We start from the raw sequence: 57282 nt of genomic DNA, 5'->3' as shown, positions 1-57282 counted from the left end.
TTGTTGAATAATAATTTGTGGGGCAGGTTCGGCAGGGGCGGCCGGGGCGGGGATCAATTTTTGATCCGAAGGCGGTGTAAATCCCGGTGGATAATACTTTTTAGCAGCTAGGGAAGGTGCCTGGGACTGCCACAACACCATGACGCCCAAAGCCAGAACCACGCTCCGGTTTTTCATCAATAACTCCATTGGATAATACTGATAGCTGTTCAAACAGAACTCTTATTATAAAAGGCTGGACGTTCCATCTTACCAAAAGTTTCGGCTATATTATAGAAGGAGTGTACGAAAAAAAGAGTTATCAGTATAATAATCAGGCGTTCAACTCATTTTTGCACCCTATATTACCGGAATGAACGCTGGAAATGGCAGTTATTTTATGGAAAACGTCACATCAACCGAATCTAAAGTCATTCGGCTGTTTATTGTAGAAGATTACCACCTGACCCGCATGGGCCTGATGGCCGTGCTAAGCGAATTTCCCCAGCTCAAATTTATCGGAGAAGCCGAATCCGCAGAAGAAGCCTTGTCCAAAATGGACAGCGCCACGCCCGATATCCTGCTGCTGGATCTGGGACTTCCCGGCATGAACGGCATTGAAATGGCCCAGGAGGTTCGTAAACGCTACCCCGATGTGAAAATTATCATTCTAACCTCTCATAATGAGGAGCAGGAAGTAATTGCCGCTTTGGGTGCTGGCGCAAACGCCTATGTGCTGAAAGATGTCAAACCGGATCGTCTGGTGCATATTATTGAAACCGTACTGGATGGCGCGGTGTGGCTGGATCCGGCCATTGCCTCCATGGTGCTTACTCTGGTGAATGACCCCGGCTCGCTGGCCTTGCAAAAACGTCAGGCCAACGCAGAGAGCAACGGCGAATCCGACTTGACCGATCGGGAAATGGAAGTACTGCAACTGATTGTGGAAGGCAAGAGCAACCCCGATATCGCCGAACAGCTTTGCATTAGCATTCATACCGCCAAAGCCCACGTTGGCAGCATTTTGAACAAGTTATGCGTGAATGACCGTGTGCAGGCCGCTATTAAAGCCCTGAAAGAAAATATCGTTTAAACGTCCACCCCATCATAAAAAGACGCTGGGTCCATCAGACCCAACGTTTCAGTGGGGCTATGACTTGTCTTGTTCCGTTAAAAATTGAGACCCAAAGGAGATGAGGAAATATGCAAAATAAACCCTTCAATTCACTACTGTGCGTGGCGCTTTGCGCTGGTAGCCTGTTGGCGTTGACCGGTTGCGATGAAAAAGCGGCCACCACGACCACCCAAACAACAACTACCACGACAACAACAACCGGCGAAACCAGTGCGGTAACAGCCAGCACCAAGTCCATCAGTGGTATTCAGGTGCAAGATGTCACCCTTGGCAGCGGCGCTGAGGCTCAAAAAGGGGACACCGTATCGGTAAACTATCTGGGAACGCTGGCCTCCAGTGGCAAAAAATTTGACAGCTCCTACGATCGCAATGAGCCTTTCACCTTTAAACTGGGTTCCGGCCAAGTGATTGAAGGCTGGGACAAAGGTTTGGTAGGTATGAAAGAAGGCGGTAAGCGCATTTTGACCATTCCACCCGAAAAAGCGTACGGCGCCAGCGGTTACCCGCCTGTGATTCCAGCCAACGCCACCTTGAAATTTGAAGTTGAACTGGTGGAAGTAAAGTAAACGCCATGCTTCAACTGCTGCAAGAGCCGCAAACCTACGTTAGCTTGTTAAGCCTGACATTGCTTGAAATTGTGCTGGGAATTGACAATATTATTTTCATTTCCATTCTGGCGGGCCGCTTGCCCGCCGAACAGCGCAAACGAGCCAGATTGACGGGGTTAATGATGGCCTTGGTGGGTCGGCTTTTGCTGTTGTTCAGTATCGCCTGGTTAACCAAACTCTCTCAGCCGCTCTTCACGCTGGGAGAGTTTGGGTTTTCCGGGAAAGATCTGGTTTTATTGGGAGGCGGGCTGTTTTTAATTGCCAAAAGCGCCCAGGAAATTTATGAAAAAGTGGAAGCCCCCTCGCATAAGCACGGCGCCTCTGCCCCCAAAGTCATCACCTTTAGCAGTGTTATTTTACAGATTCTGGTGATTGATATGGTGTTCTCTCTGGATTCCATTATTACCGCCGTTGGGCTGGTATCAGAAATCCCCATTATGGTAACCGCCATCCTCATTTCGCTGGGCCTGATGATTGTTGCAGCCGAAAGCATCGGCAATTTCGTCGATCAACACCCCTCGGTCAAAGTGCTGGCGCTCTGCTTTTTGCTAATGATTGGCACCCTGCTGGTGGGAGAGGCCTTTGGCGCCCATATTCCCAAAGGCTATGTGTATTTTTCACTGGCCTTTTCGTTGTTTGTGGAATTTCTCAACATCAAGGCCAATACCCGCAAAGAAAAACCACTGGCACCGGAGTCCCAAGCCTAAAGATTTCAGGAAGATTTCAGGTCAGGCTTTCAAAAAACGAGCCAGCTGATTTGAAAAAGAGCGCAGCCAGTTTTCAGAATCACGCACTTGCCGCACTTGCAAACTATACCTCGATGGGGTTTGCTTAAAGGCGTAGTACCAGGCGGGGTTTTTACGAGCCCCGTTCACCAGCACCTCAAAGTGCAAATGCGGCCCGGTGGAATGCCCGGTGGAGCCAACCTGCGCAATGAGCTGCCCCTTGCCAACGGTGACGCCCGTTTTAACCAGCACCTTGGCGCAATGCCCGTAGCGAGTTTGCACCCCGCCCCCATGATTGATCACCACGCTTTGCCCATAGCCGGATTCCCAACCACTATGCGTAACAATCCCCGGTGAGGCCGCATAAATGGGCGCTCCGGCTTTGGCCGCCAGATCAATCCCTTGATGCAAACGCCCCCAGCGTGGCCCATAGGCAGAGGAAACATAGTTGTAATCGACCGGAAGCGGTACGTTAGAGACGATGTGAGTAACGCCAGTTCCCAGACCGATGGCATTAAAAACCCCTTGCTGAAAAGTGCTGGGCAACAGCGAAAACACAAAAATAAGGCCTAAAAAAGCCGCCAAAACAGCGTTTACCGAAAACCACCCCAACCCTGAAGGTTTAGCCCGTGGAAACGCTGGCAAACCCTGAGGAGCAACCACCCTACCCGGCTCAATACAAACGTACCGACTTGCGGTGATAGGCACTGCCATGCGCTGAGGGATGGGCGGAGGTTTTAAGCGCAAAAATGGATTTTCTGAACAAACCGGCTTTTCTGGCGTAGAAAGGCTCATAAAAAAATTCCGTATGGCAAGGGCTGACCGCTGTAAACCGGGCTTGATTCATTGGGCGTCAAGCCCCAAATCGCTAGTCAGCGCTTACAGAATAACGGAAACACAATCATTGACAAAGCGCTTGTTGACACTTTTCGTCCAGTCGTCAATAATTCAGGCACTATGGCTCGCAAAAAAATTGTTAAAGATCGCAAAGAATGTATTCTAAAAGCGGCAGATCACCTGTTTAACCACTATGGTTATGAAAAAACCACCATGGAAGATATCTCCAGAGAGTCTGGCATTCCACGGGCCACCCTGTATCTTGAATTTTCGGGCGGCAAGGAAGACATTTTGATTGCGGGCCTGGAGCGCTATATGCGCCATATGCTGTCTGAAATGCGGGCCATGGCCAAGGTATCTCGCAGCGGCCGTTTGGAAACCCTGAAACAACTGATGCTGTACTACATTTTAACGGCCTACGACAAATCCACCGGAGCCCAATGCGATCCCAACCACATGGATCGCCATACCAAGCGCATTCGCAATGAAATGAGCGAGTACTTCAAGGCCCGCACCGAATTTTTTTCAGAACTGCTGGAACAGGCGGTTATGGCTGGAGAAGTGCCTGAAGAGTATGATCCCCATCGGCTGGCCGAAATTGTAGCCCATGGCCTGAACTGCTTTCTGCCCCCACTCAACCTTCGTATGAGTAGAGAAACACTGGAGCGAGACGCGCTGGCCTTTTTTAGCCTGCTTTTATCCGGGCTGGCTCGCCACGACCGCAAAGCCAGCTTGTAAGCAGGCAACGGGCAGCCGCTGGCCTGCCCAAAAAAAGAACCTCATCAGACGAGAAGAGGTTCAGCGAATTGATTCAACCAACGTAGATTCTCACTATATAAAATCCATTGGGATCTGTACCGGGTCAATGCTCGGTTTTTCAAAATACCAAAACAAAATTCCCCAAAAAATCGAGAAGGGTTAACCCCATTTTTACAAGCGATTGCTTCATCACCTGTTTAACTTTGGTCCGGCGGGGGAACTCTAGCGGATATGAAGGATCAATGTGATACGGCCTATCCATGAGTGACGCCAACAATTTTGTGCGCTGGTACGACAGTCGACCCAAGTTATCCCAGGCGGCGCGTCTGCTGTTTACCTTTCCCGATGAAATCAAAAGCATTATTAGCGAGGCCGTTCTGATTATTGCCGATAGAGAGTTCCGGCAAGATGAAAAAGAACGGCACATTCGCTCTTTGGGGTACGAAAAAATTCTGGCGCTGCACAAATCCAAAAGCCGTCGCCGTGAATATGACGAGAACCAGCACCTTCATCAGGCCATGAATTACCTGTACCTGCTTTCAGAAGACAACCGGGAATTTATGGCCGAGCATATTCTAAAAATGGTGCGATACATCCAGCACTATCTGGAAACCTGCATGATTACTCAAACCGCGCCGAGTCTCGATGAAATTGCCGAAATCACCACCCTTTACATAAAATCCGGTGATGAGAGCGTTAAACTGTTTTTAAAAAATTTGCGCCACGAGTTTTGCGAGAAACTGCTGGATGGAAAAGAGCCCACTATCAACGATCCCCTGCTCGCCATGCTGGATAGCATTGCCAAACAGGACAGCTCCGGCATGAGGCTCAGCAAACTGGATTGAGTTTTATAATAAAACCATGAGCCTGCCGGTTAAACCCAGACCCTCAATTTTCAAATCCCCGGTTCTGCCGTTAACGGGGCTGGCTTGGCTGGGGCTAGTCTATACCTGGCTGCGGGGACATGTATCGTGTCATCAAATCGGGGAGCGACTCCCGCTATTCAGTATCCCCACCGGGCTTTTCAACCCTTTTTCTGAGGTATCCATTTGCCTGTTCAAACAAATCACCCACCTGCCCTGCGTGTTTTGTGGCATGACCCGCAGTTTTATTTTAATCGCGCAGGGGCGGCCTCTGGAATCCATTGCCTACCACTGGTTGGGGGTGCCTGTTTACTTGCTGACTTGCCTTTTAGCCATTGGCGGACTGTGTTACCCTGAACAGACCCATCAGGCGTTACGGCGTGCCACCCAAAAAAGACCCGTTGCCGTGGTTTTCGGGCTGCTGGTTCTCGGGTGGCTTTGGAAACTAGGGCATGCGCCCCGCTTCTGGTAGGCCCTATCGATCGCTTGACGGGGCGGGTGGGTTTGCAATACATTACTAAAACTGTATTGGGATGAATGCCCACTTGTCTGTTCTCAGCAGCTCATGTTAAACACGTTGCGAATAAAATTTCCGAATTTTTATCCTCAAGGTTTGCTGAACGCTTAAAGCAGAACGCCAAGTTTTTATCACTGGCTCCGACAAAAAGGATCTCGCACTATGACCACTCAATTTATCCAGGAAATTGAAAAAGAATACCTGAAGCCTGAAGGCGAATTGCCCAAATTAAATCCCGGCGACTCCGTCAAGGTCATGGTTCGCATCCGTGAAGGCAACAAAGAACGTTTACAGGGCTACGAAGGCGTCATCCTGAAACTGGCTGGCTCCGGGGTCAGCAAAACCGTTACCGTTCGCCGTGTGTTCCAGGGCGTTGGTGTGGAGCGTGTTTTCTTGCTGCACTCCCCCAAAGTGGAAAGCATTAAAGTATTGCGTCGTGGCGATGTTCGTCGCGCCAAGCTTTACTACCTGCGTGAGCGCACTGGTAAAGCCGCCCGTATCCGTGAGAAAATCACCCAGAGATAATCGGCTTACCAATGATATTTATAAAAGAACGAAGGGTCCGCTCTTCGTTCTTTTATTTCCACCCCAAATCCACAGGCAATCCACCGCCGCCCCCCGGACTTTATATCAAGAGTCTGCCTTGCTTAAACCCCACCTCCCTCGCACAACCGGAGCACTCTGATGAGCTTTGACATCATTACGCCGAAAATTCAGTGGTACCCAGGCCACATTGCCAAGTACGAACGCAAACTGGGCGACCTATTAAAACTGGTGGACGTGGTGGTGGAAGTGCTGGATGCCCGCATCCCCTCAGCCTCGGTTAACCTCCGGCTGGAACATACCATTCGCAACAAGCCCACCCTGATCATTCTTAATAAAAGCGATTTGGGCGATCCGGTTCAGAATAAGCGCTGGCAAAAAGCGCTTTCCGGCGAAAACACACGGGTTATGCTGTATGACGCCAAAAGCGGTCAGGCCAAATCGCAGCTTATCCAGCATGTGTTGGCCCTGGGAGAAAGCGGGATGCAAAAGCTGATTGCCAAAGGCCGCAAGCGCCGTCCCATTCGGGTCTTGGTGGCAGGCATGCCCAACGTGGGCAAATCCACCCTCATCAATAGCATTGTAGGGCGCAAAAAAACAAAAACAGGCCACCGGGCAGGCGTTACCCGAGACACCCAATGGGTGCGCATTCACCCGGAAGTAGACTTACTCGACTCTCCCGGGGTGATTCCTCCCCAGTTGGAAGCGGAGCATGCCGGGGCCATGCTGGCCACGGTCAGCTCCATTGGAGATGCCGCCTTTGATGAAGAGGAAGTATCCCGCTTTTTAATTGATACCATTGAACCGCTTTACCCCAACCTGTTGAAAACCTATTTCAAACTGCCCGACACGCAGGAGGCCTCTCTTGAAAATATGGCCTTGGCACGGCATTATAAACTGGGCAAGGATCAGCCAGACTTATTAAGAACAGCCCAGGCCCTGCTCACCGAGTTTCGTCATGCCCGCACCGGAAGGATTACCCTGGAACATGCCCCGGCCCCCAGCAAAGCCTCTGAGCCTATCCCCGACAAACCCAAGCCTGCCGTTGAGCAACGCTCTGAGCATGATGGCAAACAATCCAGCACCCAAACCCCGCCAGAACCGACGCCAGAGCAAACTGAAAGCCCTGCTCAAGTTTGATTCGACCATTCTCAAAACACAATCCACCCAATGCCAACTGATCGGGCTGGATGAAGTGGGCCGTGGCAGTTTGGTAAGCAGTGTGATTGGAGGGGCGGTTTGCCTTCCTCGATCTTTAACTCGGGAACAAAAAAAGCTGCTGAACTGGCTGGATGACTCCAAAAAGCTAACCGCCCCGGTCCGGGCGGAGCTATCGGAGGCCATTCAAAGTTTTTGCCTGACCGGGCTGGGAGAGGCTGAAAAACATGAGGTGGATAGCCTGAACATTCACTTTGCCTCCTTATTGGCCCTGTATCGGGCCTTGGAACAGTTGTGCCAGAAAGCGGATGTTTGCCCTCACAGCGATGATATTTATGTGTTAATGGACGGCAAGGCCATCATCCCGGACTTTCGGGCCAGCGCCCAGCAGGCCATCATTAAGGGAGATGGTTGCTCAGCGGCCATTGCCGCGGCCTCAGTTATTGCAAAACACCACCGGGACACCATGATCAAAGCACTGGCCGAGCAATATCCCGGCTATGGCTGGGAAGTGAACATGGGCTACCCCACCCCCGCCCACCTAAAAGGCTTACGGGAACTGGGGCTTACCCCCTTGCACCGCACCAATTTCAAAAAAGTTCACCAACAGTTGTCCATTCCTTTTTAGCCCGCCTCATCAGCGTTTTTGAGCGATTCACCTGCCACCCTTAAGGGCTAAAATGCCTCACCCAAAGGCGCTCCGGGAAGAGATTCCAAAAAGAGTGCTAAAAAATGATGCAGTCTCGTAATATTTCAGGCTGAAAAAGCAATTTAGACCCCATCAATTGTTTTTTAAATTAAAGAACCTGTTTTTTAAGAGCGCAATTCACAAAAGAGAAAGAAACAGGCCATAAGCTGACGCCTACCCATTGGAGGCCAGCGCACCCTTTATTGAGTATTTTTTGCCAAACCATCATTAACAGTCTCGATACCAGAGATTTTAGGAGAGCGCATGATTCCCAAAATTGCCTCAAACTATGGGGTGACAGGAACCAGTTCGGTCACCAGTCAAAAGCAATTGCAATCCCTTCAGGATGTATCTCAAAAGTCATCCCTGCCGCAAGCAGACTTGATGGCGGCCCCGCTTAGCAAAGACAACGGGGTGGCAGGCGCCATACAAGACCTGATTAAAATCATGTCTCTGTTAGCCTCCACAACGAAAAAACCCGCGTCTGATCAAGGCGTGAAGGTTCCGGCAAAGGCACCGGCGAAGGTCCCGGTTCCGGCTTCTGGCGTGGCCAATAAAACCGTGAATAAAACCGACAGTTCCCAACAAAAAGCACGACTGGACAAGACCCTGAATGCCATTTCTATGGATCCTGAAGGCGCTCGGTTGCTAGAGGCTGCCAAGGCCAAAGGATACACCATTGAAGTGGGTGATCCCGCCGCTGCCGCTGGCGGGGCGCTTGATAAGGGAAGCGTCAGTTGCAACCACTGCAAGGCCGCCATGGATGCCGGACGAAAAATTAACGGGGTAACCCTTCTGGATGAGAAGAAGATTGTTATTAATCCCGACGCCCCGGACTTTGAGAAAACCGTGGTGCATGAACTGGTTCACGCCGCTTCCGAAGATGACGGCAACTCCAAGCAGGAAGAGGGTATTGCCGATGTTGTCGGTTACCGGGTGGCCAACCGCATCACAGGAAAAGCACAACCCGGCGATGCGCAATCGATTTACACCAAAAAAATGGCCAACTACAAGGAATTAAACGGCACCAACTCAATTCGAAATACCTTGGCCGAACTGGGCATCAACGCAGGCGTTTAATAACGCCCACGGTTCACATCCGCATTCTCTGGTGTGGGAACCACCGGTGCAGCGCCAAAGCTTTGGGCCGCGCCTGCCGCTGGTACATCCCGCCCACCCCGGCGGCCACGCTCAATGGGAATAACCCCGTAGCCCACTTTGGGTTCCGGGGTTCTGGCAGGCAATGCCGTGCCATAACCCGGCATGGGTTGCTGAGCGGGTGGTTGATTCTCGACAGGGGCTGCCGGTAAAGCGACACGCCCCGTATTATCCGCCGGATTTGGCTCATACCCAACCCGGCCCGCTTCCGAACCGCTGGCCTCTTCCCCGGAAGGGCTTGCAGGGGCACTATCGCTATCCAGATCCGACAAGGGATCCAGTACCGGATCTTGCTGAATTTCACCATCCTGCACTTCACCTCTGGCAAAGGCGCTGCCAGAATCCTTGTCGCTCAGGTTTTTAATGTTGTAAGTGACAAAATCGGTGTCTTCTAAAGCTTTACTGTAAGCCAAGTCAAAGTTTTTAACCGGGCGGTTGGCCATATAGGGACTCATAAATGACCGCCAGATAGAAGCAGGCAAAGAGCCACCGGTCATTCCGGGCATGGTGGTGTTGTTGTCATTTCCCACCCAAACGCCAGTGACCACATCCGGGGTAAAGGCCACAAACCAGGCATCCCGGTAATCATCGCTGGTACCGGTTTTTCCGGCGGTAGGGCGACCAATGGCCCCTGCCTTACCCGTGCCTCGGGTAATAACGGCGGCCATCATTTTGACCATGGTATCCACGGTGGTGCGGTTTAACACGTTTGTTTTTACCGGATGCTCCCGGTAAATCTCATGCCCGCTGTCATCCACAATCTTGTCAATGGCGTAAGGCTCTACCCGAACCCCCTGGTTGGCCAACACCCCAAACGCCGATGTAATTTCCATGAGCTTAACACCGGAACCGCCCAAGGTAAGACCCAGATAAGGCTCCATTGGGGTGCGAATGCCCATTTGCTCGGCCATGCGAACCACCGCGTCCGCCCCCAGTTCATTAATAACCTTAACCGCCACCACGTTGTTAGAGGTAATCACGGCACGGGCAATGGTCATGTAGCCATGATAAGAGCGATCGTAGTTTTTGGGCTGCCATTCCGCAATTTTAACAGGCTCGTCCAAATAAACCCGGCTGGGTTCATAGCCACGATCAATGGCCGTGGTGTAGGTAAATATTTTAAACAGGGATCCCGGCGAGCGAACCGCGTCAATCACCCGGTCGAACTGACTGTTTTGATAGTTTTTACCCCCCACATACGCCAAAATAGCGCCGCTTTGGGGGTTCATGGAAACCACCGCCGCCTGCTGATTGTTGCGGGTTCTGCCATAAACCGCCGATTGACTGACCACAGCACTTTGAGCCAGATTTTGAGCCCGTAAATCCAGCGTGGTAAAGATTTTCAGGCCGCTTTGCCAAAAGGACTGCTCATCCAGGTTGAAATAGCGCATAACCTGAGTCATGACATAGCGGTTAAAAAAAGGCGCTTTGTCCGAAGAGGACAGACCACGCCCGCCCTGGTTCAGGTAAATGGGCTGATTTTTATAGCGTTCAAACTGCTCCGGGGTAATTTTGCCCACCTCTACCAGATTTTGCAACACCTCATCCCGGCGGGCCTTGGCCCCCTTTAAATTTTGAAACGGATTGTAGCCCGAAGGGGCCTGAGGCATCCCTGCCAACATGGCCGCCTCTGTAATACTGAGGCGAGAAGGCTTTTTGCCAAAATAAATTTCACTGGCCGCCTGAATGCCGTAAGCCCCCTCGCCAAAATAGGTGTTATTCACGTAAAGCTCCAGAATCTGGGCCTTGGTCAGCTTGTCTTCCAACTGCATCGCCAAGGCCGCTTCCCGAATTTTGCGGGTAATCGAGCGCTCGTTACTTAAAAACACGTTACGGGCCAACTGCTGGGTAATGGTGCTGCCACCTTCCCGTAGTTTTTTATGGCTCAAGTCCCGAACCACCGCCCGTAATACGGCTATCGGATCCACGCCTTTATGCTCATAAAACCGACGATCCTCGGTTGCGATCAAGGCATCCACAAAATAAGGGGAAACGTTGGTCAGTTTTACGTTCTCGTGCCGGAATTTACCGAAAGACATAATGGGACTGCCATCGGCGGCAAATACTTGCGTCCATTGGGTGGGATTAATGCCGTCCTTCAACACTTTTTCAACAGAAGGCAACTCGCGAGTCACGGAAAAAACATAGGTTGCCACAGCCATTATGCCGGTCAGCAACAGGGCGATCAGAGAGCGCAACATGTCAAAAGGTTTCCTTTGGTTAAGCGCGGTGAGAGAAGGGCGCACATGGTTAAAACGCAAATAGCTAAAATACTATTTAAAACTGTGCCTATTGTAACCGAAGAAAAATAAAGCGGAATGCGGCGATCTCCATCCAAGCCCCGCGCTAAGGTCAACAGGCCTCAAAAATGGCTCTGGAACCCCGCGCCCATCCATAAAAACAGATGCCCGCATACGCTATTTCAAATCACAGCCAAGCGGCGTAACCCAGATGCGTTTTTATCAATTTTTTTATCAGTTTTTGGCTTACCATTTTTTTCCCTGGCGACGTAAATCATTCAATTGGGCAATAAAACGGGGACGAACCTGGTTGGCGTAGGCGAACAGCTTTTCCTCAAAACTACTGCTTTCCACTTTCATATCCATGGTACGACTTTGCTCCAAAGCCCGCTCCACCACCTGTTTTACCAGAGGCATCGGCAAGCTATGGGTTTGAAAAGCCCGTTTGAGAACCTTAATCACAACACTGGACAGGGCAGGGTTGTTCGGTACAAACTTGTACACGCAACCTTGAATATCAGGCGGCATTCTTTATTACCTTGAATTGACAAACCGTTTTACTCATTTTAACAGTTCCACCCCCATGAGAACGTCAATCACCTGATGGAGTAACGTCCCCAAGTTCAGGCAGGACAAGCCGAGCAGGGCAACATTGCCGCTTACGGAAGACTGGAGCGCCTGCCCATTCGTGAGCGCCCTCCACGGAATCGCCGTTTGACAAATGAATGCCCGTTAATACATTCTATGATTTGAAAAGGTAGGAGAATTACTGAACAATGGCTAAGAAACGAATTCTTGTAATGACCGGCGGCGGCGATTGCCCAGGCTTGAACGCCGTAATTCGGGCAATTGTCCGACGTACCGAGCAGGAAGAGGACTGGGAAGTCATTGGCAGTATTGAAGCGTTTAATGGCCTGCTGCGGGACCCCATGGAAGTGGTTTTACTGGATAGCAAAACCGTTTCTGGTATTCATATCCGTGGCGGCACCATTTTAAAAACCACCAACAAAGGCGGCCCGTTCCACTGGCCGGTTAAAAACGCCGATGGCTCCTTTTCCTATATCGATCGCTGCGATGATCTGATTGCCCGCCTGGAAAAACTGGGCATCAACGCGGTGGTCAGCATTGGCGGCGAAGGCTCCATGGACATCGCCCAGCGCTTGTTCGAAAAAGGCATCCCCATTATTGGTGTTCCCAAAACTATTGATAATGACTTGTCCTCCACCGACTTAACCTTTGGGTACCAAACCTCGGTACAAATCGCCACAGAAGCGGTAGATCGCCTGATTACCACCGCTGCCAGCCACAACCGCCTCATGATTCTGGAAGTTATGGGCAGAGACGCTGGCTGGATTGGCCTGAGCGCGGCCATTGCCGGAGGCGCTCATGTGGCCCTGATTCCTGAAATTCCTTACGATATTGACAAAGTGGCCGCCGAAATTAACGATCGGGTTGAAAATGGTCGTGGATTTGCCATTGTGGTTATTTCCGAAGGCGCTAAACCGGTTGGGGGCATTGCCACCTCCCGTGACAGCAACCAGCCCGGTTACCAGAACAAAATTCTGGGCGGGGTCGGTCACCGCTTGCTGGAAGAAATTCAGGACAAAGTAGACGTGGAAGCACGGGTTATGATTTTGGGCCACTTGCAACGTGGCGGCTCTCCCATTGCTTATGACCGGGTATTGGCCACTCAGTTCGGCGTAAAAGCGGTTGAACTGGTACTGGAAAGCAAGTTTGGACACATGGTGTCCTATCGCCACCCCAACGTGGTTTCCGTACCCATTGCCTCTGCCATTGAAGAGTATAACTATGTCAAACTGGATAGCGCCTTGGTGCATACCGCCCGTGGGGTTGGTATTTCTCTGGGCGACTAATTCCAGTTTTTAATACACACACTCAATATCCGGCGCTTTTTTACAATCAGCGCCGGATATTTTTTAAAAGTAATAAAGCGCTAACCCCTAATCGCATCCGCCGAATCGGGAAGGGCTGCTCTGCTTTGTTCATCCGGCTGGGCCTGAAACCACTGTCCCACCAGCAACGGCAACAGCATAAACCCCAGCATGATGGCCCATAGCCACACTTGATGCTGGGCCAGCGCCGCCCCCAGAGACACCAAAATCGTATTGCGAACCAGGCGAGCCATGGTGAGAATCACCGCCAACCGCCAGCGATCATAACCGCTCATTAAGGCCAAAAAGCGAATAAAATCCAGCGGCAAGGGCAAGGCGTTAAACAGAAACAGCCAAAGTCCCAGCTTTTTCATAAAAAATTGCCGATAAACCGTTGGAATCTGATGAATCAGCTCAGGCCGCTCCTCGGCCCACTTCCGCACACTTTTTTCCAGCACCAGCCAGCCTGACAGAGAGCCTAAAGTAGCCACTAACACCACCCAAACCGGCATTTTAAATTGTCCCAGCCACAAAATACTCACGGTTAGCGGCAAAGGAACAGGGCCGCTGCCTAAAAAGCTAATGGCAAAAAGCCCCAGCAAACCCCATAAAAAAGCGGAACCCATCAGGCAGGCTGTCTGGCGGCGGTTAAGTCAACAGCGGGCCCGCCTCTTTCCAGCAAAATCCGCTCGGCCAAAACCTGATCGGAAGGCTTGTCCACATCCATACAACATTCCGCAAAGGGCATGCTAATCACATCGGTGGCACATCCCAACAACCCGGAGGCTTTGACCGCCACTTCCGCCATGGTTAGCTGCCGCAGCAGAATTTGCAGCAAAGAAACAGGATTCAGCATCCAGGCGTTTTTCCAGGGCTTTTTTCGGTTCCGATCGATGGTTTCCATAAAAGCCACATTGGGCTGAAACTTGCGGCGATTGATTAAAAACAGATTGCCGCCGGAAAAAGCGCCGTCTTTAGAGTGAAAGTAGGTGCGCTGGCTTTGAGGGTAAGCGGCCCGAACCACACCCCGCTCTACCACCGCCACGGCCAAGGCGGCATCTCGCCGCAGGCCTTGTTGCACAAAATATTCCAGCATCTGCGGGGTTAACAGGGGATGATCGCCCGACACAAACAGCACCCAGTCTCCTTCGGGCGGCAATGAATACAGCGCCTTTAACAGAGAGCGCACCGCCCCGGTATCATTGGGCAAAAGGTCAAAGGGAAACGTCGCTCTGAGGGCAGCAACCCCTTCATCCTGGGTGCTTACCCAAATTTTGGACGAAAAACGCGCGGCAGCAATGGCCTCTAAAACGGAAAGCACCATGGGTTTTCCGCCAACAGGCAGTAAAACCTTACTCTGCAAGCCCGTTCCAGCCAACAGAGGATTATGGACATTACGGCTGCCGGTAAGCACAACCGCTTGAAGGTGCTGAGAGCTTGTCATGGGCTTGATAGTACCATAGCTGGCACCACTTTTCGAAAGATTTCTTGAACATTTTTAAAAATAGCTGGCACCACTTTTCGAAAGATTTCTTGAACATTTTTAAAAAAGAAGCTTGAGATTGCAACGTGCCTTCGCTACAATAACCACACTTAAGACTTTGATACTGAATCGTGGCGGGTGTAGCCAAGTGGTTAAGGCTCCGGTTTGTGGTACCGGTATTCGTGGGTTCAATTCCCATCATCCGCCCCATTTTTTCTCTGGAATTCCAAAAATGGTTAATGAATCAGCCCATGTTAAACTTGAGTGCGGGAAGCGTAAGAACGGGAACGTAAGAAACTGAATGCAGGCAATGACTTTACCCGACCTCTTCAGAAAGACAAAAATGGCATCTGTGGGTGGTCTAATTTTCAGGCTGGCTGTGGCTTGCCTGCCCTTATTGGCCGTTGTTTTGCTGTGCTTGATGATGTTTAGCGGATGGGTTCGCTCGCCTAAAATAGTGCCTGATTTAAGCGCGCAAGCGGTTTTAATGCCGTCCGCACAAGCAGCCTCGCTGGGCAACGATACCCACGAAGCCGGAAAAAACCGCTCCAAAAAGCCTGTTTCCGCCGAGTTTGAGCGTTTAAATATTACGCATGCCACCATTCGGGTTCCCGATTAACTGGTTTTCCAGAGCGTTAAACCGTTTTCTTCAGTCAGTTTTCTTTCATTAAAAAGCAACTCTGTCCAGGCAAATGGGCAATGATTACTTAAAAGCATTTTAATCATGATTGAGCGAACAACGTTTTTTCACAATTTAAAAACCCCCTTACCCAATGCGGGTGAGCCGTTGGGCCGCACACTCAAAACGAAAGGCTTGCTTCCCAGAATTTCAAGCCCTGCCAAACACGATAGCCTCCCACCCATTCGGTTTCAGGGGCGAACCATCAGTTTGGTAGCCGATACCCGTTACCCCAGTGCTGAAAGTTATCAGCAGCGTATTTTTTTTCAGGCCTGCCTGGAAAACCTGCACTTTTACCAGAGTACCGAGGAAAAAGCCTACCTGATGGCCGCCATGCGCGCCCTGATTCCCGATCTCTCCAGCCAAACCATTCACGAACCTGTGCAACTGCTGTCAGAGAGCCATATTCAAGCCAATACCCTGGGCGAGCATGCCTTGTTTATGATGAGCAAACACGGCAAGCCCCACGATTTGGCCATGCTCGAGAAAAAGGGGGTTAATCTCAACGCCAGGGATCACCGCCCCCTGCAACAACCCACCGCTTTGATGAAAGCCATAGAGGGCAGGAACTTGACGACGTTTGCCCATTTGCTATCCCGGGCCAACCCACAGATTTTGGCGGCCACCAACGAAGCCGGGTTTAACGCGCTGGACTTGGCCCGAGACACCAATGCCCACCTGTGCAAATACGCCCTGAAACGACATTACCCTTCACAGCCTAAAAAAGCCCTGTGGAAAAGCTTTTTGAACCACATGACAGGCCTATCTGTTTAAGCTACCCTAGCTCTATCAGCAGTCAACCGAGGTGATTCATGACCACGCTCTCTTCCGATGAGGCCTACCGGCAGGCTGGAGTAGACCTGAAAAGCGCTGAGGCCGTGGTAGACATTGCCCGAAACGCGGCCCGTCAAACCCAAAAACCTTGGTTGCTGGGTGGTATTGGTGGATTTAGCGGCGCTTTTGAAATTCCCGCCGGGTACCGACAACCCGTTTTGCTTTGCGGCTGCGATGGGGTAGGCACCAAACTAAAGCTGGCTTTTGAGGCCAACCGCCACGATACGGTGGGCATTGATTTGGTGGCCATGAGCGTCAATGACATTCTGGTCAATGGCGGTCAGCCGCTGGTGTTCCTGGATTATCTGGCCACCCAGAAAATTGAGGGGGAGCAACTGGCTCAGGTATTAAGCGGCATTGCCCAAGGCTGCGAGCAAGCAGATTGTGCCCTGATTGGTGGTGAAACCGCCGAGATGCCCGGATTTTACGCCCCCGGCGAATATGACTTGGCCGGGTTTTGCGTGGGCGTGGCCGAAAAAGAAAATTTATACCCCCGCAAGGCCAACATTGGCCCCGGCAATGTGCTGATTGGACTGGCCAGCAACGGCTTGCACAGTAACGGGTACAGTCTGGTTCGCAAAATTTTGTTTAGCGATCACCAGCAGGACTTAAACGCCTTTATCCCGGAGCTGAACGCAGTTTTGGCGGACGTGTTACTGGCCCCCACCCGCATTTATGTTAAACCGGTCCTCAAAATTCTGGAAAAACACCCGCAGGCCGTACAGGCCATGGTCCATGTTACCGGCGGCGGATTTTACGATAACATTCCCCGGGTGCTCACCCCCGCTGTTTCCGCCGAAATTGACGCCAGCAGCTGGCCCTTGCCTCCCATTTTCGCTTATCTGCAAACGCTGGGCGCTTTAAGCGACGAAACCCTTTGGCACACCTTCAACTGCGGCATTGGCTACATTCTGGTGGTGGCCGCCGATCAGGCCCAGGCCGTTTTAGACAGTTTTCATCAGGAAACCGATGAAAAAGCCTTTATCATCGGCCAGTTAACGCCCGCTCAAGGCCAACCGGAAGTCATCGTACGATGATGAGCCGCCTTGCGCCCTACCGATTGGGTGTTTTGCTGTCGGGACGCGGCAGTAACTTTGCCGCCATTCAGGCCGCCATTGAGGCGGGGGAAATCCCCAACACTCAAGTGGGGGTGGTTATTTCAAACCACGCTCAGGCAGGGGGGCTTCAACTGGCGACCAACAAAGGTATTCCCACCGTCGCGCTGGACAAGCAAGCATTTGAAAACCGCATGGCCTTTGATGCAGCACTGGTGGACATTCTTCAGCAGCATCACATCGATTTGGTGATTCTGGCAGGATACGATCGCATTATCAGCGCCCCCTTGCTGGCAGCGTATGAGCGGCGCATTTTAAACATTCACCCCAGCCTGTTGCCCGCCTATGGCGGAAAAGGAATGGTGGGCTTAAAAGTTCATCAGGCCGTATTGGCTCAGGGAGAGCGAGAATCCGGGTGCAGTGTGCATTTGGTGACTGCCGTAGTGGATGATGGCCCGGTGCTGGGCCAAAGCCGGGTGGCCATTACCGCAAACGAAACCCCGGAAAGTCTGGCGGCCAAGGTGTTGATGCAGGAGCACCAGCTGTACCCCCAAGTCATTCGCCAATATATCGAAACTGTTTTGAGTCAGGAAGGGAAAACCGACAGCCATGACAAAGCCCTTATTTAAAGCGGCGAAACCGATTCTATTCATCACGGCAATCCTTGCTGCCGGACTGCACTTTTCAGGTTGTCAGCAAAACATGGTTTATCAGCGTTCCATGGCGGAATTGAACCAAAAGGCGCAAGCCCTGATGGCCTCGGGCGATGTGGATGGGGCGGTATCCCGACTGGAAGCGGCCCACGACTTACAACCGGAAGAACCCAACACCACCTATAATCTGGCCATTGCCTACCAAACCCAGGGCAGCTACGACAAAGCCATTCCCCTGCTCAAACAGCTGATTGAGCAAAAGCAGCTGGACACCGCCCAAATTCAAAAAACACTGGGCATCACCTACGAAGCCAAAGCAGACACGTTGGCGGGCAAAGCCAGTGAGGAAGCTGAAAAAACGGCACCTGATGCCGCCAAATCCCAGCAAACCGCTGAACAACTCAAAGCCGAATCCTTGCAGTCTTATCAATTGGCTATTGAAAGCTACCAGCAAGCCCTGCCCGGACTGAAAAACGGTGCAGAGGTTCAAAAACAGATTGAGGCGCTGGAGGCCCGATTAAAGAAAATGGAGCAAGCCCAAGCCACAACCGGCTCAGGCAATCCCTGAGGCTTTACCCTTGCGCCGCTTGCGGGTATGATAAACCGTATGAAAGAGATGTTGAGCAAAATCATTTCCAAGCTGAGCCAGGGACGCATTCTGGTAATCGGCGATTTGGTGATTGACGAGATGATTTACGGGGCCACCCACCGGCTCTCTCGGGAAGCGCCGGTTTTAATCCTGCGCCATCAGCGGGCCGATATTATTTTGGGCGGTGGGGCCAACGCCGCACATAACGTTTCCAAACTGAACGCCAAACGAACCACCATTGTGGGCGTTTCCGGCAAAGATTATTACTGTTCCCTGCTGATGGACGCCTTGCAGCGAGACGGCATTGATACCGCCGGACTGATTCAGGACGAGGATCGCCCGACCAGCACCAAAACCCGTATTTCAGGCATCGCCAACCATTCGGTCACCCAGCAGATTGTGCGCATTGATCGCGAATCCAGCGCCCCCATTTCCGCCCAAATTGAAAACCGGATGCTGGACACCCTGACCCGACTGGCCCCGAACTTTGACGCCATGTTGTTATCCGATTATGGGCTGGGCGTTTTTACCCCTGCCGTGATCGCCCACTGTCAGGCCTTGGCTAAAAAACATGGCCTGATTATGGCGGTGGATAGCCAACAGGATTTAAGCGCGTTTCAGGGGGCCACCGTGTTAACCCCCAACCAGCCCGAGGCCGAAAAAAATGTGGGTTACGACCTGCATACCCCCGAAAACGTGCAACAGGCCGGAAAAGACTTATTAGCCAAAACCAGCGCCGACAGCGTGTTGATTACCCGTGGAGAATCGGGCATGACCCTCTTTGAGAGTCTGGGAAACCCCAGCCAGCCCAAGGCCACCGATATTCCGGTGTTTAACCACAGTGAAGTGTTTGATGTGACCGGAGCGGGCGATACCGTGGTAGGCACCTTGACCCTGGCCCTAACCGCCGGTGCCTCCCTGCTGGAAGCTTCTATTTTGGGCAATTTGGCAGCCAGCATTGTGGTAAAACGCTTTGGAGCGGCCACCACCAACCCACAAGAATTACAGGCCGCACTGGACAGTGTGGATGAAAGCCTGTTAAATCGGGTTAGCAGCGGCATTCTGAGCGCTTAACCCCATTTAAAACTTCCAGCCGGAATTATTAAATCCGGCCCAAGTCAGCGATAGAGAGACAGGAACCCTTCCCCCATGTTGATTGATCAATCCGGTAAACTGTTCGGCAAAATCAATATTGTCGATTTTGGCGGCCTCGCCCTGGGGCTATTGGTGGTGGTGGGCGTTCTGGTTACCCAGTCTGGTCTGTACCGCACCTCCGGCCAGGTCATTAAGGGCGAAGGCGATATTCACTACACCGTGTACATCCGCAACCTGAAAACCCTGCAACCCCAATTGTTTCAACCCGGAAAAAAACTGTCTATCACCATTCGCAACCAACCACGGGGACAGGTGGAAATTGTAGACGTTAAACAAACCCCCAAGCGCAGCACCTATATGTTACCCAGTGGCGTGTTAAAAACTCTGGCAGATCCCGCCGATCCCTACGGCTACGACTATCTGATTACCCTGAAGGACCATGCCCTGTTTAGTGAGGACGGCTTTGTAACCACCGGCATTAAAGTAAAAGTAGGCTTGGGCATTGAGGTGGAAGGGCACGACTATAGGGTTTCCGGGGCCATTGTGGATGTGCGGGAAGCCAGTGATAAACCGGCAGCCATAACTGGCTCACAGTCCTCCTCAACCCAAACACCATAAGCCATGACCTTATTGAAAGCGGCGCTGGAACACTCTTGGCTACTGGGTCCTTGGACCCGGCTGGCCCAAACCTCTGGCTTGCAAATTGCCGGGTGGATTGAACGCTCCCGGCTCATGGCCCCATGTCGAGTGCTGTTGGCCTCACCGAAGGATAGTAACAAGCAATTCCAGCGGTTCGGCGCCACGGTTCGCTGGATGCTCACTCTGGGCGTTCTAGGGCTGTTTGTGCTGCTCTCCTTTAGTTCTACCGGCATAATTGGCGGATTAACCGGACTGCTGTTTGGGATTGTCCTAGCGGCAGCGCTGTTGCTGCGGCCCGCCATATTAAGCAGGCTAACCATCATAGACGTACTGGTGGGCTTGTTTTTAGGCTCTGCGATTATATCCACCGCTTTTTCCTCCTTTCTGCCCACCAGCGTGATTGGACTGGCCAAAATGCTGACCTTCATCGCCGGTTATATCGTGTTTCGGGTGGTTAGCGAAAGCGGAAGCAGTACCATCACCGCAGCGCTCGGCCTGCTGGCCCTTATTGGGCTGGGAGAATCGCTGATTGGCTTTTATCAGTACGCCAACCACATCCAGCCACTGGCCACCTGGAGCGATCAAAGCATTAACCCCGAACTGCAAATGAGCCGCATCTTCGGCACCTTGCAACCTTCTAACCCCAATTTACTGGCCGGTTTTTTAATTCCCGGCTTTGCGGCCGCTTGCAGTTTGGGGCTGATGTTTGCCCGCCCCAAAACCTGGCTGCTTTCCGCTATTGGCCTGGCAGCCAGCGCCGCCATTTTAATCGCACTGGTGCTAACTGGCTCTCGGGGCGGCTTTTTGGCCATTGGCACCATGTTTATCTGCCTGTTTGCCTTTTTAGGACACCTGATCTGGTACAACCCAAGCCTTCGCAACTTTAAATGGATGAAACCCGCTTGGCTAATCATTCTGGTGGTGAGCCTGCTGACCGTGGGCGGCGGGGTCATGCGTTCCGAAAAAATTCGCACCCGGGTGCTTTCCATGTTCGCCATGCGAGAGGACAGCAGCATCTCTTACCGGCTGAACGTGTACAATAGCGCCCGCCAAATGGTGCGAGACAATCCCATTGTGGGCATTGGCCCCGGCAACGGGACTTTTAAGCTGGTTTACGGCCTGTACATGGTGCCCGGTTACAACGCACTGGGCGCTTATAGCGTGCCACTGGAAATTGCGGTGGAGCAAGGCGTCATTGGACTGGTCATTTTCCTTTCCCTGCTATTGGTGCTGATGCTACGGGCCTTTTTGGCTCTGGATGCCCCGCACCTGACCCTACAGCAAAAGATTTTGATTGGGGGCCTGCTCACCGGCATTTTGGGATCTTTTATGTACGGCATTTTTGATACCATCTGGTATCGCCCCTCGGTCAATCTTTTATTCTGGTTTATGGTCGCGGCGCTGGCCACCCTCACCGAACCTCGGCCAGCCGCATCGCTCTCAGCAAAGGAACCCAGTCGCCATGCGGCCTGAATCACTTCAAAAAATCGCCTTCATTAACTTTGGGGGCATTGGGGATGAAATTTTATTTGCCCCGGTCATTTCAGAAATCAAACGCTATATCCCCCAAGCCCACACCACCCTGTTTCTGGAAGACCGCAGCAGTGCGGTGAGCGATTTATTAGAAGTGGATCACATCATCCCCCTCAACGTGCAGGGGCAGTCCCGGCTTCGTCTTTTTTTTCAGCTCTGGAACGCCCTGCGAAAATCACATTTTGATGTGGTCATTTCCAGCGGTAGCAGCCCTTTTATTCCGGTGCTATTGTTTTTAAGTGGCATTCCCCTGCGGGTGGGCTTTCAAACCGGCCCCGTCAGCCAGGCGCTTTTAACCACCCAGGCCCCGCTGGCTCCCAAGCACGATCGCAAGGGATACGCGGCGGCCATGTATTTTGCCCTGGCCCAGCATTTTCTACAGTATTTATTGAAAACCGGCTATCAGCCCACCCAGCCCATCTTGCCCCAGCTCAAGCCGCCCCCGCCAGAAGATCAAGCCTGGGCGCAAGATCTGATGCACCCAAAAACCGCAGGGAACACCATCCTGATTCATCCGGGCGTAAGCACCATCAGCATTCAAAAAAACATTCTCAAAAGCTGGCCTGCGTCGCATTGGGCGGCTCTGATTCTTCAACTGTGCCAAGAGGGCCATTCCGTGTATCTGGCCGGAGGGCCGGACGATCGAGATTCCGTTGAGGAAATCCAGCGCAATTTACCCCCCAATTTGGCAGGGTTTACCAATTTATATGGACAAACCAAAAATCTGCGCCAGTTGGGCGCCCTGATTTTGGAAGCGGATTTGTTGCTCTGTGTGGATTCTTCTCCCATGCATCTGGCCGTGGGGTATCAAAAACCGGCTGTGGCCTTGTTTGGCCCCACCGACGAACAAAAATTACTGCCCCCCCACGATGCCCGCTTTATCGCCGTCACCGCCCAAAATCTGGACTGTCGGCCTTGCCTGTGGGATGTTCGCAACCAAAACTGCGCCACCTCCGAGTGCCTGAACGTGCCGGTAGAAACAATGCTGGCAGCAGTGCGAAACACACTGGCCACCTGCTTCTGATTCACTGCGTTAAACAGCGCGCCGCTTTATTCCTGATAGGCTTCCGGCAAAAAACGAGCGCCTTTGGCCAGAAAGTTGGCGAACTGCATCAACTCATCCCGGCTCATATGGCGAGTGTCCACCGCAAAGGTAATGGCTTTGGCATCCGCCGGGTCATGCTTTAAAGCCATCGGCGGTAACTGCTTGGGCATGCCCATAAACAGGCGAGCGCCCATTAATTTAACGCTCTTGCCATTGGCCTCTTCCGCTTTTTCCGCTAAAAAAGCGCGAATGCCAGCCACCGGGGGCATGTCTTCATAAACCAGATTCAAAACAACCTGTTCCGGCATAGGATCTTGGGGAGCCGCCAGCGCCTCTTTCATCGCATCGCTAAGCCGCAGGATTTGCCCTTTGGGTTTCAGCAAATCAGGCTCATCTTTGGTGTAAAACGTTTTTTGAAAAACGGGGGCGGCACTGGCGCCTTTTCCCTGAAAGTGATCATCAGCCAGCGCATTCAAACTCCCGGTGCCAAAACGTTGAAAATCGGCATGTAAAGGCTTTAAACCTGACAAAAGATACGCCTTGGGCGCTGCTAAAGGCGCCTGTTGTTTTTGAGTTAACGCAGAACGTTGACGGGTCGGCTGAGGCCGAAAGCCAGATAAGGTCATCACTTGTGATGACGGAAACAAATTTCCCATGATAAACCCCTCATTACAGTTTTAAATGTCCCACCCATTGGAATGGAGACATCGTATAAGCAACACTTGCGATTAACAAGCATTGAGCGCAAAAGAATATGGGTTATAAAAAGCGGGGGGCAATAGCGAGCAAGAGAAAGGCAGCGGGTGTACAATAGAATCATGAGCCGATTGAGTGAGAAAGAAGCCCAAGACAGCCAAGCCCTGCTAGAGCGGGTGCTTTATGAACTGAAAAAAGTGATTGTGGGTCAGGAGCATCTGCTGGAGCGCCTGATTATCGCGGTGATTGCCGGGGGGCATGTGCTGGTGGAAGGCGCGCCCGGTTTGGCAAAAACCCTTACCCTGAAATGCTTGAGCCAGGTGACTGCTCTGGCCTTCAAGCGTATTCAATTCACCCCGGATTTACTGCCCTCGGATTTAATTGGCACCCGCATTTACAACCCCTCCAATGGGTTGTTCAGCACCGAGGTGGGGCCACTGTTCACCAACTTTGTGCTGGCCGACGAGATTAACCGGGCGCCCGCCAAAGTGCAAAGCGCGTTGCTGGAAGCCATGCAGGAGCATCAGGTAACCATTGGCAAGGAAACCTTTTTGCTGAATGCCCCCTTTTTGGTGATGGCCACCCAAAACCCCATTGAATCGGAAGGCACCTTTAACCTGCCCGAAGCCCAGCTGGATCGCTTTTTGTTCAAACTGCTCATCCACTACCCATCCCCCGAGGAAGAGTTGGTGATTATCCAGCGCATGAGCGGGGAAACCCTGCCTGAACTGGAACCCATTCTGGATCAGGAGCGAATTTTGGAAGTGATGCGGCAAACGCTGGCCGTCTATCTGGATCCCAAACTGATGCAGTACATTGTGGACCTGATTGAGGCCACCCGCAACCCCGATCACAAGGGCATCCAGTACGGCTCCTCTCCACGGGGTTCACTGGCATTGGCCAACGCCAGCAAGGCCATGGCCCTGGTAAACGGTCGCACCTATGTCACGCCTCAGGATGTTGAAAAACTGATTCACGATTGCTTGCGCCACCGCATTATTCTCTCTTATGAAGGACTGGCCAACGGGCTATGCGCCGATCAATTGCTGGATGAGATCAAGGCCAGCGTTCCGGTGCCGGTTTTGACTGGAACTTAATTGATGTCCGCCCTCTTGCGCTGGCTGGATCCGATTTTAAACCCGTTGGCCTGCCTGCCAAAGCCGGAGCAACCTACGCAGCCGCTTGAGAATGCGGAAGCCCTGCTAAAAAGGCTGGATGCCCTGTTGCGCCAAAAGCTCAAATTCGCGGCCACCGGAGACACCCAAAGCGCTCTGCGGGGTCAGGGGCTTGATTTTGCCGATTTGCGGGAATACCGACCCGGCGATGATATCCGCAAAATGGACTGGAGCGTATTTGCCCGCACCTTAACCCCCCATGTGCGGGAATATCACGAGGAAAAGCAGCTGACCCTCTGGCTGGTGGTAGATTTAACCCCCTCCATGCGCTTTGGCCATCATCAAACCAAAATACGGCAAGCCATTGAGCTGGCCGGGTTATTTGGCTTGCTGGCCGAAAAATCGGGTCACAAGCTGGGCGCTTATTTTATCAGCGGGCCACAGCCGGAAATTATTCCCCCCGCAAGCGGACAAGCCCATTTACGCCGCCTTAGCCAACGATTGCTGGACAGCAGCCAATGCCCAAAAGTCCCCACCGGGTTGCCGCAGGCCGATCCCTTGCACAGCGCTTGCCAGCAACTCTGTCATGTGGTTTCCAAACAAAATACGGTGGTCATTCTCAGTGATTTTCTGGCGGCGACCGATGACTGGCAAGCTTCCTTGGGCCAGTTATCTCACAAGGCCCGACTGCTGAACCTGATGCTGGTGGACGCGGTAGAAACCCAACTGCCCCCCAACCTGGGCATTTTAACCCTGCAAGATCCAGAAACAGGACAGGTTACCCAGTTTGATAGCCAAAACCCGGCGCTCATCCAGCGTTACCGGGAACAGGTGGAAAGCAAGCAAGCGCGCACCCTTCAACGCTTGAAAGAATGGGGGGCCACTGCAATGGCGCCCACCCATCAACCGCCGCTAGAAATAGTGCTGAATTTACTGAAAACCGGACGGATCGCCTCATGATAATAGACTGGACAGGCTGGCGAAACATCAGCGGTTTTTTCTTTGAATGGCCCTGGGCGCTGCTTTTGCTCTTGCTGATTCCCGGCTTTTGGTGGCTTTACATGAGGCGCATTCGGCAAAAGCTGGTGCGGTTGTCTTTGCAGTTCAGTTACGCCGCTGTGGTTGAGCAAATTAAGGCCCAACCTGCCCTTTGGAAAAGATTACTACTCCCCCTAAGCGTCAGCGCCATCATAGCTTTGCTGGTGATTGGGCTGGCTCGCCCTACGGTTACCGCCAAGGTGGGCGTTCAATCGGCGGATATTATGCTGGTGCTGGATATTTCCCTAAGTATGCTGGCGGAAGACATCAAGCCGGATCGCATGAATGCCGCCAAAGAGGCCGCCATTCAATTTGTACAAAGCCTGCCTTCAGATGCCCGCATTGGGCTGGAGTTTTTCGCGGGCGATAACTATGTGGTATCTCCCCCCACCAGCCGCCACGAAGAAATTATCGCCTACCTGCGGGCCTTGAAACGAGAAGACTTAAAACCTCGCACCGAAATTGGCAGCGCCCTGCGAACCGCCTTGCAAATTTTGAACCAGCAATCGGAGTCGGCAGTAACCACTTCCACGCCCAAGGCGGAAAACACCCAGCAGTCAGCACCAACCCCCTCCAAGCCGGATCAGGTCATTATTTTGCTCAGCGATGGAGACAGTCACGAGGGGTTTCCGTGGAATGAGGCCGCCAAACAAGCCCGCGCGGCCAACGTAACCATTCATACCATTGGGGTGGGCAGCGCCGAAGGCAGCAGCATTGTGTACCAGGGCGTAGAACTGCCCGTGTTATTTGATGAAACCACCTTGCGACAAACCGCGGAACTGGGCGGAGGCAGCTATTTTAGAGTGTTTAAAAAAGCCGATTTCCGCAAGGTGTATGAACAAATCCACCAGCGCACCGTTCATTATGAGCAACGTGATATTGATCTGGCTTTCGCCATGGCCGGGGCAGGCTTGCTGACCCTGCTGATTGCCTTGGGTTTGGCCATTGCTTTTTTATAAGCCCAATCAGGATTTCGCTAAAAAAAAATTTAATATTTACCCGTAACTGCCGATACCCTTGTTAACGCATCCATAACCCCCGACGGATTGAGTTGGGCGTTAGTCAAAGTACTGCTTAACCTGGAGATTTGGCGTGGAACCCCACCAGCCAGAAGAAGAAAAGTCAAAACTGCGTTCGTTTGTAAATCTGGTGGCCAAAGCCGGATTAACCTCGCTGGTGGTTGCCATGATTTTAGGCACTTTTTTGCTGGCGGGCATTGATCGGATTGTGGATCAGCTGGAGCTAAAAACATACGACCTTCGGGCGCAAATGCAACTGGGCGAAACAAAAAAACGACCCAGCAAAGACATTCTGATTCTTCAGTTTGATGATTCCTCGTTAAACGTGCTGAGTGATGAGTTTGGGGTATGGCCCTGGCCAAGGGACGTTCATGCCCGCATGATCCACTTTTTAAACCGGGCAGGGGCAAAAAGTTTGCTGTACGACATTATGTTTGTAGCCCACCGCAAAGGCAGCGAAAAGGCGGATCAAAGCCTGGTAGACGCGTTTCAAAAGTACAATAACGTTTATTTAAGTATGAACTTTGATAATGAGCTGACCCAAAGCCAAAAACTGGGAAAAGATTTAACCCCCCGAGACATTGAAAGACTTCAGCCGCTTTCTATCGACTTCACATCGGAGCTGGCCCAAGCGCCCAAAACCACCAATTTAAAATTGCAAAAAAACAAAACCGATGGCAACGTTTTTTTTGAGAACGACCATATGACCTTTAACCACTACCGCAGCATTATGGTAAGCCTGCTGGATACCGGACGCAACATTGGCATCATCAACCACGGGGCGGATAGCGACGGGGTGAGCCGGAGTAACCCGCTATTCTTCCAGTTCAAGTATCAGCCCTTTATTAAAACCACGCATTTTCCGTTGGTGAAAAAACAGGATCGATGGCTGGATGCAAAGGGCAACCGCACCGATTCAGACGGATTCTTCATTGCCAAATCCCGGTATTTACCGGCCCTGAAACATGAGAATAATACTTATCTAGATCAGGATCCTGCCTATCCACACCCGGTTGATGCCGATGGCTACTTGATGGATGGGTACGGCAATTACGTTTACCAACGACAAAGCCAGTACCAGTATCGTTACTTTCCTTATCTGGGCATGCAAGCCGTTCTCAACCTCAAATTTCCGGGAGAGAAGCTGAAACTGACGCTGTCCAAAGAAGGCCGCTTGCGGTTTAAAAACTACGATATTCCCTTAACCAACCAGGGCGACTTTTTGATTAACTGGTACAACGTGAATGTGAAGCGGGAAGAATACACCCGGAATTTGCGGGATTTAGCCCACTATGAAAAGCAACTGAAAGCGCAAACCGAACAACAACAAGCCCAACTCCAAAGCCTGCCCCCGGATACCCCGGTATTTAACGCCCTCCAGCAGCGTATCGATCAAAATCAACATGAACTGCAAAAGGCAAGCAGCCTGAGCGAAATGCTAAAGGCTGCATTGAAAGCCAAATACGTCCCGCAGCCTTACAAAATGGTATCGGCCTGGGAAGTCATTCGCACCATGAAAAAAGAAGAGGCGGGACTGCCCCTGAATCAGGAAGATGAGGCCCTGAAAGCGCTGCTGAAGAATAAAATTATTTTTGTGGGGGCAACCGCCGTGGGTGCTTATGACATTAAAAACACCTCCATTCACGCCACACTGCCGGGCGTGGTGCTACAGGCCAACCTGTTTGATAATCTCTACCAGAATCAGGGCCGCTATATTCAACGGGTGGCGCCTTATCTCAATTTTCTGGCCACAGTATTCATCTGTTTGCTGGCAGCAGGATGCTCCTTTAAAATGCGCTCTCCCTTGGCAGGCTTGCTAACCACCGCCAATATTTCTGTTATGTATGTTTTATTTGCCATTGTCATGTACCAGTCTCAGCAACTGTGGATTAATGTGGCCATGCCCATGGCTTGTCTGGTCATCACCATTACCATGACCTTTATGCTGAAATATTTTTTCCGAAATCAGGACTATGAAAAAACCTACGCCCTGGCCACCACCGACAGCATGACCAACCTCTACAACCACCGATTCTTCCAAGAACACATGCGCCGATCCATCGATCAGGCCACCCGGTTCAAACACAAATTTTCCTTGCTACTCATCGATATCGACTTTTTCAAGAAGTTTAACGATACCTACGGCCACCAGGCCGGTGATGAAGTGCTGCGGCAAGTGGCTAAAAAACTGAAAAGCACCGTTCGCAACGTGGATATGGTGGCCCGCTACGGGGGCGAGGAAATGGCCATTGTACTGGATCGGGCCAACGAGGAAGAGGCGCTGGCGGTGGCCCTGAAAGTGGTCAAAGCCATTGCGGAAGAAGCCTACCCCATTGCCGAAGGGGTGGCCAAGCACGTGACCATCAGTTGCGGGGTGGCCACCTTTCCCACCCATGGAGAAACCCCTTCCCAGCTCATTGAATTTTCGGACGCCGGATTGTACCGGGCCAAAGAACAGGGCCGAAATCAGGTTGGCGCACAGTATGAACATCCCGCCCCGGTGGCAACCGACAACACTCCGGCATCAACCCTGAACCACGAAATTCAGGCAGGAGAGCCGGTTATGCAGGCAGGAGAGCCGGTTATGGATCATGAAGGGCAAAATCATCACACCGCCTAAGTCGATTGCGGGCCCTTAAACAAGCAACGGCATGGCAAGGCACTTTGCTGGTTGTTCATCAGCCTATCCGCAGGATTTTAGCTATGAATTTCAGGCGGGGTTTTTAAGTTTCTTATGTTTAGCTGGATTGTTAATTTTCTTGTATATTCATGTAGGTGTTGACTCAACCAAATGGAGATTCTGATAATATATGAATAGTCTAACCATTCCTTTCTTTCTTACGTAAAATTCAAAGGCCCCTTTTCCGTAGGGCCTTTTTTTTTGCGCTTTTTTTGCGCTTTTTCATTGATGGGCTTTACGCGCTTTATTGGCGGCTTTCAATAAAGCGCCAATCCAATCAATATGCAAGTTTAGGCAGAAAGGGATTTGGCGGCCTCTCCGGGCAGCTCGCTACCCGGTTCTCCTAGAGGAATGCGAAAGCCGAACGTACTGCCCACACCCACTTCACTACGGGCAAACACTTCTCCACCATGATGCTTTTCAATGGCCACTTTCACCAAATGTAGCCCCAAGCCGGTGCCTTTTACGGTATGCACTTTATTTTCCACCCGGTAAAACCGATCAAAAATATGGGGCAAATGCTCGTCAGGAATACCAATGCCGCTATCCTGCACCGAAACCTCCAGGGCGTCTCCCATTTCGGTTACTTCCGCCCGCACCCGAATGCGGCCATTTTCATCGGTGTACTTAATGGCGTTGCTTAGCAGATTCCGCAGCACCCGCTCAATGCTATCGCTGTTAATATACAGCTTGGGCAATCCGGATTCGATGGCTGTACTCAGCGTGATTTTTTTCTGATCGGCCAGCACTTTGACCGATTGCACGGTGAGGTTAATAACCGGGGAAATATCAGACAGTTCACGTTCCAGCACCACGGTGCCTTCATCCAGGCGGGAGAAATCCAGAATATCGTTCACCAGTTTTTTGAGGCGATCGGTTTCCGAGTTGATGGTTTCAATAAACTCATCATAAGTCTCCGTATCCAAATCCTTGCCGTGGTTGTAGATGGTATCCACATAACTTTTAATGGTGGTAACCGGTGTGCGCAACTCGTGAGACACATTGGAAATGAAGCTGGTTTTCATCTTGTCCACTTCGGTTTCCTTGGTCACGTCATGCATAATCAGCACAAAGCCCAGCATGTCCCCATCCGCATCCTGAATGGGAGACAACATAATTTTCAGGGTGGTTTGCGGCACTTCCAGCTTGTGGGTAAACAACTGGGGAAGCGCGGAGCGTTTTTCGGCCACCACTTTTTCAAAGTCCACAATAATGGGCTCAAAACAACGGGTGCCATTTTCAGTTACATAGTCTTTCAAGCTGGAGCCAATGGCCCACTGGCTGGACTTGTAGCCCAGCATCTCGCAGGCAGAATCGTTAATAATAGCCACCTTGGCCTGCATATCGCACACCACCACCCCATCGGCAATACTCAGCAAAATGGCCTTCAACTTGTTGCGCTCAAAGGTAATGGTTTCCAGGTTTTGATCTTCATATGTTCGCAAGCGCATGGACATATCATTGAAGGATTCCGCCAATGTTTTCAGCTCGCCCCACAAATCATGCTCCAGAATCTTATAGCCAAAATCGCCAGTGGAAAGCCGCTTTACGCCCCGCACAAAGGTTCGCAAATGCTTGCTTAAAATATAGGTATTCAGCGACACGGCCAACACCGAAATAAACCAGGCGCTTAAAAACACCCAGATAATAATATTGCCGGTGGCAACTTTAATATCCTTCAGCGTTTTTCCAGTCAGTTTAACGTGAACGGTGCCAACCGGTTCCGGCTCCATGTCATCGTGCAGCACCCGGCGTAGGGGGGCCACATAATCGCTCACCAGCTTGCTGTCGCTTTCCGACAGGGGTTTACCGCTTTTATAAATTAATTTTCCAGCCGTATTGTAAAACTCAATGGCGGCAATATCCTCGCTGGAGGCCACCATATTATCCGTAAATTTTTTAATGCCAAATTCGGGGTTCCGGGAAGCCAGCCGCTCCACCCCACCCACGGAAACCACATCGGTAATCATGTTGGCAAACCGATCGTAGTTATCGGCCAGCGAATTGTTGTAGTTGGTATAAATGCCAAAGGCCACAATCAGAAAAGACACGGAGATACTGGTAATCACCAATAGCAAAATCTTGTTTTCTGAGGAAAAAACTTTATCTTTCCACACTTGAGCAGTTGCCTCGGCTTTCATTCCTGATTTCAAAACGCTTAAAAGTCCACATCACACCATCCCCATTGTAGCCTGTTACCGAAATCAGGGGAACGGGGCGCTTCAGCGCAAGCGCCAAAACCCTACTCCAGAATTCGCCCCTGTAGCAGCTCTAAGGCATGTTTTTTGGCTTCGCTCAATTCATGATCGCCCAGAGAAGTGGAAATACTGAGTGAGGTACGAGACATGGCCACCGGATTGCTCAGGCCCATCTCCTCCTCATCCTCTTCTTCCAGACCGGGGGGAGGGTTATCAATATCCATGGGCGGCATGTCGTCTGCCGATGGGGGGGCGCTGTTAACAGGGGCAGTGTTTAAGCTTGGGTTTAAAGGCTTCACAGGCACTGGCACAAAGCCTTCCGGCATGGCTGGCCCAAAGGCGGGAGCCGGTTTTTCCACCGCCATGGCCGGTAACGGGGGTGCGGTTGGCACGGGAGCAACCACAACCACTTCAGGCTTTGCCGGTGCAACGGGCATAACCGGCGCAGGGGCGGGCGGGCTGGAGGCAGCGTTTGAAGCAGCGACCGATGTTGCTTCGCCGTGGCCGGTCGGCTTTTTCTTTTCCAGAGTAACCTCAATCCGCATGGGGCGGCCAAAGGCTTTATCCACCGCTTTTTGCAGGTGAATAAACTTCTCCGGCTTTTTGAGGGTGGTGAAATTCGGATCGCCCACGCAGCCCACCACCAGCAAATCGCCTTCCTGACTAATGGGAAAGGTTTGCTGCTGAATGAGGGCGCGGAACATCAAACTGGGAATGGCGGCGCAAACCTGAGCGTAAATAGCCTCCACCGAACCACTGGGCGGTGCTGGCGAACTGGCTGAATCAGCAACGGGCATCGCCTGCATGACCTTGCCAACGGGTTCCGGCATGGAAGAAACTGCGGGCGTGGCAACTGGCGCACTGGGCACCGCCATGGCCGCCGGTGGTTGAGGTGGCATCATGGCCGGAGCCGAAGGGCGGGCCTGCGGTTGAGCCAATGGGGGTGAAGCTTGAGGTTTTGCTGGTGCGGACTTGACCGGCGCTGAGGTGGCAGACAGCGGTTTGGATACAACTGGCGCACCGGCCAATTGCTGCTCCAGTCGTGCCACCCGCTCCGATAACTCTTTCACCAACTGAATGTCATGGCGATAGGCCAGTTCAATTAAGCCCACCTCCAGCCAAAGCTGAGGCTGGGAACTGTTGCGAACATTGCGCTCCACAAAGGAAAGCCGCCCGATAATCTGGGGGATTTCCTCCATTTCGGGGAACAGGGCGCTTTGCTCAGCCAGCCGCTTAAAGTAATCGGGCGGCAGAGACAATAAATCGGGATTGGCGTTGGCCCCCACCGCCTGCACCAACAACAGGTTTCTAAAATGCAGGGTTAAATCTTTCAACAACTGAATGGGCTCAATGCCCCGGTTCAACAACTCGTTCAGCTCGTTGAGCAAATCGGCGGCCCGACGCTCGGCAATGGCCCCGCTAAGGCGCAACAACAAATCTTCTTCCAGGGTGCCAATAAACAGGGCCACATCCTGACGGCCAATCAGCTTATCCGCCTGGGCCCGGCTTAGCACCGACACCTGATCGAGCAAACCCACCGCGTCTCTTAAACCGCCACGGGCATGGCGGCCAATCATCAACAAGGCTTCCTCGTCAATGCCAATGGCTTCCTGCTGGGCGATATAGCGCAAGCGCCCCACAATGTTTTCGGTGGTAATGCGATTAAAATCAAAACGCTGACACCGGCTAATGATGGTAGGCAGCACCTTGTGGGCTTCGGTGGTGGCGAAAATAAAAATAACGTTGGCCGGAGGCTCTTCCAGGGTTTTTAGCAGGGCATTAAAGGCCTGCGAGGTGAGCATATGCACCTCATCAATAATATAAACCTTGAAACGACCGGTCATGGAACTGTACTGGCAATTTTCAATCAGCTCACGGGCATCGCCCACCCCGTTGTTACTGGCCGCGTCAAATTCAATCACGTCCAAAGCGTTGCCTTGGGCAATGCCGGTGCAGGAGGCGCATTGCAAGCAGGGCGAAGCAGTGGGTCCCTGTTCACAGTTCAGCGATTTGGCGAAGATGCGGGCGGTAGAGGTTTTGCCGGTGCCCCGAGGGCCGCAAAACAAATAGGCATGGGCAACTTTATTTAAAGCAATGGCGTTGCCCAGGGTTTGAGAAATAGCCTCCTGACCCACCAAGTCGGCAAACAACTGAGGCCGGTACTTGCGATACAGCGGGATATAAGTCTCAATTCGGGTTTGCGAACGGGTTTCCATGCTCTCAATGGTCATAACGCGGCCTGACTCTCCTGGGTTCCCTGTTTTTTGATCGTCGGCCCAACAAACACCCCCTTAAATTCAGGCATTTTGGCCGAATATGTCCAGTGTACTGAATTTGCCCCCCAGAATAAAGGGGCGGGGTATCCAAACAGAAAACGGCCCACTCCGCTGGCCCTTTATGCCCAGCGACAAAAACGCCGTACCACTTCATCCCCCTTGAATGCGGTGGTGTTGCCTTTATCCGGCTTGCCAAAAATGGAAGGCCGCCGGGAAATCCACTGCTCCTGCGCGCTGCGAATCCCCATCCGCACAAGTTCCGTCCAGGATGGCACCATTTGCACAACGCTTTCCGAAACGAGCTGACTAGCGGCGTTATTCACATTTTGAACCACCAACGGGTTCTGGGCGGCAGACAAATAGTAGTTATAATAGCCCGCATAAAATGGCTCATTCCCCCCTTGCTGCGCAAGTCTGGCAGGGGCTTTGGGGGAGTCCTCTATATCGCTCCGGGTTTCCGCATTGGTGTAAACCGATCGAAACCGCTTAAAGCGATCGTGATTGGAGGGGTTATTGACCAGTGTGGGATGAACAGAGGACATGGTGACCAACCTTGCGGCTGCGGAATAGCAAATTGAAAAAGGGCTTGGATAACCCTGTTACTTTATCAATACTTATTTAAGCAGAAACAAGAACGCTTTTCATGCCACCATTCCAGCCATCCGCTCAACACACCCTTTTTAAAGCGGGTTTTAGCGGTGCTTACCGCCCCAAAAACCTGGCTTAATTGTCAGATTCAGTATGCAAGGTATCAAACACGTTACGGTGGGCCATTTTAACGTGGCGCTTGCTGATTTGAGTATAAATTTGAGTCGTCGAAATATCGCTATGGCCCAGCAGCTCCTGCACCACCCGCAAATCGGCCCCGTTTTCCAGCAAATGGGTGGCAAAACTGTGCCTAAAGGTATGCGGAGACACCTCTCGCCCAATGATATGTTTCATATCCCGCACCCGTTGCCAAATTTCCCGGCGGTTCAGCGGGGTTTTAAACAAGCCGCCCTTGCCACCAAAGCCCACCAAAAGCGGATCATCGCCTTGCAAGCCGGTTTCAGACAGGTACTCACGCACCACCGCCACCGATACCGCTCCCAGCGGAATCAAACGCTCTTTACCGCCCTTGCCTAGAACTCGAATATAGCCGCCATCCAGATCAACCGCTTTTACTGGCAAGCTGGCCAGCTCCGATACCCGCAAGCCACAAGCGTAAAGCAGTTCGACAATCACTTTATCTTGCCTGCACAACTGATCACAATTCAGCAAGCGGCTCACCTCAGACACACTAAGCACTTTGGGCAATATTTTTCGGCGTTTTGGCAACTCCAGCAGGCTTAAGGGATTATCCCGCAAGGTGCCTTTTTCCTGAAGCCATTCGTAAAAGCCTTTAACGCTGCTGATTTTTCTTAAAATGGAGGTGGTGGCGTTGTTTTTAGTTCGCAATTCCCCCAAATAGCGGCTAACTTCCCGCCGTGAAATCTGGTAGAGCTTAACCTGACGATTTTCGTGGTAGCGCAGGAACTCCAGAATATCCCGCTCGTAAGCTTCCAGCGTGTTGGCCGCATAGCCCCGCTCACACGATAAATGATCCAGATACTCTGACAGCATTAAATACATAAAAAATCCTGATCCCGATTTCAGCGTTACACACACCAATCAATACTATTGTAGCCCAGTGTCAGCGGCCAAATTTGCCAGCATTCACAACAAGCTGGCCACAACCCGCTAAAAAAAGCGCCAAATCAAACAGGTTTTAACCGCGCAAACTAATGGCTGGCCCCGCCACCACTCACCAGCCGCTTAAAGTCTTCCGGGCGAGTGGTTTTGGACAAGGCATCCTCAAAAGTGACCACCCCACGTTGATACAACTCTTTAAGAGAAGTTTCCATGGTTTGCATGTTGTACTGGGCACCGGTCTGGATAGATGAGTAAATCTGGGCAGTTTTTCCTTCCCGAATCAGGTTGGCGATAGCCGGGGTAATGGTCATAATTTCCAGGGCCATCACCCGGCCCGATTTTTCCTTCAGCTCGTTCAGCCTGGGCAGCAAGGCCTGAGACAAGACCGCCACCAAACTGTTCGATAATTGCACCCGAATTTGCGGCTGCTGCTCCGGGGGAAATACATCTACAATCCGATCCACGGTTTGCATGGCGCTGGAAGTGTGCAGGGTGCCCATAACCAAGTGGCCGGTTTCCGCAGCGGTTAAAGCCAGCCGAATGGTTTCCAGATCCCGCATTTCACCCACCAGAATCACATCGGGATCTTCCCGCAAGGCAGCCCTCAGGGCGTTATCAAAACTGCGGGTATCCTGCCCCAACTCTCGCTGGTGAATGACGCAACGCTTGGAGGTATGCAAAAATTCAACCGGATCTTCAATGGTCAAAATATGATGAGACTTGGTACTGTTGACATGATCAATCATGGCCGCCAGCGTGGTGGATTTACCGGAGCCGGTGGGGCCAGTCACCAAAACCAAACCCTTGGGCCGCTCAGCGATATCCTTAACCACCGCCGGTAAATTGAGCTGATCAAACGTTGGCACATCCGCCCGAATGGTTCGCAGGGCGGCAGCATAAGAGCCTTTATCCTTATACACGTTCACCCGGAACCGTCCCAACCCGGAGACGCCATAAGAACAATCCAGGTCCCAGTTCTGCTCCAGCACCCGTCTCTGCTCGTTGGTCAGCATGCCAAAAATCAGCCGCTGGCAATCTTCTTTAGACAACGGAGGATGCTCGGTACGCACCAGATTGCCATCAATTCTAAGTACGGGCGGTAAACCCGTGGAAAGGTGGAGATCGCTTGCCCCACGCTCAAAAACCTGTCCCAGCAGTTCCTCAAGAATCATGTACGGGTCTCGCTCCTCTTTCCAAATCCAGATAAGCCAAATTTCAAATAGGCCAAATCCAGATAGGGCCTGACAACTTGCTTCAAGGGTTTAATCTCAACCCGTATGGGCTTCACTCACTTTTCCTGAAAACAGCAAAAGCCTGAATTTGAATTCAAACTCAGAACAATGGCTACTTTGTTATTGTATCGAATTTATGGCGGCATTCCGGCAAGAACAGGCTCAAGGGGTCTAAAATTCCTCCAAACGCATGACAAAAAATCATGGGAAAAATACCCATCCGTTCAAACGCTACGATTTAGGGCCTCACCCCGTATAATAGGGACATGATAAGAGGGACTGAATCCAGCCAGCCATTGATTCCGGAAAAAACCGTCCGGCTCATGCTGAGTATTACCAGCACTTTGCTGATGTTGGCGGCTGCGGGCATTTTAATTCACTATTTCTATGCCCTAACCGCCTTGTTGGGCTGCGTTTTAATCATCACCTACATCCTGGTAGGGCCCGTCAATTTAATGGAACAAGGCATTGAAGCGGTTTCAAAATGGGGCCATCAGTTCAGACCCTATCAAGCTGTCACCCGATACTCTCCAGAGGCCAACCCCCGTATTTTAGCGGTTTTGGTGGTTTACGCGGTGGTGTTTATCGGATTAACCGTGGGCAGCATTCGCTTTTTACCACTTTTGGGCAATCAGCTGGGAGATTTGGGCCACAAAATGGGCATACAAGCGGTAGATGCCGCCGATACCGCCATGGACTGGATAGACAGCAACATTGGCCAAGGCACCTTAAGAGATGTTTTCCAGCAGGACATCACACAGGCCGAACAACAAGGCACGGTGCGTTACCACCAACAATCCGGCAAGCCGGTTTCCGCCGAAGAAAAAGAAGTGATTCAGCAAACCGTGATCCAAAGCGGCATTACCCAGCTGGAAAACCTGTTTGCATCGGCCATACCCAATCTCATTTCGGTAGCGGCTGGCACCGTGAATGGGCTGGTTTACTTTTTAGCCGGAATGATACTGATTTTTTACTTTTTAATTGACGCCCACCGACTCAAAGGAGAAACACTGCGGCTGCTTCCCCGTGCCAGTCGGCCAACCGCCACTTACCTGCTGGAAACCTTTCATCAGGTTATGTTCGCCTTCATTAAGGGGCAAGTGCTGCTGGGCATTCTAACCGGCTTTTACATGTTCCTGATCTACTCCATTTTTCATGTGCCTTACGCCTTTTTGCTGGGCTGTATTTTTGCCCTTGCCGAATTACTGCCGGTGGTAGGCACCTGGGTTGGTATTGTGATTGGGCTCACCGTTATTTTGCTGAACATGGATCCGGTGGTGGCCCTGTATGTATGGGCTTGCTCTTATGCCTATCAAACCATTAAAGATAATATTCTGGCCCCCAAAGTGGTGGGAGATGTCATGGGACTGCACCCCATGGTTATTTTGCTGGCCCTGCTCATTTGCGCTCAGGTGGCGGGATTGCTGGGTGTACTGCTGGCCCTGCCCTTGGCCAGCGCCATTAATGTCATTTGGCGATTATTGCTGCAAAAAGAAAACCACTTAACATCGCCCCCCGAAAACGTTTCAGCAGGAGGAGGTCCTTATGTCGAACCTAAACCCGACCCCGCCTGAGGCCAAACAGATTGTTTCACCACTCACCCGGCTCAACCTGTTTTTGATTTGCTTGATGATTTTGCTGTACGGCGCTTTAACCTTAACCGAATTTCTGCCTTCCATTATGGCCATGCTGGCCGCCTCCCTGATTGTGACCTACCTGCTACTGGGTCCGGTCAACGGGCTGGAATACTTTTTGGGAAAAGTGTTTCCCCGGCAGTGGAACGTGTCATCCGGGCTACGGCGCATGCTGGCGATCGTTACGGTGTACCTGCTGTGCATCGGGTTGTTTATTTTTGCGGCCATTCGCATCGTGGTGCCTGTTTCCATTCAGGTGAAAGAATTTGCCAAGGATTTACCCACCCATCTGGGCAAAGTCCATGGCGCCCCAAATTTGGGAACCGCAACAACCAACCACTTTAAGGCCAGCGCCAGTCGAGTTGAAAAAACAACGGCCAATGCGGCAGGTTCCACCCAAAACATCCGCCATCAGCAAACCATTTTGTCCACAAAAGCGCTGAGCCAAAATCCCAAAGCACGACTGGTATCGGCCACCCGATCGTTGGTTATGCAAAAACTGGCCTCTATTTCTAAAGGGTACGCCACCAAACTAGGGCGTTACGTGCTGGATGTTGGGGCCACCACCTTAAGCAGCGTGGTTTATATTTTAACCACACTGGTACTGGTTTTTTACTTGCTGCACGATGGACAAACCCTGAGGCGAGGCATGATTAACCTAATGCCCTCACGCCACGGGGCATTTGCCAATCAATTTTTAACCCGCTTGCACAATCAGTTTTACACCATCATTAAAGGCCAGGTGCTGATGAGCTTTTTATCAGGCGGGTTAATGTACTGCGTGTTGCTGATTATTGGGGTTAAATACGCCCTGCTGTTGGGGGTGGTGCTGGGCTGCGTTTCCATTTTGCCGGTGATTGGTCCATGGCTAGGCTTATTACCCATTATTGTGGTGGTGGAAATGAGTGGCTCTCCCCTGCATATTTTGCCTGTTTTGCTGGTGGCCGGATCGTTTTACCTGTTGAAATCTTATTGGCTGTGGCCCAAGCTGGTGAGCAAAAAGTTTGAGATTCACCCCATTCTGTTTATTCTCACCTTTTTGGCCTGCATTCAAATCATGGGCTTTTCGGGTATTTTTCTGTCATTTCCGCTGGCCAGTATTTTAGGGGTTTGGATTGATTTTCAGAAAGCCCGACACAGTAAAAAAGGACCACGCCTTTTGCCATTAGAAGCCGTTTAAGCGCTTTTTTATTTGCGGCTTTTTAGCGAACGTGCTTGCCCATTACTACCGCATGACTGGCCCCGGTGCAGGCGGGCAAATTATTGGCCCGGTTCAGCAAACTGGCCCAGGCCAAAATGGCAAACGCCAGCGCTTCTTTATACTGATCGGGAATGCCAAAATCCGCATGGGTTTTAACCGAAATGGCATGAGCATGTTGAGCGAACAAATCCCGGAGGTTATTAAGCAAAACCGGATTCAACGATCCGCCCCCGCCCACAATCACTTCTGAAACCGGATACACCGGAAACACAAAACGCTGATAGGCATCCACGATACTGGCAGCGGTAAAACGGTTAAGGGTGGCCAGCCAGTCGGCAGGCGGAATATTGGGAAAGCCCAGCAACAGTTCCTGAAAACAGGGCAGCCCAAACAACTCTCGGCCCGTGGTTTTGGGCGGCTGCTGGCTCAAATAGGCATGGGCCATCAAGTGCTGAAGTAATGGCTCGTTCACCGTGCCACTGGCAGCAATGGCTCCATCCGGATCATACGATTTTTGATAAAAATGATCAACGGCGGCATCCATCAACATGTTGCCCGGACCGGTATCAAAGGCCATCAGGGGGACATCGTGTTCTTTTAAATGGGCATGCGATGGCACCACCGTTACATTGGCAATGCCCCCAATGTTTTGAACGCAACGCCCAACCGTGTCATCCTGAAACAAAAGCTGATCGGCGAAACACACCAATGGCGCCCCTTGGCCCCCGGCGGCCATATCACGGGGGCGAAAATCGGCAATGGTCAACACGCCGGTTTTTTCGGCAATCAAAGAAGGCTCCCCAATTTGCAGGGTACCACCCAACATGCCGGGTTGGGTGGGCGGCCAGTGATACAGCGTTTGCCCATGAGAACCAATGCAATCAATTTGAGAGGCTGAAATATTGTGGGCCTGCATCAACCCGAAGGCGGTATCGGCAAATAACTGACCCACCGCCACATTCAGGCGGCAAAATTCTTCCAGTTGGATCGATTTTTCCGCCATGCAACGCAACAAGCGCTCCCGCAAATCAGCAGGCATGGGCACACTGTGCGTGGCCAGAATGTCATGATGCAGTTTTCCGCTCTGCCAGCTCAACCGGGCCAAACAGGCATCCACCCCATCCACCGAGGTGCCCGACATTAACCCCATCACCGTTAAAGGCTGGGTATTATCCGCCTTGTACAAACAGACGCTCCAATCCGCGTAGCACTTTAAACAAGCGACGCTCCTGCAACTTAATGAGGGGATCCACCAAAATGGTATAAGCACCCATGCGCTGACCCACCCAAATATCAGTGAGCGGACGATCGCCCACCATGGCCACTTCACGCGCGCTCAGGCCAATCATTTCCAAGGCCTTGCGAAACATGGCCCGACGGGGTTTGGCCGCATGGCTCAGCACCGGAATATTCAGCACTTTTTCGGCCAGTTGGCAGTATTCCGCTTTTTTGTTGTTGGATAACACCAAACACTTGAACCCTTCGGCCTGCAACAGCACCAGCCAGGTTTCAATGCGCTCTTCTAAAGCCCCGGTATGGGGGGCCATAATGGTATTGTCCAAATCAAAAATAAAGCCCCGGATGCCCTGAGCCTTCAGGGCGGCCCGATCAATGGTGGTAATATCCTGAACAATTAAAGAAGGTTTAAGAAACAACGCCTGCAAACTCCTTGCCTCTGATGACAGACCAGGCCAACCCGGCTTCATCCCCTCGCAACGCTTCGGGTACCGGAATGGTGACCACATGATTGGTCTGCGCTTCCCGAACCGGGAAACCCTGTTGATCATATAACTCTTTTAAAGGAAAGGAAACACTTCCGTTGGGGGTGATCCAGTCCAGTTGATCTCCCACCCCAAACGGGTTACGGGCTTTAATCCGCAAGCCGCTATCAGTCAGGGAAATCCCGTTTTCATCCGGCAACACGGTGCCTAAAAACATGGCGGTTTGATGACTTCTGGAATCCTGATAATTGTAAGCGCTTTTACTAGGACGCCCCTCAAAAAAGCCTTCCGTAAACCCACGATTTCCGGCCTGCGATAATTCCGCCACCCAGCGGTTGGTCAACTCTTCGGGCGCGGTTAAATGTTGCTGGAAATAATCAATGGCTTCCCGGTAAATGCGTCCGGCGGTGGCCACATAGTAAACACTTTTGGTGCGGCCTTCTACTTTAAAGGAGACAATTCCGGCATCCTGAAGCTCTCGCAAGTGCCGAACCAGACACAAGTCCTTGGAGTTCAGCATGTAAGAGCCTTTGTCATCTTCCTCAAAGGTATAAATATTGTCGGGGCGCATGGCTTCCACCATTTGCAAGGATTTCATGCCGGTTTCCGCATCAGCGGGAGGCTCACAGCCACAGGAAGCGGCGGGCGCCGCCTCTCCCAATCCCTCATGGGGCTTGGGGGCTTCAAATTCCCAACGGCAACTGTTGCCGCACATGCCTTTGTTGGAATTTTTAGTGTTGTCCGTCAAATAATCACTAATCACGCAACGACCGGAATAAGCCACGCATAAAGAGCCATGAATAAAGCATTCCAGCTGTAAATCGGGCAGCTTGTCGTGGATTTCCACAATTTCGCGGTAAGGGACTTCACGGGCCAAAATAACCCGCTCCACACCCAAATCCTGCCAAAAAGCGCAGGCTTCTACGTTTAAGGTATTGGCCTGAGTGCTTAAATGCAGCGGCACCGAGGGGGCGTATTTGCTAGCCAGCCGAAACACACCGGGATCGGTAAAAATAATGGCATCCGGGCGAATGCTTTCCAGCAACTCCAAATGGGGAATAATGCGTTTTAAATCGTGATTGGACGGAAAAATATTAATGGTGACATAAGCCTTTACCCCCCGCTCCTGAGCGTAACGCACATAGCCGCCCAGGTTTTGTGGCGTAAACTGCTCCCCCCGGCCCGGCGTACGCAAGCTGGCCATTGGCAAGCCCAGATAAACGGCATCGGCCCCGTAGGCCACCGCGTATTTCAGCTTTTCGGGGCTACCCGCTGGTAACAGTAATTCCGGTTTGGAGTGAATGGCGCTGGTCATGAACACATCCCGCATCAAGTCAGTTATGGAAAGCATCCATATCATAATCCAAATTGGAGAAGATCAGAAATCCCTTCAACAATAGCGGTCCCAAATCGCAAAAAGCCCCCGGCGAACCGGAGGCTTCTTGAATGTTGAGAAAAGAGCCGTTTCTTATTCGATAGGCGGTGCGGAGGAGTCTCCACCACCCTCAAGGGCGGATAGTTCACCGGCCAGCAGGGCTTCTTCATCATCCATTGGAACAATTTTGGTGACTGACGCCACGCAATCGTTCTCATCCAGATTTTGCATACGCACCCCGGTGGCCATACGGCTTTGGCGGGAAATTTCCCCGGCCCGCAGCCTGACCACAACTCCGTTGGCGCTCACCACCATCAACTCATCGTCTTCACTGACGATACAAGTGTTGGTGACCCGACTTTTGGCATTTTTGAACTTGGTGGAGATTAAACCGATACCACCCCGGTTCTGGGAGCGGAATTCGGCCACGTTGGTTCGTTTACCGAAACCATCGTTGGTAATAATCAGCACATCGGCAGTGTGATCGTTGTTGGCCAAGGTACTGAAGTCCACAATCTCATCGCCCGCCCGCATCTTCATGGCGGTCACGCCACGAGCGGTTCGGCCCAGCGGACGCAGATCCTTCACCGAGAAGCGAATGGCCATACCCAGACTGGTGCCGATCAACAGGTCATCATCATCCGTGGTGGACATGACCCAACCCAGATAATCATTGTCTTCCAGCCCGATGGCAATAATGCCGTTGCGGCGGATGCTGTCAAAGTTGGTCAACTCGGTTTTCTTAATCCAGCCCTGCTTGGTCAGCATAATCAGGTACTGGCCGGAAGAGAAGTCCGTGACTGGCAGGACGGCGGTGACCGTTTCATCTTGCTCCAGCGCCAGCAGGTTGATAATGGCCAAGCCTTTGGCGGTGCGACCGCTTTCTGGCAAGTCATACACTTTTAAGCCATAAGCCCGACCCTTGCTGGTAAAGAACAGCACTTTGCTGTGCATGCCCGCGGTAAAGAAGTGGGTGACATCATCCTCATCACGGGTTTTAATGGCCCCTTTGCCACGGGTGGCACGGCTCTGACGCTGGAAGGTATCCAGGGCGATGCGCTTGATGTAGCCCTGTTTGGTAATGAACACGGCCATCGCATCGTTGGGGGTTAATTCCTCAATGCTAAAGGCGTCGTTTTCATCAGGAATGATGGTGGTTTTACGGACATCGCCGTATTTTTCCTTCACTTCCAGCAGTTCAACCTTAATAATTTCCAGCACACGGCTCCGATTCGCCAAAATAATGTTGTACTCGGCAATTTTAACCATCAGCTCGGAATGCTCGCCGTTGATCTTCTCCCGCTCCAGGCCGGTTAAACGACGCAGCTGCATTTCCAGAATGGCGTTGGCTTGCGCTTCATCCAAACTGTAATTGGTGGTCAGTTTTTCACGGGCCTCTTCCGTGGAATTGGCAGAGCGAATGTGCTTGATGATGTTATCCATATCGCCAATGGCAATCATCAAACCGGCTAAAATATGCGCCCGCGCTTCAGCCTTGTTCAGCAAAAACTGGGTACGGCGAACAATCACTTCTACCCGGTGCTCGATAAACTCGCTCAGCACATCCACAATGTTGAGCAGGCGGGGCTGATTTTTAACCAGAGCCAGCATGTTAACCCCAAAGGTGGTTTGCAACTGGGTGTGCTTGTACATGTTGCGCAACACCACATCGGGCTTGGCGTCCCGCTTGAGCTCAATGACCAAACGCATGCCATCCCGATCGGATTCGTTCCGCAGGTCGCTGATGCCTTCCAGTTTTTTATCCCGAACCAGATCCGCCATTTTTTCAATCAGGTTGCTAATATTCACCTGAAACGGTGTTTCGGTAATGATAATGGCGGTGCGTTCCTGACGACCGCCGCCGCCTGGAATTTGTTCTATGGAAGCCACTGCCCGCATCACCACGCTGCCACGACCGGTGCGGAAAGCATCCCGAATACCTGCGAAGCCCACAATGTTTGCGCCAGTAGGGAAATCGGGGCCTTTAATATATTGCATCATGTCATCGGGGGTTAAGTGCGGCTGATCAATGAGGGCCAACACCCCCTCCACCACTTCGCTCATGTTGAAGGGCGGAATGTTGGTGGCCATCCCCACCGCAATACCGCTAGAGCCGTTCAATAACAGCATGGGCAAGCGGCACGGCAACACAGAGGGCTCTTCTTCGGAACCATCGTAGTTGGGCACAAAGTTCACGGTGTCTTGCTCAATATCTTCCAGCATGGTGGTGGCGATATGGGTCAGCTTACATTCCGTATACCGCATAGCAGCGGGGTTATCTCCTTCAATACTGCCAAAGTTACCGTGACCGTTTACCAACGGATAGCGGCTGGAAAAATCCTGAGCCAAGCGCACCAAAGCGTCATAAACAGAAGTGTCGCCGTGAGGGTGATATTTACCCAGCACTTCGCCCACCACCTTGGCGCACTTTTTAAAGGACTTCTCCGGGGCAAGGCCCATTTCGTGCATGGCGTAAAGCACACGACGGTGAACCGGCTTCAGGCCATCCCGAACATCAGGCAGCGCCCTGCCCACAATAACGCTCATGGCGTAATCAATATAAGAACGGCGCATTTCATCCCGAATGCTAATGGGAACGATCTTGCCGTCTCCGAAAATCTGTTGCTGAGAACTCAAGGTATCTGCCTTTCCTGTTAACTGCCAGCAGGGCTTCATCACCCAAGCTGAGAACGGGCGCTAAACGGGGTTTGCCTCAATCGAATGGTACTCTAACTAACCTTCCATTCGTGGGTGGGCCAATTATACCCCAAAAGCGTTCAGGACGCTCTCGTGTGGATCGTTTTGTTACGCAGCCCATCCGGTTGAAAGCAGGACCCTTCAGCCGGGATCGGCAGGGGTAAAAAACCGCTTGCCCGGACGCAATAAAAAAGGCGCCAACCACTTGCAGGCCCAGGCGGGCAAAAACAATTGGGCGGTGGCCGCAATCTGGTAAACATCCACCAGCATCACCCAACCGGGATCGCTTAAAACAATTTGAAACCCGCTAGTGGCGTTAAAACTCAAAATGGTGCCGGGCAGCTTGCCTTGAGTCAGGGCGGGATCACAAGGCATAAAGCGATTGCCATAAAAAAGCACCGCCCGCTTGCCCTCCAGAAAAGAATAACCAATGACCCATGGGTAAATGGCACGAATTTGACGAGAAAGCGCCGCCGGGCTTTTATGCCAGTCCAGCAAACCCGCCTCTTGCTTTAATTGGCCGTAATAGCTTTTTTGACTGTGATCCTGCTCTCTTTCTATTAAGGGATGACCCAATAGCACATGGTTACGTAAGCCCAGCAACAGTTCCGCCACCATCTCACCCGCCGCAAGTACGCACTTGGCCCGTACCGAATCGCCATGGTCTTCATCGCTGAGAGGAACCACACGCTGCAACAGAATGGCACCGGCATCGATTTGAGGGGCCATACGGTGGAAGGTAACCCCGGTTTGCGATTCCTGCTGTAAAAGGACGGAAGCGTATGGGTTAGCCCCCCGATGCGCCGGTAATAACGAGGGGTGACAATTGACCAGAATCACATCAGGAAGGTTCAAAATATGCGCCTTCAGAATTTCTCCCCAAGACCCCACCAGCACCACATCGGGCTTCAGATCCTGCAAAATGCGTATAAATTCAAAGCTGTTCATGCCCGGACAGTCCAAATCCAGCAAGCCCGCCTGAGCCACCAGGGCTTTAAAATCATCCTCTATGGGCTCCCAAAACGCTTGTCCGCCAGGTCTGGCAGTCCACCGGTAAACCGCCACCACCTCGCAAAGTTCTGAGCAAGCCAGCAACCCTTGCAAAATAGCCAGTCCCAAATGCCCATACCCGCACAACAGGACCTTCAGCCTGCGGTCGCTATGAGGCAACGGGCGCATAGAGAAATATGGACAATGAAATCACCATTTCCAGCTTGACCGGAAAATCGGGAAAGTCTTTGGCATCCGGCTGGGGCTCCGGGGTTGCCGGGCGGGTAATGGCAACCTTGTTGATACGAATGAGTTTTTTGCGAATGATCAATTCATTCAGCACATCCATTAAAGCCGGATAAGTGCCTGTCACTTTTAAATCGTAATCATACTTTTCCACCGGTAAGGTGGCCGAACCAATCTGTACGGGGGCCGCAGCCGCGGTGGGTGGCCCACCAGAAACGACAGGTTCAGCGGGAGCAGGCATTCCGCCCGGAGCGCTGGCCGCCGCAGGAAGAGAAGCCTCAGCAGCCAATGCGGGCGTTGAGGCTGCTTTAGTGGCATCAATGGGCTGCCCCGAAGTCAACAGATCGACGGTGCCGCCGGTAACAAAGGTCAAGGTCACATTCGAGCGCTGGTCATGAGGCGGCAACAAGGGTGGCAGAATAGCCACATCCCGAAGGCGGCCTTTGGCCACCTCCAGCAATTCCGCCGCTTCCGTTACCGAAATCACCGTGGCGGAATTCCCCTCGGGAACCGAAATCAGCTCTGTACTCAACGTTTTTAGCTGTTGCTCCAAATTTTTATACTGATTTTGCAAACCTTGCTTTTCCAGCAAGATTTTTTTCTGGCCCTCCAGGGCCACATCTCTACCCTGCATTTGTTCTAAACCAGGGCGAATCACGGTGTCCCAAGTTCCCATATAAAGAATAAACACATTGAGAAACAACAGGCCCATCACCTTAAAATCCAGCGCAGCCCGAAAGCCCGTTATTAAATGACTTTTCCAAACAGCGGCGTTTTCAGGCATTTCCATCATTAACCGCCAGACGCTGGTGGAGTACCAGCTGCGGGAACGGCTTCCTGATTTTGTATAGACCAGGTGAAGTAAGCCTGTCCATCATCCGAGGTGGCTGGAGCGGCGCTAGACACTTGAAGGTTGGCCCCTTCCACAATGGCGTTCAACGGGGTTAAAAGCCCGTTAATGCTGGACAACGACATGGCCTTACCGTCCAGCGCAATAACCGGAGGCTTTTCCATATCGGTTAAATCAATCTGTATTTCTTCCAGCCATACATTCGGTTCTATGGAAGCCCCCAGCTTCACCAAAAAATTGTTGGCCTGCACGTTTAAATCCACTGCTTTTTTAATAAATTTCTTGCGATTAACCCCATCCATTTTTAAAGTATCCACCCCTTCACCCAGGGCAGTCAGTTCATGGTTAATGGCTTCTCGTTCCTGATCCTTCTGCCACAACATCAGGGACATGGCTCCCCAAATCAGCAGACTCAATACAAAAACCACACCATTAGAAACCAGCAACCACTTAAAAGCCTGCTGCCGGTAATTCAGTAAACTAACCAAATCATCAGCCGTTTCCAGCTGAAAATTAATACCCGGCACATCGGCATATTGCTTGTAAAACACCCCGCCCAGACCTTCCAGAGAGCAAGGAAAAGGCGCCTCAGACGCCCCACGGGACTTAAGGGTTAAAGCGTTTTGATCAATCTGGGTCAGGCTGCCGGGAAATCCCAATTGGCGCAATAAATCATCGCTGTTAATTCGATTGGCGTTGTTGACCACAATTAACTTGGCAAACGTTTCCCGATCGGTAAAGGCCTCAAAATCCTGAACAATATCCAGCAAAGTGGCCTGTTCATCCTCCTCCTCGGTAACCGATAAAGGGGCATCGGCCGTTTTGATAATTTTGAGGCCCCGTTGAATGGAAACAAAAAAGGAATAATCGCTAATGACCAGTAACGCCCAGGGTTCCGCGTTGTCAATTTCATGAGACACAGCGCCAGTGGCGATTAATCCACGCAAAATGCTGAGGTAACTTAATTCAATGCCCAGTAGCGGTATCTGTAGCTCCTGGAACACTTTCATGTATTTTTCAATCTCGGTCTTGGGAAAAGCCGAGTACAGCAGACGATCCTCACTCAGGTTAATCCAGCCAATCTGAGGCTCTGCTTTTTTGAAAAAGTAAAATCGCTCAGCCTCGGAAACCAGGGCAAAACGAAGCTCTTCTTTGCTAAATTCGGTGGGCAAGTCAATTTCGCGGGTAAAAAAGCTGGGCAGTACCAAAACCGAAGGCGTACTAAATGGAATTCGATTCATGTTGTACAAATCACGAATGGTTTGCAGCATGAGATCCCGGTCACTCATTTGCCGAGAGGCCGTATCAAACTGGCAAGGCAAAGCGGATGCCTTTTCAATCTCGCCAGATTTTTCGTCAAATTGGACCAGTTCCACGTAATCCAGCGATGGAAAAACGTTGATGGAAACAGGCAGTTTTTTATAACTCATAACGCCCAGCGTACCGGATTCTATAAGGGTACTCCATCAATATAGCATACCTTAACGCACACAACAGGGCGCATCCAAACAGGTTGTTCTCATCCCAATCAATGATCGATCTTTCACACCCTCCTCTGTTCAAACTATTTTCTTTTGCGGTAGCGCTTTATACGAATTTACAATCCTGAAAGCGTTGAGCCGCTTGCTTGCTCATTCAAGCAAAGGGTATTTAAAGGCACGCTGGAAAAATTCCAGTATGCAGAACCCCTTTCTCTGCTATAATTATCAGGCGTGGATCACAGCAGCCTAGTTGAAAATCATTTAACTATTTGAATGATGGTTTGTCGGGCTTTATTTGAATGTTTAGAGGCAGTTAAAGAGTTACCAGGGTGAGTATGGCTTATACCAAGCGTAAAATTGCGTATACAGAAGTTGCCTATCCCGAGTTGCAGCCGGTTACAGAGCGGCAGTTAAAACGGCAACCTGTCAAAAAATCGCAATACAAAAAAAGAACAACTCGGGCGGAATATTTTTTATACCTGGCGGTAAACGCTGCTTTGGTATTTGGTCTGATTCAATGCACCCGTGCTTTAATCAGCGATGGTTTTAATTTGTCTCACTTGGCCAGTAGCAAAACTTCAGTTCAGCAGTTTTTCAATCATACTCAACTGGAAAACCGCAGCCTGAATGATAAAATCCGCATCTATTCCTCCGCTTCCGGCATTGAGGAACTGGCTCGCAACTATTTGAACATGGTGGGCGAAAACGAACTGCCCGTTCGGTTTCAATAAACGCTCATCGTTATTAAACATTCAAAGTTCTAAACATTCTCAAGAGGTCAGGCTTTCCTGACCTCTTTTTTAAAATAAAGTTTTGTAACCAACAGGCCCTTCATGCTGGCACCAAATTGGCGGGTTCCTTGTTTCTTTGTATAGATTCACCACCCATAAACTGCCGTGGGTTTCCTGATGGTTCATTCGTTCAGCAACAACGCCCATAAACCTTTTCCCGCCTCTTCTGCCGTGCCGCAGCACATGGCAACCCTTACGATGAAGGCGCTTACACCCCAAGCCCGCCAAGATTGCTTTACAGCGAACCAACACCATTCAATTGCCCCTTTACATTCAAGCCCTATCCACTTTGGACAGCAGGAAGGCACCCTGCCATCGGGAAAAGAAACATCTACCCTCAAAAAAACCCGCCCTTTCGCAGAAAAAGCCTGGTTTCATTTTAAGGAAGCCGCCTGGAAGTCCTACCGACTGGTGGAAGAGGCCCTTAACACCCTGGTTAGCATTGGTTGCCGAATGGCCCTGATGAGCACCTTTATAATACCCATGCCAAAGTTTGTGTATAACTTTATTGAGCGCCAAACTTTTTACGCCCCCATTAAAAGTTGCTCTCTGGAACTGCTGGAAAACGACGCGCTGGCCGATAAAATTATTGAATATAAAATCCCCATGAAAAACGGGAGCAACAAACGCGTCAATATTGCCGCCTGGCATATTCCAGCCCCCAAAGACAGCGACAAGCCTACCATTTTATTCAGCCATGGCCGCCACAGTAACATCAGCCACCTTAAACATTATTTAAAAGCCTTCAGCGATGAGGGTTACGGCATTTTGGCCTACGATTACCCCGGCTTTGGCAACAGCACGGGCAAAGTTTCACTGGAAAACTGTTATCAATCCTGCCGGGAAGTCAGCAAGTATTTAAGCGAAAGAATCAAAGAAGTGCCTTTGGAAAGACAAATTTTAATGGGCTATTCCTTAGGCACCCATATTACCTCTCATCTGGCCGCCGCCATTCACGACAATAAAAATAACGAATTTGAAGGAAAAAAGCCCAAAGCGGTGGTACTGATCAACAGCTTTCCCAAACTGAGTGACGGGGTGAAGCACCAGAAAAAACAAATTGCCAAAAATAAACTGGGGCTTTTAAATGAAAAATGGGTCTTAAACGGCTTGGATTACTGTTTTGATACCAAGCGCATGAAGGCGGATCTGGATACCGCCAGCAATCTGGAAAAAGCCACCGGGTTAAAAACACTGGTGCTTAGTGGTACCGCCGATCAGGAGCTGAATTACAAAGACGCGGAAGCCATGACCCAAACGCTCCAGAAGAATGGGCATGCTAAAATCGCCTTTGAAAAAATGGAAGGCGTAGCCCACACACTGAAAGAGAAAGATTGTCAGCGCCTGATACAGCTATTGGCCAAGCACATTAAATAGCGCGATTTGATTAGTAATCAACCGCATTTTCGGCGGATGAGCCTTGCACAATGGCCAACCCGGAGCTGGTGCCCAAGCGAACGGCCCCGGCTTTTAACAGGCTTTGGGCCTGCTCCTGGCTTTTAATGCCGCCACTGGCCTTAATTTTGGTTTTGGGATTGGTTTTACGCAAAGTGGACTGAATCAGGCTGACCACTTTCACCGTAGCGCCCTGGCCGCCTTCTACCATACCCGTGCAGGTTTTGACCATTAACACCCGCAATTCGGCGCACCAATGGCTAATTTGCATAATTTCAGCGTCTGACAACAGATCGGTTTCAATAATCACTTTAATGGGCTTGCCGGAAGCAGCCTCCTGAATGGCCTTTAACTCCTGGCGAACCACTTCGGTAGCCCCGGTTTGAGTATCCGACTTTAGCTGGGCCACATGAATGACCACATCCAGCTCATCGGCACCATCCAGCACCGCTTGACGAGCTTCCGCCACTTTATCGGCAATGGGGAAATTACCAATGGTGGGCTGAATTTTCTCGGCTTCCAGCTTTACGGTATCCAGCGGAAAACCAATAACAGTCGCCACCTTCACCGCAGTATCCATCAGGTGCTTTTTGCACAAGGCCACATGCCGGGGACGAACGCACACCGCAAAAAAGCCATACTGCCGGGCTTCTTCGCACAATTGAAGAATGGCCGCCTGTTCATCTTCGCCCACAGCAAAGGTGAGTTTGGTATGGTCAATCGTTCGCGCCAACTGGCTGGCTGGGGAGGATTCGATTTCAGTGACGGCTGCGGACATGGCTTTAGCTCCTTTAGGTGGCAAACGACCCGATTGGCGAATTGAGCGCTTCATCAGAACAGCATCTTAACATCCTACAGGGCTAGGCGATCAATTCCAGCTTCCGTTTTTTGTTATGTTTTCCATGTTGCGGCTTGTCGCCAGAGCGAGCCGGCGCATCTGAGCGGGCTGATTTCGGGGGGGTCTGCGGCGTGCCTTCCTCAAACAAAGTAACCAGCGGTAAATGATCCGAAGCCTCCCGCCAGGGCGCTTCCTCAAAATTGCCCGCCACATAAGCGGCTTTAATCAAAGGCGTTAAGGCTTTTGAACTAAAGGTGTAATCCAGCTTGGAATCAGGATAGCCAAACGCCCGGTTGGTGGGCTTTTGGGCATTGTCCTTCAGCGTCACTTCCGTAAACAAGGGCTCTCCATCTGGTTGACCCAACCGCTCCAACGCCTCTATGACCGGCTTGCCCTCATTGCTGTCGTAATGCGTGTTTAAATCCCCGGTGATAAAAACATGGGCTTCCGGGCGATCCTGAAGATGCCGCTGAATAATCTGGGCAGCGGCATTGGCTTCCTTCCAGCGAACCGGGGCGGTTTTTCCTTCCCCGCCCCGCATGGATTTTAAGTGAGAGTTAAATACCGTAAAGCGATACCCTGTTTCTGTCTCAAAGGTTGCTTCCAGCAAATCACGCACCGCCGCCCCCTGAGAGAGCTTGCAAAACTCCTTCCAGTGACTTTTGGTTTCCACCACCTTGATATTGCCCTTGCTTAAAAAGGCCAACTGGTGCTGGCTTTTGGCCCATACCGGATTACTCACGATATTGGGATACTGCCCCTTGAGATGCCTGATATTGAACTGGTTCAAAATCCCCTTGTCCCCCACTTCCTGCAAGGCCACCACATCCGGGTTCTCCTTCTCAATCACCTCAGCCAACGCACGAATGGCTGCCTGAGACTTTATTTGCCTGTTTTTAGGGGTTTGATAAAAATCTTGAGCATTGTAAGACATTAAAGTGCGATAGGGGCGCATTAACCGCAACGACTGGGCAGGCAAAGCGGCTGAAACAGGCCGGGGCGATAAACTGATCGTATCCGATGCCTCTTCTGAAGAACCCGGCTCACGAGGTGTTTGCGGTGCCGCTTGAGCCACAGCCATGGAGCTCAGGCGCCCCGTCTCTGGCGAGCGGGTCCACATTCGGGTGGGCGACGGATTGGCACGAGCGGCCTTAAACCCAAAAACGCCACTATCCAAACCAGAATGACTGAAAAAAGAACGTGACAACATTGGCGAATCCCCCTTCGCGATGGCCACAGGCCATGCCCATTAACCGCCTGGAAACCCACTTTCCACCCCGGCGTCCGTACAAAATAACTCAACTTCCGGGGAAATCCTAACACAGTAAAGTTTAAAAACCAACTCTCCAGATTTCAGCAACCCATCCTCATCATCAAACAGGGCACCCGATCAGCGCTTGCCTTAAGAAGGACTGGCCATCTTCAGCCCGACAATGCCCGCCACAATCAGGCAAAGGCAAAACAGCTTAAAAGGAGAGCAGGACTCTCCCATCCAGCCCATGCCCACCAAAGCCACCCCTACCGAACCGATACCCACCCACACCGGATAGGCCAGACTAATGGGCAACGTTTTTAGCACCCTGGAAAGCACAAACAAGCTCAGGACCATACAAAATGCGGTCAACAAGCTGGGCACCAGCCGGGTCCATCCATCGGTGGCTTTTAGCCCCACTGCCCAGCCAATCTCCAGCAGTCCGGCAATAATCAGCCATACCCAAGCCATTGCCATTGGTATCTCAGTCCTTTCTAATCGGGTGGGCTGCAAAGCGCCCGCAATGTCAACCGGGTGTGGCTAGAGAACCATTGCCTGTGGAACCACAGGAAACGCTGGCCACGCCTGATCTTTAGGGGAAAGCACCCGCTGGGGCGAATGGGGCCAGTCGATGCCAAATGCCGCATCGTTATAACAGGCACCCACTTCGCTGTTGGGCTTGTAACGTCCGGCAACCTGATAAAAAACAGTGGTGTCTGCTAGCAAGGTTTGAAAACCGTGTAAAAAGCCTTTGGGAATGTACAACATACGGTGATTGTCGGCGGTCAGCTCAATGCCATGCCACTTCAGGTAAGTGGGCGAATCGGGGCGAATGTCCACAATCACATCAAAAATGGCGCCCTGAATACAGCGAACCAGCTTGGCCTCTTCAAAAGGGGCCATTTGACTGTGCAAACCGCGCAGGGTTCCCGACTTTTTATTATAAGAAATGTTGGTACGGTTAAAGGTGACCTGAATGCCATGTTCAGCGGCCACTTCATCCTTCCAGCCCTCGGCGAAAAAACCGCGCTCATCTTCCAGTTTTTCAATCTCAACCACAAAGGCATCTGGTAAGGGCGTGGTTAAAAAAATCATGAGGCGACCTCTTTTTGTAGCTTGCAGACAAATAGCACCTGAAAATTCCAGCCAACCGGAAAAGGCACTTTCCTTAATAAACGCAACAGCCCGGCACTTTTTGCCGGGTGACGCATCACAAAGCGATAAATAGGTGGCACGGTGGGGAAAATGCCTTGTCGCTCCTGAATGCGAAAGCCCGCTTTTTCAAACAATTCTTCGTACTCCAGCATGGGCCGATCGCCGGGATGATGCCCCACCGAGGCGGTACGGAGCAATTTGCCCCGAAACATGAGCTTTAAGCGGCTGGTAAAGTGCGCCAAGTTGGGACAAGAGAACAAAAGGGTGCCACCCGGTTTCACCACCCGCCGAATCTCTTTAATGGCCTGCTTCTGGTCGTTGTAATACAAATGCTCCAGCACATCCAGACAAAGCAGCGTGTCAAAGGTATTGTCCGCAAAGGGCAGCTGGGTAATACTGCCTTCTTCCACATAAGCGGAAGCGTAATTTTTATCCACGCCCTTGATATCCCAGCCCTGCTGGGCGTATTTTTCCACCAAAACGCCTTCGCCACAACCCGCATCCAGCGTTTTGCCAGACTGACAACCGTATTTTCTGAGCAACTCATCAATCAAGGCCACTTTATTCACGTAAACCGGATAATAGCTCCAGTTTGGGTTTAAATTACGGTGAAACTCGCCTTGGCGAGAATACTCCCCCTTACGCAGGGGCTCTTCTGTTTCAAAGGTGTTAGGTGATGGGGTTTGTGGGGTGGTTGGCTCAGTCATGGTGCAATCATATATTCAGGCAGGGCAATGGACTTTATTTAAACACAAATCCTGTTGGCTGCCGATGGGCCATCCAGTAATAGGGCGGATCAGGGCCATTCTGGAATCAGCCGTGCAAAAAGGGCGATATCCAATGTTATGATGGAAGGCAGTGTATTGTTTTAGGAACAACCCTTTACCCTTGCTGGGCGGGTTGGGCTTGGATTGACCCACGCAAGTATGACTGCAAAAGAGACAAATCAAGGCATCCACTGGGAACATCTCCCCGATGCGGAAGCGGTTGGCAAACAGGCCGCCAGCATTATTGCCGAACAGCTTAGCCAAAAAACAAACTCAACCCTGATTTTTCCCACCGGCAAAACACCCGTTCCCATGTACGCCCATTTGCGAAACATGGCGGACGTTAACTGGGAAAAAAGCCGGTTATTCCAGCTAGATGAGTACCTTAAGCCAAATGCTCAGGCCAAAGCGCCTTATCAAAGCTTTGCGGACTTTATGCATCAGGCGCTTTGGAACTTTGTGGGCGGCCAAAAGTTTTATATGGAGCAGTATTTTGACTGCCCTGCCGCTTATGAAGCGCTGGTGACCCAAAACGAGGGACCCGATCTGGTGATTTTGGGCATTGGACAGAACGGACACATTGCCTTTAACGAACCCGGATCTGAGGCCAACAGCCCCACTCGGGTGGTGGCGCTGGCTGAACAAACCCAGCTCAGTAATTTTGGGGCAGCCGGAAAGCCCGGATTTCCAACCCAGGCCATTACGCTGGGCCTGAAGGCCATCCTGAGCGCTCGCCATATCTTAATGCTGGCCACTGGGGAAAGCAAAAAAAACATCCTGCGGCAGGCCTTTCACCCCAACACGCCACCCAGCGCCGATTGTCCTGCATCCTGGCTGAAGCGACACCCCCATGTCACCATTTTAACGGACTTTGAAGCGACGTTACTTTAGGCTATCATGCTTCAGTATTACGTCCGCGATTGAAATCCACGACAATGCTGTTAAAATATCTGCAGGGGTGCGCGGTTGTCTGCGGTGGGCAGCAAACTATCACAATGCTCGTGTTGTCGCCGGACACAGTCTCCCTGAAGTTTCAGAACCTCCTATATATCCGCAATCGTTTTTTTAAAGGCGCCCCGCGTTTTTCAATACCTTTTTAAAGGCCCCGGATGGCGTTGTTGAGACTGCTTTACGCAGATAGAAAACCGTAACCTGATTTTAGGGACAAAAGACCGTCTGATGAAGACTTTGGATACCCTTATCGATTTTAACTTCGGCTATATCAAGCAGCAGGCCAAACCTGGCAGTTGGCGACGAGGCTATAGCTATTTTAAGGAAAACCAGCTCCAGCACATCACGCTGGATTCCATTGGGGTGCGGGCCAAAGTAAAAGGCAAATACAAAGATGCCTACAATATTCAACTCAAGTTCAAGAAAGACCATGTGGAGCCGGTTTGCGACTGTCCGTTAGAAGAGGCCTGGTGCAAGCACTCGGTTTCCGTAGCACTGGAAGCCGTAAAACGCCACTACTGGAACAAATATTACCGGCTACCTACCGAAGATGACACGGTCAGTACGCTAGACCCCTCCAACTTTGAAGGGAACTACCGCTTTATTATTAAGCCGGACAAGCACCCCAAGCCCAAACAAATTGGCATTAAAGTGGAAGACCGAGCCAGCGGCAAAATTATGCACAACCTGGAAAAAGTGCTGCAACTGGCGCTGGATCAGGGCAATAAATCCGGGGAAGAAAGCTTTAACAAGGCCCAAAAACGAGAGATTGCCACCATTCAGTTTGTGCTTCGGCATGCCAAAGGCAAACCCGATCACGGCTGGTTCAACTTGCCGGTGGCCGAGGGTGAAAACCTGCTGCAGCTTCTTTCACAAGTGGAAGAGGTCAGCAATACCAACGGGCAGCGCTTATCCTTTGAGCATGATCCGCTGTTTTTACTGATGTCGGTAAATGTCTCCATGGCCGGAAACGTTCTGGTGTCTCTGCACTGGATTCGCCAGGAGCCGTATGACGCCTACCCACTGGAAGAGTTAACCATGTTTGGGCGTGATGTCCCGTGGGGCTTGTACAAAAACCGCATTTACCCGCTTTCCAACAAACTGTCGGACTTGCCCAACCACCTCACCAAGTCCAGCTTCACCGATATTAAAGATGCCGACGGCGGCAAGTTTATGTACGAAGATCTGCCCCAACTGCGTAAAGTGGTGGACATGGATCTGGCCGATATTGTGCATCAGGTGGATTTAAAAAAGCGACCAGCCACTAAAATTGTCACCGTGGAACTTCTGGATGAAGCCACCCTCA

The 57282-nt window shown here is 51.5% G+C and carries 54 protein-coding genes and 1 tRNA gene (2 of these 55 running past the window's edge); 31 read left to right on the top strand and 24 right to left on the bottom strand.

Annotation, left to right across the window (positions count from 1 at the left end; all coding sequences use genetic code 11):
• Positions 1 to 177, bottom strand: partial view of a tetratricopeptide repeat protein gene (locus tag ACEW81_RS09380; protein ID WP_373532722.1) — the beginning only. Its footprint begins 1872 nt before the window's first position; the window shows 177 of its 2049 coding nt (coding positions 1-177); it begins with the start codon at positions 175 to 177; its stop codon lies off the left edge, out of view.
• Between the two features lie 202 nt (positions 178 to 379).
• On the opposite strand from ACEW81_RS09380, the gene ACEW81_RS09375 reads away from it, so the two are divergent.
• From ACEW81_RS09375 to ACEW81_RS09365, 3 genes are all read left to right on the top strand, one after another.
• Entirely contained in the window at positions 380 to 1072 is a 693-nt protein-coding gene (locus tag ACEW81_RS09375; protein WP_373532721.1) for a response regulator, read from the top strand.
• A gap of 110 nt (positions 1073 to 1182) precedes the next feature.
• Positions 1183 to 1680: an FKBP-type peptidyl-prolyl cis-trans isomerase gene (locus ACEW81_RS09370; protein ID WP_373532720.1), complete on the top strand. Its 498-nt coding sequence runs from the start codon at positions 1183 to 1185 to the stop codon at positions 1678 to 1680.
• Positions 1681 to 1685: 5 nt separating this feature from the next.
• Positions 1686 to 2429 (top strand): TerC family protein, encoded by a 744-nt coding sequence (locus tag ACEW81_RS09365; RefSeq protein ID WP_373532719.1) that lies wholly within the window; start codon positions 1686 to 1688, stop codon positions 2427 to 2429.
• Between the two features lie 21 nt (positions 2430 to 2450).
• On the opposite strand, the gene ACEW81_RS09360 is transcribed toward ACEW81_RS09365, so the two are convergent.
• Entirely contained in the window at positions 2451 to 3242 is a 792-nt protein-coding gene (locus ACEW81_RS09360) for a M23 family metallopeptidase (RefSeq protein ID WP_373532718.1), read from the bottom strand.
• A 162-nt stretch (positions 3243 to 3404) separates the two neighbouring features.
• Between ACEW81_RS09360 and ACEW81_RS09355 the strand changes: the two genes are divergently transcribed.
• From ACEW81_RS09355 to ACEW81_RS09325, 7 genes are all read left to right on the top strand, one after another.
• Positions 3405 to 4022, top strand: coding sequence for a TetR/AcrR family transcriptional regulator (locus ACEW81_RS09355; RefSeq protein WP_373532717.1), 618 nt, complete (start codon positions 3405 to 3407; stop codon positions 4020 to 4022).
• A 281-nt stretch (positions 4023 to 4303) separates the two neighbouring features.
• Positions 4304 to 4888, top strand: coding sequence for a hypothetical protein (locus ACEW81_RS09350; protein WP_373532716.1), 585 nt, complete (start codon positions 4304 to 4306; stop codon positions 4886 to 4888).
• A gap of 16 nt (positions 4889 to 4904) precedes the next feature.
• On the top strand, positions 4905 to 5378 hold the full coding sequence (locus tag ACEW81_RS09345; RefSeq protein WP_373532715.1) for a DUF2752 domain-containing protein: 474 nt from the start codon (positions 4905 to 4907) through the stop codon (positions 5376 to 5378).
• A gap of 207 nt (positions 5379 to 5585) precedes the next feature.
• Positions 5586 to 5948 (top strand): 50S ribosomal protein L19, encoded by a 363-nt coding sequence (gene rplS, locus ACEW81_RS09340; protein WP_373532714.1) that lies wholly within the window; start codon positions 5586 to 5588, stop codon positions 5946 to 5948.
• A 159-nt stretch (positions 5949 to 6107) separates the two neighbouring features.
• Entirely contained in the window at positions 6108 to 7106 is a 999-nt protein-coding gene (gene ylqF, locus ACEW81_RS09335) for a ribosome biogenesis GTPase YlqF (RefSeq protein ID WP_373532713.1), read from the top strand.
• On the top strand, positions 7030 to 7752 hold the full coding sequence (locus ACEW81_RS09330) for a ribonuclease HII (RefSeq protein ID WP_373532712.1): 723 nt from the start codon (positions 7030 to 7032) through the stop codon (positions 7750 to 7752). Before ylqF ends, ACEW81_RS09330 begins: the two co-directional genes overlap by 77 nt.
• A gap of 324 nt (positions 7753 to 8076) precedes the next feature.
• On the top strand, positions 8077 to 8892 hold the full coding sequence (locus tag ACEW81_RS09325) for a hypothetical protein (protein ID WP_373532711.1): 816 nt from the start codon (positions 8077 to 8079) through the stop codon (positions 8890 to 8892).
• Here ACEW81_RS09325 and ACEW81_RS09320 read toward each other — a convergent pair.
• On the bottom strand, positions 8889 to 11171 hold the full coding sequence (locus ACEW81_RS09320; RefSeq protein ID WP_373532710.1) for a transglycosylase domain-containing protein: 2283 nt from the start codon (positions 11169 to 11171) through the stop codon (positions 8889 to 8891). The two genes, ACEW81_RS09325 and ACEW81_RS09320, sit on opposite strands and share 4 nt — an antisense overlap.
• A gap of 285 nt (positions 11172 to 11456) precedes the next feature.
• Positions 11457 to 11738 carry a hypothetical protein gene (locus ACEW81_RS09315; RefSeq protein WP_373532709.1) on the bottom strand — a complete coding sequence of 94 codons (282 nt, stop codon included), beginning with the start codon at positions 11736 to 11738 and terminating at the stop codon, positions 11457 to 11459.
• Between the two features lie 248 nt (positions 11739 to 11986).
• On the opposite strand from ACEW81_RS09315, the gene ACEW81_RS09310 reads away from it, so the two are divergent.
• Positions 11987 to 13084, top strand: coding sequence for a 6-phosphofructokinase (locus ACEW81_RS09310; RefSeq protein ID WP_373532708.1), 1098 nt, complete (start codon positions 11987 to 11989; stop codon positions 13082 to 13084).
• 80 nt (positions 13085 to 13164) lie between these two features.
• Here ACEW81_RS09310 and ACEW81_RS09305 read toward each other — a convergent pair whose 3' ends face one another.
• Complete coding sequence (locus ACEW81_RS09305) at positions 13165 to 13728, bottom strand: hypothetical protein (protein ID WP_373532707.1); 564 nt, start codon at positions 13726 to 13728, stop codon at positions 13165 to 13167.
• On the bottom strand, positions 13728 to 14546 hold the full coding sequence (locus ACEW81_RS09300) for a nucleotidyltransferase family protein (RefSeq protein ID WP_373532706.1): 819 nt from the start codon (positions 14544 to 14546) through the stop codon (positions 13728 to 13730). The genes ACEW81_RS09305 and ACEW81_RS09300 overlap by 1 nt, the downstream gene beginning before the upstream one ends.
• Before the next feature lie 173 nt (positions 14547 to 14719).
• Here ACEW81_RS09300 and ACEW81_RS09295 point away from each other — a divergent pair.
• The 10 genes from ACEW81_RS09295 to ACEW81_RS09250 all read left to right on the top strand — a co-directional run bounded on the left by ACEW81_RS09295 (position 14720) and on the right by ACEW81_RS09250 (position 22686).
• A tRNA-His gene (locus ACEW81_RS09295) sits at positions 14720 to 14795 on the top strand.
• A gap of 133 nt (positions 14796 to 14928) precedes the next feature.
• Positions 14929 to 15204 (top strand): hypothetical protein, encoded by a 276-nt coding sequence (locus tag ACEW81_RS09290; protein ID WP_373532705.1) that lies wholly within the window; start codon positions 14929 to 14931, stop codon positions 15202 to 15204.
• A 105-nt stretch (positions 15205 to 15309) separates the two neighbouring features.
• Entirely contained in the window at positions 15310 to 16038 is a 729-nt protein-coding gene (locus ACEW81_RS09285) for a hypothetical protein (RefSeq protein WP_373532704.1), read from the top strand.
• Positions 16039 to 16076: 38 nt separating this feature from the next.
• A complete protein-coding gene (gene purM, locus ACEW81_RS09280) occupies positions 16077 to 17135 on the top strand; it encodes a phosphoribosylformylglycinamidine cyclo-ligase (RefSeq protein WP_373532703.1) in 1059 nt (352 codons plus the stop codon).
• A complete protein-coding gene (purN, locus tag ACEW81_RS09275) occupies positions 17132 to 17782 on the top strand; it encodes a phosphoribosylglycinamide formyltransferase (RefSeq protein ID WP_373532702.1) in 651 nt (216 codons plus the stop codon). Before purM ends, purN begins: the two co-directional genes overlap by 4 nt.
• Complete coding sequence (locus tag ACEW81_RS09270; protein ID WP_373532701.1) at positions 17763 to 18374, top strand: tetratricopeptide repeat protein; 612 nt, start codon at positions 17763 to 17765, stop codon at positions 18372 to 18374. Before purN ends, ACEW81_RS09270 begins: the two co-directional genes overlap by 20 nt.
• 39 nt (positions 18375 to 18413) lie before the next feature.
• Positions 18414 to 19469, top strand: a complete 1056-nt coding sequence (locus ACEW81_RS09265; protein WP_373532700.1) for a bifunctional heptose 7-phosphate kinase/heptose 1-phosphate adenyltransferase — start codon at positions 18414 to 18416, stop codon at positions 19467 to 19469.
• Between the two features lie 75 nt (positions 19470 to 19544).
• Positions 19545 to 20108, top strand: coding sequence for a DUF4330 domain-containing protein (locus ACEW81_RS09260; RefSeq protein WP_373532699.1), 564 nt, complete (start codon positions 19545 to 19547; stop codon positions 20106 to 20108).
• Positions 20109 to 20111: 3 nt separating this feature from the next.
• Positions 20112 to 21602 (top strand): O-antigen ligase family protein, encoded by a 1491-nt coding sequence (locus tag ACEW81_RS09255; RefSeq protein WP_373532698.1) that lies wholly within the window; start codon positions 20112 to 20114, stop codon positions 21600 to 21602.
• A complete protein-coding gene (locus ACEW81_RS09250) occupies positions 21592 to 22686 on the top strand; it encodes a glycosyltransferase family 9 protein (protein ID WP_373532697.1) in 1095 nt (364 codons plus the stop codon). The genes ACEW81_RS09255 and ACEW81_RS09250 overlap by 11 nt, the downstream gene beginning before the upstream one ends.
• A gap of 26 nt (positions 22687 to 22712) precedes the next feature.
• Here ACEW81_RS09250 and ACEW81_RS09245 read toward each other — a convergent pair whose 3' ends face one another.
• A complete protein-coding gene (locus tag ACEW81_RS09245) occupies positions 22713 to 23363 on the bottom strand; it encodes a hypothetical protein (protein WP_373532696.1) in 651 nt (216 codons plus the stop codon).
• Between the two features lie 162 nt (positions 23364 to 23525).
• Between ACEW81_RS09245 and ACEW81_RS09240 the strand changes: the two genes are divergently transcribed.
• The 4 genes from ACEW81_RS09240 (at position 23526) to ACEW81_RS09225 (ending at position 29195) form a co-directional block, all read left to right on the top strand.
• The gene (locus ACEW81_RS09240; RefSeq protein ID WP_373532695.1) at positions 23526 to 24500 is read left to right on the top strand and encodes an AAA family ATPase; all 975 of its coding nucleotides are present in this window, start codon (positions 23526 to 23528) and stop codon (positions 24498 to 24500) included.
• A gap of 3 nt (positions 24501 to 24503) precedes the next feature.
• Positions 24504 to 25478: a DUF58 domain-containing protein gene (locus ACEW81_RS09235; RefSeq protein WP_373532694.1), complete on the top strand. Its 975-nt coding sequence runs from the start codon at positions 24504 to 24506 to the stop codon at positions 25476 to 25478.
• A complete protein-coding gene (locus tag ACEW81_RS09230; RefSeq protein WP_373532693.1) occupies positions 25475 to 26515 on the top strand; it encodes a vWA domain-containing protein in 1041 nt (346 codons plus the stop codon). Before ACEW81_RS09235 ends, ACEW81_RS09230 begins: the two co-directional genes overlap by 4 nt.
• Before the next feature lie 133 nt (positions 26516 to 26648).
• A complete protein-coding gene (locus ACEW81_RS09225) occupies positions 26649 to 29195 on the top strand; it encodes a diguanylate cyclase (protein ID WP_373532692.1) in 2547 nt (848 codons plus the stop codon).
• 350 nt (positions 29196 to 29545) lie between these two features.
• Here the strand turns inward: ACEW81_RS09225 and ACEW81_RS09220 are convergent, their stop codons facing one another.
• From ACEW81_RS09220 to ACEW81_RS09200, 5 genes are all read right to left on the bottom strand, one after another.
• Positions 29546 to 31396: an ATP-binding protein gene (locus ACEW81_RS09220; RefSeq protein WP_373532691.1), complete on the bottom strand. Its 1851-nt coding sequence runs from the start codon at positions 31394 to 31396 to the stop codon at positions 29546 to 29548.
• Between the two features lie 101 nt (positions 31397 to 31497).
• Complete coding sequence (gene dnaX / locus ACEW81_RS09215) at positions 31498 to 33684, bottom strand: DNA polymerase III subunit gamma/tau (protein ID WP_373532690.1); 2187 nt, start codon at positions 33682 to 33684, stop codon at positions 31498 to 31500.
• A 164-nt stretch (positions 33685 to 33848) separates the two neighbouring features.
• Positions 33849 to 34271: a hypothetical protein gene (locus ACEW81_RS09210; protein WP_373532689.1), complete on the bottom strand. Its 423-nt coding sequence runs from the start codon at positions 34269 to 34271 to the stop codon at positions 33849 to 33851.
• Between the two features lie 181 nt (positions 34272 to 34452).
• A complete protein-coding gene (gene xerA / locus ACEW81_RS09205) occupies positions 34453 to 35340 on the bottom strand; it encodes a site-specific tyrosine recombinase/integron integrase (RefSeq protein WP_373532688.1) in 888 nt (295 codons plus the stop codon).
• Between the two features lie 149 nt (positions 35341 to 35489).
• Positions 35490 to 36572: a type IV pilus twitching motility protein PilT gene (locus ACEW81_RS09200; RefSeq protein WP_373532687.1), complete on the bottom strand. Its 1083-nt coding sequence runs from the start codon at positions 36570 to 36572 to the stop codon at positions 35490 to 35492.
• Between the two features lie 383 nt (positions 36573 to 36955).
• On the opposite strand from ACEW81_RS09200, the gene ACEW81_RS09195 reads away from it, so the two are divergent.
• Both ACEW81_RS09195 and ACEW81_RS09190 read left to right on the top strand, forming a co-directional pair.
• A complete protein-coding gene (locus ACEW81_RS09195) occupies positions 36956 to 38206 on the top strand; it encodes an AI-2E family transporter (RefSeq protein ID WP_373532686.1) in 1251 nt (416 codons plus the stop codon).
• Entirely contained in the window at positions 38178 to 39446 is a 1269-nt protein-coding gene (locus tag ACEW81_RS09190) for an AI-2E family transporter (protein ID WP_373532685.1), read from the top strand. Before ACEW81_RS09195 ends, ACEW81_RS09190 begins: the two co-directional genes overlap by 29 nt.
• A 22-nt stretch (positions 39447 to 39468) precedes the next feature.
• Here the strand turns inward: ACEW81_RS09190 and ACEW81_RS09185 are convergent, their stop codons facing one another.
• From ACEW81_RS09185 to ACEW81_RS09155, 7 genes are all read right to left on the bottom strand, one after another.
• On the bottom strand, positions 39469 to 40653 hold the full coding sequence (locus ACEW81_RS09185) for an anhydro-N-acetylmuramic acid kinase (RefSeq protein WP_373532684.1): 1185 nt from the start codon (positions 40651 to 40653) through the stop codon (positions 39469 to 39471).
• Positions 40637 to 41122 (bottom strand): YqeG family HAD IIIA-type phosphatase, encoded by a 486-nt coding sequence (locus ACEW81_RS09180; RefSeq protein WP_373532683.1) that lies wholly within the window; start codon positions 41120 to 41122, stop codon positions 40637 to 40639. The genes ACEW81_RS09185 and ACEW81_RS09180 overlap by 17 nt, the downstream gene beginning before the upstream one ends.
• Positions 41112 to 42539, bottom strand: coding sequence for a peptidase U32 family protein (locus ACEW81_RS09175; RefSeq protein ID WP_373532682.1), 1428 nt, complete (start codon positions 42537 to 42539; stop codon positions 41112 to 41114). The genes ACEW81_RS09180 and ACEW81_RS09175 overlap by 11 nt, the downstream gene beginning before the upstream one ends.
• 117 nt (positions 42540 to 42656) lie before the next feature.
• Positions 42657 to 45200 (bottom strand): DNA gyrase subunit A, encoded by a 2544-nt coding sequence (gyrA, locus tag ACEW81_RS09170; RefSeq protein ID WP_373532681.1) that lies wholly within the window; start codon positions 45198 to 45200, stop codon positions 42657 to 42659.
• A gap of 201 nt (positions 45201 to 45401) precedes the next feature.
• The gene (locus ACEW81_RS09165) at positions 45402 to 46439 is read right to left on the bottom strand and encodes a methionyl-tRNA formyltransferase (RefSeq protein ID WP_373532680.1); all 1038 of its coding nucleotides are present in this window, start codon (positions 46437 to 46439) and stop codon (positions 45402 to 45404) included.
• Entirely contained in the window at positions 46420 to 47289 is an 870-nt protein-coding gene (locus ACEW81_RS09160; RefSeq protein ID WP_373532679.1) for a hypothetical protein, read from the bottom strand. The genes ACEW81_RS09165 and ACEW81_RS09160 overlap by 20 nt, the downstream gene beginning before the upstream one ends.
• Positions 47289 to 48776, bottom strand: coding sequence for a hypothetical protein (locus tag ACEW81_RS09155; RefSeq protein ID WP_373532678.1), 1488 nt, complete (start codon positions 48774 to 48776; stop codon positions 47289 to 47291). The genes ACEW81_RS09160 and ACEW81_RS09155 overlap by 1 nt, the downstream gene beginning before the upstream one ends.
• Positions 48777 to 49162: 386 nt before the next feature.
• Here ACEW81_RS09155 and ACEW81_RS09150 point away from each other — a divergent pair, with 386 nt between their 5' ends.
• Both ACEW81_RS09150 and ACEW81_RS09145 read left to right on the top strand, forming a co-directional pair.
• Complete coding sequence (locus tag ACEW81_RS09150; RefSeq protein ID WP_373532677.1) at positions 49163 to 49558, top strand: hypothetical protein; 396 nt, start codon at positions 49163 to 49165, stop codon at positions 49556 to 49558.
• A gap of 177 nt (positions 49559 to 49735) precedes the next feature.
• Positions 49736 to 50995 carry an alpha/beta hydrolase gene (locus tag ACEW81_RS09145; protein WP_373532676.1) on the top strand — a complete coding sequence of 420 codons (1260 nt, stop codon included), beginning with the start codon at positions 49736 to 49738 and terminating at the stop codon, positions 50993 to 50995.
• Positions 50996 to 51005: 10 nt separating this feature from the next.
• On the opposite strand, the gene deoC is transcribed toward ACEW81_RS09145, so the two are convergent.
• From deoC to ACEW81_RS09120, 5 genes are all read right to left on the bottom strand, one after another.
• Positions 51006 to 51791 (bottom strand): deoxyribose-phosphate aldolase, encoded by a 786-nt coding sequence (gene deoC, locus ACEW81_RS09140; protein WP_373532675.1) that lies wholly within the window; start codon positions 51789 to 51791, stop codon positions 51006 to 51008.
• Positions 51792 to 51873: 82 nt separating this feature from the next.
• Positions 51874 to 53061, bottom strand: coding sequence for an endonuclease/exonuclease/phosphatase family protein (locus tag ACEW81_RS09135; RefSeq protein WP_373532674.1), 1188 nt, complete (start codon positions 53059 to 53061; stop codon positions 51874 to 51876).
• A gap of 192 nt (positions 53062 to 53253) precedes the next feature.
• Complete coding sequence (locus ACEW81_RS09130; protein ID WP_373532858.1) at positions 53254 to 53574, bottom strand: DMT family transporter; 321 nt, start codon at positions 53572 to 53574, stop codon at positions 53254 to 53256.
• Between the two features lie 69 nt (positions 53575 to 53643).
• Entirely contained in the window at positions 53644 to 54198 is a 555-nt protein-coding gene (gene rfbC, locus ACEW81_RS09125; protein WP_373532673.1) for a dTDP-4-dehydrorhamnose 3,5-epimerase, read from the bottom strand.
• Entirely contained in the window at positions 54195 to 54965 is a 771-nt protein-coding gene (locus ACEW81_RS09120; protein ID WP_373532672.1) for a methyltransferase domain-containing protein, read from the bottom strand. The genes rfbC and ACEW81_RS09120 overlap by 4 nt, the downstream gene beginning before the upstream one ends.
• A 219-nt stretch (positions 54966 to 55184) precedes the next feature.
• On the opposite strand from ACEW81_RS09120, the gene ACEW81_RS09115 reads away from it, so the two are divergent.
• Both ACEW81_RS09115 and ACEW81_RS09110 read left to right on the top strand, forming a co-directional pair.
• Complete coding sequence (locus ACEW81_RS09115; protein WP_373532671.1) at positions 55185 to 55916, top strand: glucosamine-6-phosphate deaminase; 732 nt, start codon at positions 55185 to 55187, stop codon at positions 55914 to 55916.
• Positions 55917 to 56204: 288 nt separating this feature from the next.
• Positions 56205 to 57282, top strand: partial view of a DEAD/DEAH box helicase gene (locus ACEW81_RS09110; protein WP_373532670.1) — the beginning only. It continues 2120 nt past the right edge of the window; only the first 1078 of its 3198 coding nucleotides appear in the window; its start codon is at positions 56205 to 56207; its stop codon lies beyond the right edge, outside the window.

The organism is Vampirovibrio sp. (genome assembly GCF_041737375.1).
Taxonomy (GTDB): Bacteria; Cyanobacteriota; Vampirovibrionia; order Vampirovibrionales; family Vampirovibrionaceae; genus Vampirovibrio.
This window is presented reverse-complemented; position numbering and strand designations above follow the sequence as displayed.

What these genes read in the sequence shown, in the direction of transcription:
- ACEW81_RS09260 (WP_373532699.1), top strand. Translation starts at nt 19,545, where the DNA reads ATGTTGATTGATCAATCCGGTAAACTGTTCGGCAAAATCAATATTGTC.
- ACEW81_RS09175 (WP_373532682.1), bottom strand. Translation starts at nt 42,539, where the DNA reads ATGCTTTCCATAACTGACTTGATGCGGGATGTGTTCATGACCAGCGCC.
- ACEW81_RS09155 (WP_373532678.1), bottom strand. Translation starts at nt 48,776, where the DNA reads ATGAGTTATAAAAAACTGCCTGTTTCCATCAACGTTTTTCCATCGCTG.
- ACEW81_RS09145 (WP_373532676.1), top strand. Translation starts at nt 49,736, where the DNA reads ATGGTTCATTCGTTCAGCAACAACGCCCATAAACCTTTTCCCGCCTCT.
- ACEW81_RS09270 (WP_373532701.1), top strand. Translation starts at nt 17,763, where the DNA reads ATGACAAAGCCCTTATTTAAAGCGGCGAAACCGATTCTATTCATCACG.
- ACEW81_RS09285 (WP_373532704.1), top strand. Translation starts at nt 15,310, where the DNA reads ATGATTGAGCGAACAACGTTTTTTCACAATTTAAAAACCCCCTTACCC.
- ACEW81_RS09325 (WP_373532711.1), top strand. Translation starts at nt 8,077, where the DNA reads ATGATTCCCAAAATTGCCTCAAACTATGGGGTGACAGGAACCAGTTCG.
- ACEW81_RS09255 (WP_373532698.1), top strand. Translation starts at nt 20,112, where the DNA reads ATGACCTTATTGAAAGCGGCGCTGGAACACTCTTGGCTACTGGGTCCT.
- ACEW81_RS09265 (WP_373532700.1), top strand. Translation starts at nt 18,414, where the DNA reads ATGAAAGAGATGTTGAGCAAAATCATTTCCAAGCTGAGCCAGGGACGC.
- ACEW81_RS09200 (WP_373532687.1), bottom strand. Translation starts at nt 36,572, where the DNA reads ATGATTCTTGAGGAACTGCTGGGACAGGTTTTTGAGCGTGGGGCAAGC.
- ACEW81_RS09160 (WP_373532679.1), bottom strand. Translation starts at nt 47,289, where the DNA reads ATGATGGAAATGCCTGAAAACGCCGCTGTTTGGAAAAGTCATTTAATA.
- ACEW81_RS09305 (WP_373532707.1), bottom strand. Translation starts at nt 13,728, where the DNA reads ATGGGTTCCGCTTTTTTATGGGGTTTGCTGGGGCTTTTTGCCATTAGC.
- ACEW81_RS09135 (WP_373532674.1), bottom strand. Translation starts at nt 53,061, where the DNA reads ATGTTGTCACGTTCTTTTTTCAGTCATTCTGGTTTGGATAGTGGCGTT.
- ACEW81_RS09240 (WP_373532695.1), top strand. Translation starts at nt 23,526, where the DNA reads ATGAGCCGATTGAGTGAGAAAGAAGCCCAAGACAGCCAAGCCCTGCTA.
- ACEW81_RS09120 (WP_373532672.1), bottom strand. Translation starts at nt 54,965, where the DNA reads ATGACTGAGCCAACCACCCCACAAACCCCATCACCTAACACCTTTGAA.
- ACEW81_RS09375 (WP_373532721.1), top strand. Translation starts at nt 380, where the DNA reads ATGGAAAACGTCACATCAACCGAATCTAAAGTCATTCGGCTGTTTATT.
- ACEW81_RS09220 (WP_373532691.1), bottom strand. Translation starts at nt 31,396, where the DNA reads ATGAAAGCCGAGGCAACTGCTCAAGTGTGGAAAGATAAAGTTTTTTCC.
- ACEW81_RS09330 (WP_373532712.1), top strand. Translation starts at nt 7,030, where the DNA reads ATGATGGCAAACAATCCAGCACCCAAACCCCGCCAGAACCGACGCCAG.
- ACEW81_RS09345 (WP_373532715.1), top strand. Translation starts at nt 4,905, where the DNA reads ATGAGCCTGCCGGTTAAACCCAGACCCTCAATTTTCAAATCCCCGGTT.
- ACEW81_RS09165 (WP_373532680.1), bottom strand. Translation starts at nt 46,439, where the DNA reads ATGCGCCCGTTGCCTCATAGCGACCGCAGGCTGAAGGTCCTGTTGTGC.
- rplS (WP_373532714.1), top strand. Translation starts at nt 5,586, where the DNA reads ATGACCACTCAATTTATCCAGGAAATTGAAAAAGAATACCTGAAGCCT.
- ACEW81_RS09300 (WP_373532706.1), bottom strand. Translation starts at nt 14,546, where the DNA reads ATGACAAGCTCTCAGCACCTTCAAGCGGTTGTGCTTACCGGCAGCCGT.
- ACEW81_RS09350 (WP_373532716.1), top strand. Translation starts at nt 4,304, where the DNA reads ATGAGTGACGCCAACAATTTTGTGCGCTGGTACGACAGTCGACCCAAG.
- ACEW81_RS09190 (WP_373532685.1), top strand. Translation starts at nt 38,178, where the DNA reads ATGTCGAACCTAAACCCGACCCCGCCTGAGGCCAAACAGATTGTTTCA.
- ACEW81_RS09195 (WP_373532686.1), top strand. Translation starts at nt 36,956, where the DNA reads ATGCTGAGTATTACCAGCACTTTGCTGATGTTGGCGGCTGCGGGCATT.
- ACEW81_RS09230 (WP_373532693.1), top strand. Translation starts at nt 25,475, where the DNA reads ATGATAATAGACTGGACAGGCTGGCGAAACATCAGCGGTTTTTTCTTT.
- ACEW81_RS09250 (WP_373532697.1), top strand. Translation starts at nt 21,592, where the DNA reads ATGCGGCCTGAATCACTTCAAAAAATCGCCTTCATTAACTTTGGGGGC.
- ACEW81_RS09245 (WP_373532696.1), bottom strand. Translation starts at nt 23,363, where the DNA reads ATGGGAAATTTGTTTCCGTCATCACAAGTGATGACCTTATCTGGCTTT.
- ACEW81_RS09360 (WP_373532718.1), bottom strand. Translation starts at nt 3,242, where the DNA reads ATGAGCCTTTCTACGCCAGAAAAGCCGGTTTGTTCAGAAAATCCATTT.
- purM (WP_373532703.1), top strand. Translation starts at nt 16,077, where the DNA reads ATGACCACGCTCTCTTCCGATGAGGCCTACCGGCAGGCTGGAGTAGAC.
- ACEW81_RS09130 (WP_373532858.1), bottom strand. Translation starts at nt 53,574, where the DNA reads ATGGCTTGGGTATGGCTGATTATTGCCGGACTGCTGGAGATTGGCTGG.
- rfbC (WP_373532673.1), bottom strand. Translation starts at nt 54,198, where the DNA reads ATGATTTTTTTAACCACGCCCTTACCAGATGCCTTTGTGGTTGAGATT.
- ACEW81_RS09370 (WP_373532720.1), top strand. Translation starts at nt 1,183, where the DNA reads ATGCAAAATAAACCCTTCAATTCACTACTGTGCGTGGCGCTTTGCGCT.
- ACEW81_RS09320 (WP_373532710.1), bottom strand. Translation starts at nt 11,171, where the DNA reads ATGTTGCGCTCTCTGATCGCCCTGTTGCTGACCGGCATAATGGCTGTG.
- ACEW81_RS09235 (WP_373532694.1), top strand. Translation starts at nt 24,504, where the DNA reads ATGTCCGCCCTCTTGCGCTGGCTGGATCCGATTTTAAACCCGTTGGCC.
- ACEW81_RS09355 (WP_373532717.1), top strand. Translation starts at nt 3,405, where the DNA reads ATGGCTCGCAAAAAAATTGTTAAAGATCGCAAAGAATGTATTCTAAAA.
- ACEW81_RS09115 (WP_373532671.1), top strand. Translation starts at nt 55,185, where the DNA reads ATGACTGCAAAAGAGACAAATCAAGGCATCCACTGGGAACATCTCCCC.
- ACEW81_RS09315 (WP_373532709.1), bottom strand. Translation starts at nt 11,738, where the DNA reads ATGCCGCCTGATATTCAAGGTTGCGTGTACAAGTTTGTACCGAACAAC.
- dnaX (WP_373532690.1), bottom strand. Translation starts at nt 33,684, where the DNA reads ATGACCATTGAGAGCATGGAAACCCGTTCGCAAACCCGAATTGAGACT.
- ACEW81_RS09310 (WP_373532708.1), top strand. Translation starts at nt 11,987, where the DNA reads ATGGCTAAGAAACGAATTCTTGTAATGACCGGCGGCGGCGATTGCCCA.
- ACEW81_RS09210 (WP_373532689.1), bottom strand. Translation starts at nt 34,271, where the DNA reads ATGTCCTCTGTTCATCCCACACTGGTCAATAACCCCTCCAATCACGAT.
- ACEW81_RS09150 (WP_373532677.1), top strand. Translation starts at nt 49,163, where the DNA reads ATGGCTTATACCAAGCGTAAAATTGCGTATACAGAAGTTGCCTATCCC.
- ACEW81_RS09365 (WP_373532719.1), top strand. Translation starts at nt 1,686, where the DNA reads ATGCTTCAACTGCTGCAAGAGCCGCAAACCTACGTTAGCTTGTTAAGC.
- ACEW81_RS09290 (WP_373532705.1), top strand. Translation starts at nt 14,929, where the DNA reads ATGGCATCTGTGGGTGGTCTAATTTTCAGGCTGGCTGTGGCTTGCCTG.
- deoC (WP_373532675.1), bottom strand. Translation starts at nt 51,791, where the DNA reads ATGTCCGCAGCCGTCACTGAAATCGAATCCTCCCCAGCCAGCCAGTTG.
- ylqF (WP_373532713.1), top strand. Translation starts at nt 6,108, where the DNA reads ATGAGCTTTGACATCATTACGCCGAAAATTCAGTGGTACCCAGGCCAC.
- xerA (WP_373532688.1), bottom strand. Translation starts at nt 35,340, where the DNA reads ATGTATTTAATGCTGTCAGAGTATCTGGATCATTTATCGTGTGAGCGG.
- purN (WP_373532702.1), top strand. Translation starts at nt 17,132, where the DNA reads ATGATGAGCCGCCTTGCGCCCTACCGATTGGGTGTTTTGCTGTCGGGA.